Raw genomic sequence first — 56,802 nt, forward strand, 5'->3', positions numbered from 1 at the left:
ACATCCCCTCCGTGACCATGGTAACGCTGTCCGTCGAGCTGGTGGGACGGCTGAAGGCCGCATTTCCGGGCATCGTCACTGGCGTCAAGGATTCCTCCGGCAACTGGAGCCATACCGAGCGCCTGCTGAAGGAACATGGCGATCTCGCCATCCTGATCGGCGACGAGCGTGATCTCGCCAGGGGCGTTCGCCTCGGTGGCCAGGGCGCCATCTCCGGCGTTGCCAATTTCCTGACGCAGGAAGTGCGCGCCATGGCCGTCGATGGCAAGGACGATCCGCGTATTGTCGATCTTGTTGTGGAACTTCTCAAATTCCCGGTTACGCCTGCCGTCAAGGTGCTGGTATCACACACGACAGGGGAAACTATCTGGTCGGATGTGCGTGCACCACTCGTCGCCATTTCACCGGAAGACCGCCAGCAGATCGAAGGCGCATTCGACGCGCTGTTTCGCAGGCAGGCCGCCTGAACAAAGCTGAAAGGTTGAGCATGGACGATACCGGCGAACAGACATTGCGGGAACGGGCGTATGAGAGCTTTACGCATCACCTTCTCTCGCGTGATGTTCGTCCAGGGCAATTCATCTCGCAGCGCCGGCTCGTGGAACTGACGGGTCTGCCGCTCGGCGCGATCCGGGAGGCAATTCCGCGGCTGGAGGCGGAAGGTCTGATCAAGACCGTGCCGCAGCGGGGATTGCAGGTCGCCCATATCGACATCAACCTCATCCGCGAGGCGTTCCAGTTCCGTATCCTTCTCGAAAAAGAAGCTGTGGCGAACTTTACCCGTTCGGCTTCCGACGAGGCCATCGCGACGCTCCTGAAACAGCATCGCGATATTGCCGAAGCAGCTGACAATGGCGGGGAATCGCCGGAGCTGGATCAGCATGCGCAGCAGGTGGACTGGGGCATGCACGACGCCTTCATCGATAGTCTTGGTAATTCGATCATCTCGAATGCCTACCGCGTCAATTCCATCAAGATGCGCCTCATCAATCAGGAGCGCTTTCGCATCGCCGGCCATGTGAAGTCGGTGATGAAGGAACATCTCGCCATTCTCGAAGCCATCGAGAGGCGATCCGTTGAAGAGGCCGTGGAACGGCTGACCGCCCATATCCGCAACGCAAGGGACAGGGCGCTGGCGGTCTAAGGCAACTCCAGCAGGGACTAAAAAGGGTCTGCGCTGGACTTGCAGGAAATAAGCAACAAGCCGGGGTGAGGAGAATTTCCGGCTAACTGGAGGAGAACAGACATGACGCATTCCTTGCTCAACCCCACGCGCCGCGCCTTTCTGGCAGGCACGGCCGCGATTGGCGGCAGCGCGATGCTGGGCATTCGCCCGGCATCGGCAGCGGTGAACTGGAAAAAACACGCCGGCACCACGCTTGAAGTCAACCTGGTCAAAAGCCCGCGCAGCGAAACGCTGATCAAATATCTCGGCGAATTCGAAGAACTGACCGGCATCAAGGTCAATGCCGAAGCAACCCCGGAACAGCAACAGCGCCAGAAGGTGGTGATCGAGCTTTCCTCCGGCAAGCCAAGCTTCGACGTCGTGCATCTGAGCTACCACGTGCAAAAGCGCCAGTTCGAAAAGGGCAAGTGGCTGGCCGATATCAGCGGCTTCCTGAAGGATCCGTCGCTGACCGATCCGTCGCTCGTCGAGAAGGACTTTGCCGAAGCTGGCATGCTGTTTGCCAAGGATAGCGACGGCGTGCTGCGCTCGCTGCCCTTCTCGGTGGATTACTGGATTGTCTACTGGAACAAGGAACTCTTCGAAGCCAAGGGCCTGAAATACCCTGAGACCTTCGAGGAACTGGTGACGGCGGCGGAAAAGATCACCGATCCCGCAACCAACACCTATGGTTTCGTCGCCCGTGGTCTGAAGAACGCCAATACCCCGGTCTGGACCTCGCTGATGCTGGGTTATGGCGCAAAGCCGATCGGTGCGGACGGAAAGATCGACACCGAATCCAAGGAAGCGGTGGAAGCGGCAGCGCTCTATCAGCGCCTGATGACCAAGGCCGCCCCTCCCGGCGTGTCCGGCTTCAACTGGGCGGAAGCGCAGTCGGCCTTCCTGCAGGGCAAGATCGGCATGTGGTTCGATGGCGTCGGTTTTGCCCCGCCGATCGAGAACCCGGAAAAATCCCGCGTCGTCGGCAAGGTCGGTTACGGCGTCATGCCGAAGGGCCCCGCTGCGCAGGCCGCCGGCACATTCGGCGATGGTCTCGGTGTGGTCGAAGCCAGCAGCAAGAAGGAAGCCGCCTATCTCTTCTGCCAATGGGCAATCTCGCACGATATGGGTGCGCGCCTGCTGCAGGCGGGTGCCGGCGTTCCGTTCCGCCAGTCGATCCTCGAGGACCAGAAGGTCCGTGAAGGGGTGAAGATGCCGGCCGCCTGGCTGGATGCGGTTGTCGGTTCCGGCAAGGTCTCGCAGCTTGCCCTGCCGGTCATCATTCCGGTGACGGAATTCCGCGACATCTACGGCGTCGGCCTCACCAACATGATCGGCGGCGCCGACCCGGCAACCGAACTGAAAAAGGCAACGGAACAATTCGCACCCGTTCTGGCACGTAGCGAGGGATAATGGCCTCCGTGAGCATCGAAAATACCAAAACAGGCGTCAGTCGCGCAGAAGGGAGCAGGCCGCCAAGGCTTGCTCCCAACTACTGGCCCTTCGTCATACCGGCACTGGTGGTCATTTCGGCTGTCATCGTTTTTCCATGGGTCTTCACCCTCTGGATGAGCGTGCACCGCTGGACACTCGGGCAGGAGCAGAGCTTTATCGGTTTTGATAATTATATCAGGCTCACCAGCGATCTCAGGTTCTGGGAATCGCTGTGGCACACGCTCATCTATACCGTGCTGTCGGTTGTCGCTCCCCTGTTCCTCGGAACTTTGGCGGCGCTGGTTTTCGATGCGCAGTTTCCGCTGCGCGGTTTTCTGCGCGGCGTCTTCGTGATGCCGATGATGGCGACCCCTGTCGCCATCGCGCTCGTCTGGACCATGATGTTCCACCCGCAGCTCGGCGTTTTGAACTATCTGCTTTCGCTCATCGGCATCGGGCCGCTGGAATGGATCTACAACCAGTCCACCGTCATCCCCTCGCTGGTGCTGGTGGAAACCTGGCAATGGACGCCGCTCGTCATGCTGATCGTGCTCGGTGGTCTCGCCGCCGTACCACGTGAGCCCTATGAAAGTGCTGAAATCGACGGCGCCAACGCCTGGCAGAAGTTCCGTTACCTGACCATGCCGATGATCGCGCCGTTTCTGATGATCGCCGTCATCATCCGCTCCATCGATGCCGTCAAAAGCTTCGACATCATCTATGCGATGACGCAGGGCGGCCCCGGCACAGCGTCTGAAACCATCAACATCTATCTCTATAATACGGCGTTTTCCTATTACGACATCGGATACGGCTCGGCCATGGCTGTCGTCTTCTTCGTCATCATCGTGGCGCTGTCCTTCGTGCTTCTGATGGTGCGCCAGCGCTCGCAATGGAACGAGATGGAGGAACACTGATGTCCACAAAGATCCTGAAACGCAAAAATCTCGACCGCATCGGCCTGTTCTTCGTGGCGCTGGTGATGATCTCGCCGGTCATCCTGTTCTTCATCTGGATGATCTCGCTGTCGCTGAAATATGAAATCGACAACGGCGCCTATCCGCCGATCCTCATCCCCGAACGTTTCGCATGGTCGAACTATGTGAAGGTGTTCGAGGAAAATAATTTCTTCCTCTATTTCTGGAATTCGGTCCTTGTCACCGGAGCGGCGACCATTCTGGCGCTCGTCATCGGCGTGCCAGCCGGTTATGGCATCGCAAGGCTGAAGGCGGAAAAATCCGCTGTTGTCATCATGATCGCCCGCATGACGCCCGGCCTCTCTTTCCTCATTCCGCTGTTCCTGTTGTTCCAATGGCTGAACCTCTTGGGCACGCTCTGGCCGCAGATCATCATCCATCTGGTGGTCACGGTGCCAATCGTCGTCTGGATCATGATCGGTTATTTCGAGACCACGCCGAAGGAGCTGGAAGAGGCGGCAAGCATCGATGGCGCATCCTCCTGGCAGGTGTTCCGGCTGGTGGCGCTGCCGATTGCCAAGCCCGGCATCGTCGTCTCCTTCATCCTCGCCGTCATCTTCTCGTGGAACAACTTCGTCTTCGGCATCGTGCTGGCCAGCCGTGAAACGCGCACCCTGCCGGTCGCGGTCTACAACATGCTGTCCTTCGAACAGGTGAGCTGGGGACCGCTTGCTGCAGCCGCGCTGATCGTGACGCTGCCAGTACTGCTGCTGACCATGTTCGCACAGAAACAGATCGTGGCGGGTCTCACCGCCGGCGCCGTCAAGGGCGGCTGAATTCAAATTATAACGGGAACCAAAAACATGGCACCGGTCAATATTCAAAACGTCCAGAAGCGCTTCGGCTCGGTCAACGTCATCCACGGCATCGATATCGACATCAAGGATGGCGAATTCGTCGTCCTCGTTGGCCCTTCCGGCTGCGGCAAATCCACCCTGCTGCGCATGATTGCAGGGCTGGAAGAGCTGAGCGATGGCGAAATCCACATCGGCCCGCGCGAGGTCAGCCACCTGCCCGCCCGCGATCGCGATATCGCCATGGTCTTCCAGAACTACGCGCTTTACCCGCATATGACGGTGAAGGATAATATGGGCTTCGCGCTGAAGCTGAAGAAGGTCAGTGCCGAAGAAACCAGGGCCAAGGTGGACAGAGCCGCCGCCATCCTGGGGCTGGAGAAACTGCTCGACCGTTATCCGCGCCAGCTTTCCGGCGGCCAGCGCCAGCGTGTCGCCATGGGCCGCGCTCTGGTGCGCGATCCGCAGGTCTTCCTGTTCGATGAGCCACTTTCCAACCTCGATGCCAAGCTGCGGGTGCAGATGCGCGGCGAGATCAAGGCCATGCACCAGCGCATCGGTACCACCACCATTTATGTTACCCACGACCAGGTGGAAGCCATGACCATGGCTGACAAGATCGTGGTGCTGCATGATGGCGTGATCGAACAGATCGGCGCGCCGCTCGAGCTTTACGACAATCCCGCCAACCTCTTCGTTGCCGGCTTCATCGGCTCACCCGCCATGAATTTCATTCGCGGCCGGGTGGAGGAAGGCGTCTTCCGTACCATAAAAGGCCTCAGCCTGCCGCTGCCCGCCCATGCCGATATCGGCAAGCTCGGCGGCCGCGACCTCGTCTACGGCGTGCGGCCGGAACATATCCGCGCCGCCGAGAGTGGTATCGAAGGCCGGGTCGAACTGGTTGAAGGCACCGGCTCGGAAATCTACGCCAAGCTCAATTGCAAGGGCGATGAGATCGCCTGCCTGTTCCGCGAGCGGCTCAATGTCCGCTTCGGCGATACGATCCACATTGCCATTGATCCGGCAACGGTGCATCTGTTCGACAAGGACAGCGGCAAGCGCATCTGAACACGACAGGAGCGAAGGGAATGGTAAAGGAACCGGGCGGCAAGCATGTGCTCTGCGTGGGCGCCGCCGTGCTCGACACCCTGTTTCGCGTGGCAGACATGCCGAAGGGCGAAGGCAAGGTTCTGCCCTATGAGATGCTGCAGATCGCCGAAGGCATGGCGTCGAGTGCCGCTTATGCCGTTCATCGCATGGGCGGCCGCGCCAGCCTCTGGGGTGCGGTGGGCGACGACGAAACCGGTACCCGCATCCTTCGCGATCTGAGTGAAAGCGGCATCGACACGTCAGGCATGACGGTTGCGCCCGGCGCGCGCTCGGCCCTGTCGACGATCATTATCGATAACAGGGGCGAACGGCTGATCGTGCCTTTCTACGATCATCGCCTTCACGAGAAAAAACGCCCCTGCACGCCGGAGGATATTGCTCCCTTTGATGCGGTTCTGGTTGATGTGCGCTGGCCGGAACTGGCGCTTGATGTGCTCACCGTGGCGCGTGCGCTTGGCAAACCCGCCATTCTGGATGGCGATGTTGCGCCGGTGGAAACACTGGAAAAGCTTGCGCCCGCCGCAACCCATATCGTCTTTTCCGAACCCGCCGCCGCCCGGCTGACCGGGCTTGAAACGGTGAGAGACATGCTGCCGGTGCTGCATGCCCGTTATCCGCAAACCTTCATCGCCGTCACTGCCGGTCCGCAAGGCTGCTGGTGGACGGAAGCCGGCGATCCCGCGGTGCATTTCCAGACGACGATGCAGGTCAAGGCGGTGGATACGCTGGCGGCTGGTGATATCTTCCACGGCACCTTCGCGCTTGCCATCGCCGAAGGCATGCAAAGCCGCGCCGCCATCCGCCTCTCCTCCGTTGCCGCCGCGCTCAAATGCACGGTCTTCGGCGGCCGGGCCGGCGCGCCCAAGAGAGCAGAGGCAGAAGAAGCGATGCGGCAATGGCTGGAACGTGAAGGCGAACCTGCGCTGCGCGCCTCCTGAGCGCATCCATTGCCCGCATAAAACTATTCCATTTTTGCGATGCCGTTTCCCGGTGAACTAGGCTAACGTCAAGTCAGAGCAAGGCTTTTCGCAAGCCGCGCCTGTTCCACCTTGCCTGCATTCCGCAAAAGTGATCGCCCGATGCACCAGACGACCCGCCCGAGATTGCGCGATATCGGTTTCCGGCCCGGCCATTTCGAGACCGGCCCGCTCAACGCCATCACCGATGTCGAAGGCGTGACTATTGGCCATTCGACCGTGATCGAAGGCGAGACGATCCGCACTGGCGCAACCGCGATCCTGCCGCATGGCGGTAATCTCTTTCAGGATAAGGTGCCCGCCGCTTTCGCCGTTTATAACGGCTTCGGCAAATTTGTCGGCTCGACCCAGATCGAGGAACTCGGCGAACTCGAAACACCAATCATCCTCACCAATACGCTGGCGACAGGCCGGGCCATCGAGGCGATCAACCGCCATACGCTGGCGCAGCCGGGCAATGAGAAGGTCGTCTCGATCAATGCCGTCGTCGGCGAAACCAACGATTCCCGCCTGAACGACATCCGTGCCGGCCGCCCGACCGTCGATGAGATATCAGCCGCGCTCAAAAACGCTGCCACAGGTCCGGTGGCCGAGGGCGGCGTTGGTGCTGGAACCGGTACGGTCGCTTTCGGCATGAAAGGCGGCATCGGCACCGCGTCGCGCCGCGTCACCATTCCCGGTCAGGCCTACACCATCGGCATTCTCGTGCAATCCAATTACGGCGGCCATCTGCTGGTCTGCGGCAAGCCCTATGTGAGCCCGGAACACAAAGACAAGGATGGCTCGATCGTTATCATCGTCGCCACCGACGCGCCGCTCTCCTCCCGCAATCTGAAGCGCCTCGCGGCCAGAAGCTTCGGTGGACTGGCGCGCACAGGTGCGGCACTCAGCAACGGTTCCGGTGATTACGCCCTGGCATTTTCCACCGATGAGCGTCTTCGCCGCACACCCGCGCGCCGCAGGGCGGTGACGGAATATCCCGAGCTTTCCAACGATGCGATTTCACCCCTCTTCGAAGCCGCGATAGAGGCAACGGAGGAAGCGATCCTCAATTCGCTCTGCGCAGCGACCACGACCACGGGATTCAATGCCGGCACCGGCAAGGCCTCCACGGTTGAGGCCATTTCTATCGACACGCTTAAAACCCTTCTTTCAGCCTGATCTTCCAGACGGAGTTTTCATGACCAGCCCATCCGGCCGCATCGTTTACGTCAACGGCGAATTCCTGCCCGAGGCAGACGCCCGCCTTTCCATCTTCGACCGCGGTTTCCTGTTCGGCGACGGCATTTATGAAGTCACGTCGGTTCTGGAAGGCAAGCTGATCGACAGCGACCTGCATATGGCCCGGCTGGAACGCAGCGCCCGCGAAATCGATGTGCCGCTGCCGGTCACCACCAGGGAAATCGTCGAGGCGGAGCGCCGCCTGATCGCCGACAACAACCTCGTCGAAGGCATGATCTATCTGCAGCTGACGCGTGGTGCAGAAGACCGTAACTTCCTGTTCTCCGCCGATCTGAAACCGACACTGGTCATGTTCACTCAGGCCAAGAAGCTGATCGGCACACCCGTCGAAGAAGCCGGCATCGCCGTCAAATCCGTTCCAGACCAGCGCTGGGAACGCCGCGATATCAAGACCGTCTGCCTGCTCCCACAGGTTATGGCAAAACGCATCGCCAAGGCCGAAGGTTGTGACGAGGCGTGGATGATCGAGGATGGTTTCGTCACCGAAGGCGCGTCCTCGACCGCCTACATCGTCACCGCCGATAAAAAGATTATCACCCGTGGCAACAGCAACAAGACCCTGCCCGGCTGCACCCGTCTTGCCGCCCTGCAACTGGCCAAGGAAGCCGGTTTCACGCTGGAAGAACGCCCCTTCACGCTGGAAGAAGCGTTGAACGCCGACGAGGCCTGCCTCACCAGCGCCTCCAACTTCGTGGTTTCGGTCACGAAGATCGACGGCAAGCCGGTGGGTAACGGCAAGCCCGGCCCGATGGTGAGCCGCCTGCGCGCCCTCTACCTCGAAAACGCCCGCCGCACGGCCATCTAAACAGGCTCTAGTCTTCGAGAACCGCCCATATGCGCTCGACAACGGGCCGGCGGTTCTCCTTCGAGCGATAAAGTCTGATATCGACGGCAATATCGAAACTGGGATCGGCAGCGCGCACCAGGGCGCCGTTATCCAGCTCGTGGCGCATCAGGCTTTCCGGCACCCAGGCGACCCCCCAGCCGGCCATTGCCATCGCTTTCAGCCCCACCGACATGCTGCCCTCATGCACCCGCTCGTATTGCGGCAGCCGCGCGCTCAAGAGATCGCGCAGCAGCGGCCCGAAGAACGAGGCCTTTTCATAATCCAGATAGGCAAAGGGTTTTTTCGCATTTTCCACCAGCGCATGCAGCGGTGCGCCATCCTGTGTTGGCGCTGAAACTGGAATGATGTTTTCCGCGCCGAGCACGCGGAATTCGAATAGCTGCGCATCGAGCAGCATCGGCACTTCGTGATGGGCATAGGTCAGAAGAAAATCGCTCTGCCCGTCCACCAGTGAATTGAGGTTTTCCTCCATGCTGCCGGAATCCGGCCGCAGAACGGAAAACAGCGGTCCCGCCTTTTCGTTCACGCGCTTCAGCCAGTCGGGAAAGAAGGTGAAGGACAGGGTATGCAGGGCCGTCAACCGAACGGTTCTGGCATCGGCTCCTTCTTCCTGCAGCAGCGTGCGCCGCGCATGGTAAAGCTGCTTCAGCGTCTCCTGCGCCACCGGCACGAACTTCGCCCCGGCCTCCGTCAGCCGCGACGGATAGGAGGCGCGATCGACCAGCGTCGCACCCACCCAGGCTTCCAGCTGCTTGATGCGCCGGCTGAAGGCGGATTGCGTCACATGCCGCTCATCCGCGGCCTTCGAAAAATTGAGCGTTCCGGCCAGCGCCAGGAAATCCTCGAGCCATTTGACTTCCAAGGCGCGCACTCCCAACAAAAACATCTGTTCCGTCTACGCGGAAAGCGTCTTTATTAGGATCAACCTGCTGCGAATGAAACCCTTTTAAAGGCCCCTCGAATATTCGATCATCCGCGCCCGGCTGGAAACCAGTTCGATCCTGTCGTCACCCAGCCGGTTGAGGCACACACGCTTTGTCCACGGCCCGTCGATCAGGGTGAAAAGGAAACGACCATTGCCGAGCGCTGTGAGCGGCATGCTGTTGCGCGTCGGGCCGATGCCCATCGTCAGCGACGAACCGCTGATCGAAAATTCGGCACCCTCATCCAAACGCCATGTTCCCGACAGATCATCCGGCACGGCATGCTCGCCAACAGGCAGGAAGCGGCGGGCGGCGTGGCCGGCCTCGCCAATGATCGCTTCGCCATCGAACCTCAACCGCATGGGCGAGGAGGCGGAACGCGACGAGACCCAGCCGTCGGCATCCTCGTAAAGCGTGTCGTCACCATCGATGAAAGTGGATGTGCTGCCCTTGATCTCCAGCCACCACGGTCCGCTTTCGGTTACATAGAGGCCTTCCGGCAGACTGGCCGCGGGTTTCGGCAAAGGCAGGCCGGTGAGGGCCGCCATGCTTTCCAGCGCGATCTTGAAACCGTTGGTATCCTCGCGGTTGGAAACCACCACGAAACCCGTACCGTTTTCAGGGTCGAGCAGGAAATAGGTCTTGTAGCCCGGATGCGAACCGCCATGGCCAACAAAACGCCGCTCGCCGAGATGCGACCAGCGAAGGCCAAGCCCATATTCGCTCATCCGCCCGTCGGCAAGCGGCCGCTCGGCGGAGAGCCTGTCCAGAACACCGGCAAAACTGCCCTCACCCCGCATCAAGCCCTGCAGCCAGCGGGTCAGCGCCTGGGCGCTGCCGGCAAGGCTGCCAGAAGCGGAAATATGCAGGCCGGCGGCGGAAAGCTGCCAGCTCTCTTCGGACTTCCAGTAACCCGGCACGAGACCATCGACAGGATCGTTCCAGACGTCAGGCGCCTTCAGGAAAACCGCAAACGGACCGGCAATCTGTGCCTGCACAAAATCATCTAAACGGAACCCATGGCGCTCCAGCACCGCTTCCACCAGACGATAGCCTGTATTGGAATAGGACACCTCGCTACCGGCTGCGAAATTCAGCCGGGTCAAGCGCGTGAGATAATCGAGAAGCGGGCCGGCCTTCGTTTGGGTGTAGACGGAAAGACCAAGCAGCGACAGGCATTCGCGCGTATCCGGCAACCCGCCACTCATGTCCAGTGCCTGCCCGACGGTGACATCGCGAAGCGGCGCCTGCAGCTCCGGCAGATGTTTGCCGAGCGGATCATCAAGCCCGATCAAATCGGAATGGGCCAGCACCATGGCGCAGAAGGCGTGTTTGGTGACGGAGGCATAACGCACCACGCTTTGCGGCGTGAAGGGTGCGAAGGTGGAGAGGCTTTCCACGCCGCCGGCATGGGCGAAACGGATGCCGTTAAGATCGAAACCGATAACGGCGCCGCCCGGCTCGTTACCCGCCCATTGCGAGACGAAGCTCTGCGAAAGGGTTGAAGCGGCGTTCCAGTCGAATTGCTGTGGCATAGCTCGGTCTCGCGTCTTTGTGGTCTTTGCAGAAAGCCTCGACATCGCGGCTCGTTTCTTCTCCCCGCCGGGGAGAAGGTGGCCCGAAGGGTCGGATGAGGGGGGGCAACGCCAGCGATATGCGGAGCGCTTGCCCCCTCATCCCGCTGCCGCGGACTTCTCCCCGGCGGGGAGAAGAAGCGAGCCGCACCCGCCCGATTTATTTGCGACGTAGGCTCAGGCCGGTTCTTCCAGCCGGATGCTCAAACTGCGCAGTTCTTCCGTATGCGGATGTGTCGTGCGGCCCTCACGCAGATCACCCGCACTCAGTTGCTCCACCATGTCCCCGTTCAGCATCACGCCAACCTGCGGGCACAGATGCGCGATAACAGCCAGATTGTGGCTGACGAGAATATAGGTGAGGTTGCGCGCCGCGCGCAGGTCCTGCAACAGGTTCAGGATTTCCGCCTGCACCGAAACATCAAGCGCCGAAGTCGGCTCATCGAGCAGCAGCACCTCAGGGTCGGCGATCAGCGCACGGGCAATCGCCACGCGCTGGCGCTGGCCGCCGGAGAGCTGGTGCGGAAAGCGGAAACGCACCGCCTGCGGCAGCGCCACATCCGACAAGGCCTGCTGGATGCGTTTTTCGATATTGTCCATGCCATGCACCAGCGGCAATTCGCTGAGAATACGGTCGATGGTCTGGCGTGGATGCAGCGAACCATAAGGATCCTGAAACACCATCTGCACCTGCCGGAAGAAGTCCGGCGTGCGCTTCAGCGGCGCGTCCTTGCCGGCAAAGGCGATGCGGCCTTCCCAGCTTTCATTGAGGCCCGCCATGGCGCGCAGAATGGTGGATTTGCCCGAACCGCTTTCACCGACGATGCCGAAGCTGCCACCCTTTTCCACTGAAAAGGAGACGCCCTTCACCACTTCGCGGTCGCCGAACTTGATACGGAGGTTTTCGACGTCGATCATTGGCTGGACCACGCTGCATCACGGTTGAGAACGGGAAGACGCTCGCGCGGATGCGTCAGCGAGGGAATGCAGTTCAGAAGTCCCTTTGTGTAGGGATGTTCGGCTTTCAGGAGTTCGGACGCCTTCAGCTCCTCCATCACCCGGCCGGAATACATGACAGCCACGCGGTCGCAGAAATGCGAAACGAGCGGCAGGTCGTGGCTGATGAGAATGAGGCCCATGCCGCGTTCCGACACCAGCTCCTCGATCAGCCGCAGGATTTCCGCCTGCACCGTGGCGTCGAGCGCGCTGGTCGGCTCGTCGGCGATCAGCAATTCTGGATCGGGCGCCAGCATCATGGCGACCATCACGCGTTGGCCCATGCCGCCGGAAACCTCATGCGCATAGGACGAGGCAACCTGACGCGGATTGCGGATCTTCACCTGATCGAGCAGCGCAATCGCCGCTTCCATGGCTGCCCGCTTACTGCCGCCCTTGTGAGCGCGCCAGGCTTCCGCGATCTGTGCACCCATGGTCTTGACCGGATTCAGCGAATATTTCGGATCCTGAAGGATGAAACCAGCCCGTTTTCCCCGGATCTGGCGCATCTGCTTTTCACTGGCGGAGAGCACGTCGATACCGTCGAAAGCGAGCTTGTCGGCCCGGATATCGGCATTGGAGGGCAGAAGCTTCATCAGCGCCCGCGCCGTCAGGCTCTTGCCGGAACCGGATTCGCCGACAATGCCGAGTTTTTCGGTGCCGAGCTTCATGGACACACCACGCACCGCCTCGAAACGGCTGGTGCGGGTCTGGAAGGCGATCTTCAGATTGTCGATTTCGACCAGCATGGCTCAATGTCCCTTCGGGTCGAGAACGTCACGCAGGCCATCACCAAGGAAGTTGAAGGCGAGCGAAACGAGGAAGATGGCGATGCCGGGGATGGTGGCGACCCACCATTGTTCGAAGATGAAGCGCTTGGCAGTGGCAATCATCGCACCCCATTCCGGCGAAGGCGGCTGCGCACCCATGCCGAGGAAGCCGAGGCTGGCGGCGGTGATGATGATCGAGCTCATGTCGAGCGTGATGCGCACGATAAGGCTTGGCACGCAGAGCGGCGCAATATGCCGGGCAATGATGCGCCAGGCGGAAGCGCCGGTCAGCCGGTAGGCAGCGACGAAGTCGCTGCCGCGCACCGTCATGGTTTCGGCGCGCGCAAGCCGCGCATAGGGCGGCCATGCGGTAAGCGCGATGGCGAGAATGGCGCTTTCGACGCCGGGCTTCAGCGCCGCAACAAAGGCCAGCGCCAGAATGAGGCGCGGAAAAGCCAGAAACACATCCGTGACCCGCATCAGCACCGTATCGACGATGCCGCCGAAATAACCGGCGATGCAGCCGATGGCGAGCCCGATGGGTGCGACGAGAACGACGACGGCAATGACCATGCCAAGGGTGACACGGCCGCCATAGAGAATGCGCGAAAGAATGTCGCGACCCAGCTCATCCGTGCCGAACCAGTGTTCGGCGCTTGGGAATGCCAGGCGATTGCCGAGATTCTGCGTCGCCGGATCATAGGGCGCGAGCAGCGGCGCCAGAAGCGACAGGGCGATGAAGAGGACGATGATGGTCAGACCGATCACCGCCAGCGGATTGGACTTGAGGTTGAGCCAGATGCGATACCGGTTTCCCCAGGCAGCCTGTGTGCGGGAATGCGGCGTCTCGTCCAGAGCCCAGTTTCTAAAATTAGCTAACATCATCGAACGCGAGGATCCATAACTCTGTAAAGCACGTCTGCGAGCAGGTTGAGGGCGACATAGATGAAGCCGATCAACAGGGTTGCTCCGACGACCGGGTTCATGTCCGCGTTCATGAGCGAGACGGTGAGGTATTGACCAAGGCCCGGCCAGCTGAAGACGGTTTCCGTCACCACCGCACCTTCGAGAAGGCCGGCATAGGTAAGCGCGATAACCGTAACGAGCTGCACGGCGACCGTCGGGAAGGCGTGTCCCCAGATCACGGTCATGGCCGACAGCCCCTTGGCGCGGGCGGTGATGACATACTCGCCCTTCAGCGCATCGATCATGAAAGCGCGCGTCATGCGGGTGATATAAGCCATGCTGAAATAGGCGAGAATGCAGACCGGCTGCACCATATGGGCAATCGCGTCGTAGAAGGCATCCCAGTCGCCGGCAAGCAGCGTATCGACCGTCATCAGGCCAGTGACCTGCGTGATCATGCCGTCATAGATGATGTCCTGCCTACCCGGCCCGGGTGCGACGCCAAGCGTGGCATAAAAGACCAGCAGCGAAATCAGCGCCAGCATGAAGACCGGCACGGAATGCCCAGCAAGGCAGACGACGCGGATCACCTGATCCGTCAGCTTACCCTGCTTCACGGCGGCCCAGACGCCGAGCGGAATGCCGATCAGCGCGGCGAGGAGAAGGGCTGCGGTGGCAAGTTCGAAAGTAGCGGGGAAAACGCGCTTGATATCGATCCAGACCGGATTGCGGGTCAGGATCGAATTGCCGAAATCGCCATGCAGAACCTGCGAGACGTAATGGAAGAACTGCACGACCAGCGGCTGGTCGAGACCCATTTCGGCCCGCACCCGCACGATGACGTCTTCAGGCGCGTTGTCGCCCACCGCAGCGATGACGGGATCGACGGGCATGACACGCCCGATCATGAAGGTGATGACCATCAAACCGAACAGCGTCAGGATGACGCTGCTCAGTACCGACGATAAGCTTTTGACGCGCTTGTTCAATGTCACGCTTTCTTCGCATCGTGGTAGGAATTGCCCTCGGAGAGAACGCCGAGTTCAAAGCCGGAAACGCCCTTACGGAAAGCGGCGGTCTTCGTGGTCTGGAACATGAACACGAACGGGCTGTTTTCCATGGATTCGCGCTGCAGGGCTTCATAAAGCTCCACGCGCTTTGCCGGGTCCTGCTCGTCGCGAGCAGCTTCCGCCTTGGCAGCAAAGTCGTCGTTCTTGAAACGCGAACGCCACAGGAAAGGCTTCGACTTGGCGTCGTCGCCATTATCCTTGTTGATGTTGAAGACATCGGCGTTGGAATGCGGGTCAAAATAATCCGTACCCCATGCGGAAAGCGCCATCTGGTGTTCGCGGGCACGCATCTTGGTCAGAACCTGACGGTTTTCAGCCGATTGCAGACGCACCTTGATGCCGATATCAGCAAGGTTGGCCTGAATGGCCTGCGCCAGATCCGGGTAAGGCTGGGCGGAATAGTGGTCCATGCTGATCTCGAAACCGTCGGCAAGGCCGGCCTCGGCCATCAGCGCCTTGGCCTTTTCGACATCACGCTGATAGGGCGTGTCGTTGACAGCACCGGGGAAACCTTCCGGCTCGAAGCTCTGGTGAACCTTGTGGGTCAGCGGCACGAGGTTTTCCTGCATGCCCTTATAGTCCAGCGCCCACTTGATCGCCTGCCAGACCTGCGGCTTGGCAAGGTTCTCATTGCCCTGATTGAGCGAGATCAGCACCAGCGAGGCGATGGACTTGCGCTCCAGCTCGATATTGGCATCGTCCTTGACGGTGCGCAGTTGCTCCGAAGTCAGGTCGCGGGCAATGTCGATATCGCCCTTCTGCAGCATCAGAAGCTGGGAAGACGGATCGGTAACGTGGCGCAGTACGATGCGCTTGATATTGCCCTTATAGGGGCCATTCGGGTTGACGGTGAGCGCGACGCTTTCGCTCGGCTTCCAGGCCTGAAGCATGAAATCGCCGGAACCGGCGCTGTTCTTCTGCAGCCAGCCATTGCCGAGGTCTTCGCCGGCAGCATTGGCGAGAACAGCCTTCTTTTCAACGATGGCGCCGATATTGGCGGAAAGGCAATAAAGCAGGAAGGAGATGGCGGTCGGCTTTGCCGTCGTCAGCTTCACCGTCTTGTCGTCGGCGGCAACGATGGTCGTCTCGGCATTGTCAGGCGTGAAGCCGAACTGGCTGATGATAAAGGCCGGGCTCTTGTTCATCTTGATGGCGCGCTGCAGCGAGAAGGCGACATCTTCTGCGGTCACTTTCGCACCGCTGGAGAAGGTCGCTTCGTCACCGATCACGAAGGTGAAAACCTTGCTATCCGCATCGGCTTCCCAGGATTTCGCGATAACCGGATCAACCTTGGTGGAATCCTCGCGGTTGGCGCGCACCAGCTTCTGGTACATGTTGGAGATGATTTCACCGCCCACGGCCTCGAAACCTTCATGCGGGTCAAGGCTCGTCATATTGTCCAGCTGCTGGGCAACGACCAGAATATCCTTGGGCGTCGCGGCAAAGGCCGGAATGCGCGCATAGGACAGGAACGGAACGGCAGCGCCGGCAATCAACAGGTTGCGTCTTGAAATCATCGAAAATCCCCTTTCGGACCTTATTTTTCAGAAACGGTGTGGGTTTGCCCCAATCCAGTCATTTTTTTTATGTTTTCCCGCGATTAACACGAGCAAACGAGGCCCGACCAATTCCAAATTTGGCAGAGCCTATGCACGGATTGCATTTGCTCCCGCCTTGACCTTTCCTCTACCAATTCCCAAAAGTCTGAATAGACGCGCGTCCGCGCCCTCCCCCTATCCGAAGGTGAATGACCATGACCGATCAAAAACCCGTACCCGTCTTCGACGGCCACAACGACGTGCTTCTGCGGTTATGGCGTTCCGGCAATACCTCCCCTGAAACGCTTCTGATCGAGGGCGATACGGTTGGCCATATCGACTTGCCGCGTGCCAGAAAGGGCGGCCTCGCCGGCGGCCTCTGCGCCATCTACGTGCCCTCGCCCAGCATGGAAAAGGACGCAAACGGTGATTTCTCGACACCGACCGAAGCCGACGCTCTGAAGGCGACGCTTGGCATGGCGGCCCTGCTGTTCCGCGCCGAGAAACAATCCAATGGCGCACTCAAGGTCTGCCGCACCGCCGCCGATATCCGCAGCGCCATGGCAGAAGGCACCTTCGCCTCCGTCTTCCATATCGAGGGCGCGGAAGCGATCGGCGCCGATCTGGATGCGCTGCACGTTCTGCACGAGGCGGGTCTGCGCACGCTCGGCCCGGTGTGGAGCCGCCCGAACATCTTCGCTTACGGCGTTCCCTTCCGTTTCCCCTCGACGCCGGATATCGGCCCGGGCCTGACCGATACCGGCAAAAGGCTGGTAAAAACCTGTAATGAGCTGAAGATCATGGTTGATCTCTCGCACATGAACGAACAGGGTTTTTGGGATATCGCCAAGATCTCAGACGCGCCGCTGGTGGCGTCCCATTCCAACGCCTACGCGCTGTGCAATCACAGCCGTAACCTCACGGACCGCCAGCTGGACGCCATCCGCGACACGGGTGGTCTTGCCGGCATCAATTTCGGCGTTTTGTTCCTGCGCCAGGACGGCGTGAAGAACCCGGATACCGATCTTGGCGAACTGGTCCGCCATGTGGATTACATCGTCAATCGCATCGGCATCGACCACGTCGCGCTCGGTTCGGATTTCGACGGCACCACCATTCCCGCCGCCATGAAGGATGCGGGCGACCTGCAATTGCTGGTCGAAGCCCTGCGCAAGGGCGGTTATGACAACGAGGCGCTCGCCAAGATCTGCCACGGCAATTGGGTCCGCGTTCTGGAAAAGACCTGGGGCGCTTAAAGGCACGTCGGCTCAGCACTCCGGCGCACAGCGCCGGAGTCTCAAGCGGCGAGGTCTCAGACCTTGGCCGCTTTTTTCTTGCCCGTGGCACGGAACGCGAAAAGTCCGGCAATAAGACCGATCAGCGCCCATTTCATCGGCAGAACGTCCGCTGTCTCGCTGCGGATCGGCCGCACCGTCACGGTGCCCGGACGGGATTCATAGCCCGTCTGACCTTTCGCCTGCGCCTCGGCTATCTGTTGTGGCGAAACCACCCACTCGGCCCCACGCATCTTGTCGAACGTCATATAGCCGCCGCCAGCCACGAGGGCGACGACGAGCGCAATCACTATTCTAGTCGGCATATTCATCTGCGTCTCCTTCATCGAAAGGAGCGTGTAGTTGCATTAAATGCCACCACCAAGCAACCACCGCGTTTAATTTATTCCTGTTTTAGCGAGCGGCGAAGGCTCCACATTTTCAAGTTGCATTCAGTCTGTTAAATTTGCCAAAATCTGGCGACAATCTGCACAAACTTCACATCGACACGTCATGCATTTCTGCTAAGCAAATTTCCTCAACCGAAACGAATTAGCGACACAATCCTGTGGTTCGCCAACCAACGGGACTGGCGCTGGAAAAAGTAATGGCAGACAAGAGCGAAATTATAGAGACGGATATTATCGAATCCCCGGTTGAAAGCTTTTTTGCCAGAAACCGGCCCTATCTGACGGCCATTGCCATCACGCTCATCTTCGTGATGATGACGTTTGCGATTTACCGTCTCACGTCGGAAGTACGATATGACGATGTGATCACCGCTCTTCTTGGTACATCGTTTTCCGCTGTACTGCTCGCCATCGTCTTTACGGCGCTGAGCTTTCTGGCGCTGATCTTTTACGACGCGAATGCCATCGAATATGTCGGCAAGAAAGTCCGGTTTCCGTCGATGGCGGCCACGGCCTTCGCGGCCTATGCCATCGGCAATACGGCCGGCTTCGGTCCGCTGAGCGGCGGCGCCCTCCGTTTCCGCGCCTATTCCCGGCTCGGTCTTTCGCCGGGTGATATCGCCCGTGTCATCGCTTTCGTCACCCTGTCGTTCGGCCTCGGGCTTCTCTCCGTCAGCGCCATCTCCACCTTCATCGTCGCACCGCGCATCGCCTCGATCATCAATGTCGATCCGCTCGTTCTGCGGGTCGTTTCACTTGCCATCATCGCTGTTCTGGTGACGACGGCCTATATCGGGCGCAATGGCAAGGTCATCAAGCTTGGAAAGTGGCGGCTGCGGCTGCCTGACAGCCGCACCTCGTCGCAGCAGTTTCTGGTCTCCGCCTTCGATATTGCCGCTTCCGCATCCGTACTCTACGTCCTCCTGCCCGAAACACATCTCGGCTTCCCGACATTTTTTGCCATCTATGCCACGGCCGTCGGCCTCGGCGTGCTCAGCCATGTCCCCGCAGGCCTCGGCGTCTTTGAAACCGTCATGGTCGCGGGTCTCGGCAACGCCATCAGCGTCGATCAGCTGCTTGGTAGCCTCGTTCTTTATCGCGTCATCTACCACGTCCTGCCGCTAGTGGTCGCCATTCTGGTGATGATCGTTTCCGAAACGAAGCAGTTCGCGGCCAAGCCGGTGGTTTCCGATATCAGCCAGCTTGCCGTCAAGCTCGCGCCGCCGCTGCTCTCCACCTTCGCGATCATTCTCGGCACCATGCTGATTTTCTCGAGCGTGACGCCGACACCCGATAGCAACCTCGATTTCCTCTCGAATTTCGTGCCGTTGCCGATCATCGAAGCCGCACATTTTCTGACCAGCATTCTCGGCCTCGGCCTCGTCGTCGCCTCGCGCGGCCTTGGCCAAAGACTGGACGGCGCCTGGTGGATCGCCCTCATTGCAGCTTCCCTCGCGCTTATCCTTTCCATCCTCAAGGCCATCGCGGTGTTCGAGGCGGTGTTCCTCGGCATCTTCATCGCGGCACTTGCCCTGAATATGCGCAGCTTCAACCGGCACGCCTCGCTGGTCAAACAGGCGCTGGGACCAAGCTGGCTGGCGGCAATGGCCGTCATCATTGCCGGCGCGGCAACGATCCTCCTCTTCGTCTATCGTGATACCGATTACAGCCACGCATTGTGGTGGGAATTCGAGTTCTCCGAAGAAGCCCCCCGCGGGCTGCGCGCCCTGCTTGGTCTGGTGCTCGCTTCCTCGACCATCGCAATTTTCAGCCTGATGCGGCCGGTTACCTTCAAGCCGGACTCCATCCAGCCCGAGGACGTGGAACGCGCCACCGACATCGTCATGCGACAGGATTCGGCCGACGCCAATCTGGTACGCATGGGCGACAAGCATGTGATGTTCTCCGAAAGCGGCAATGCCTTCATCATGTACGGTATCCAGGGCCGCTCATGGATCGCCTTTGCCGACCCCGTCGGCGACGAGGAGGATTTTCCTGACCTCGTCTGGCAGTTCGTCGAATCTGCCCGCGGAGCTGGCGCTCGTGCGGCCTTCTATCAAATATCGCCTTCGCTTCTTTCCCATTGCGCCGATGCGGGCCTGCGCGCCTTCAAACTTGGGGAACTCGCCCTTGTCGATCTCACCACGTTCGAACTGAAGGGCGGCAAACTGGCGACGCTTCGCCAGTCTCTGAGCCGTGGTGCACGCGACGGGCTGAGCTTCGAATTGGTTGAAAAGGCCGATGTACCAACCGTTCTCGATGATCTGAAGCAGGTATCGGACGGTTGGCTTGAACATCACAATACACGCGAGAAACGTTTCTCGCTCGGCGCTTTCGAATCCGGTTACATCCTGTCGCAGCCGGTCGCGGTCTTACGCAAGGACGGCAAGATCACTGCTTTCGCCAATCTCATGGTGACGGACACCAAAAAGGAAGCGACCATCGATCTCATGCGGTTTGCGCCCGACGCGCCTCGCGGCGCGATGGATTTCCTCTTCGTCAGCATCATGCAGCATCTCAAGGAAACGGGCTACCAGAGCTTCAATCTGGGCATGGCGCCCATGTCCGGCATGTCGAAGCGTGATGCCGCACCTGTCTGGGACCGCATCGGCAGCACGCTGTTCGAGCATGGCGAACGTTTCTACAACTTCAAGGGACTTCGCGCCTTCAAGGCAAAATTCCATCCGAAATGGGAACCGCGTTACCTTGCCGTGCAGAACGGCGCAGACGCCGCTCTGGCACTGATGGATGCGACGGTTCTGATCAGCGGCGGTGTCAGAGGAGTGATCGGAAAATGATGAAACGCAATCTGATAGGGGCATTCATTGCCGCGTCGACGTTACTCTCCTCGTCTGTCGCCTTTTCCCAGGATAAGCCGGCTTATGAAACCGGCATGATCCCGGCCGACCATATCATGGTGCCCGATGGCGATATCCAGGCCAGCATCTTCCTGATTTCGGATGCCAATGGCTGGACGGATGCCGACGAGACCCGCGCCAAGGCGCTCGTCGAAAAAGGCGCCGCCGTCGTCGGAATCGACTTCAAGGAATATCTAAAGGCACTCGAAGCTGATGACGACGAGTGCATCTACATGATCTCGGATATCGAGTCGCTGTCGCAGCAGATCCAGCGCACCGCCGGCACCGGCAGCTACCGCCTGCCGATCGTGACCGGCATCGGAAAGGGCGGCACGCTTGCGCTTGCCATGATCGCGCAAAGCCCCGTTTCCACCGTCCGCGAGGCAGTGGCGGTGGACCCGAAGGCGGGCCTGCCGCTGGAAAAGATTCTCTGCACCCCGGCAACCAAGGACAAGGTGGATGGTGAAACCGTCTATGGCCTGACCGACGGCGCCCTACCGGCACCGGTCAGCGTGATCTTCACCCCTGACGCCGACCAGAAGGGCCGCGATCACGTCAACGCGCTGGTAAAACTGCATTCCGACATCGAGGTGACCGACGTTACCGAAAAGGCGGACGAGGTGCTGACCCAGACCCTTTCCGACAAGGTCGATGCAGCCGGAGACAGCGACAACCCGCTTGGACTGCCGATCACGGTTCTGGAGGCAAAACCTGTGATGGACACCATGGCGGTGATCTATTCCGGTGACGGCGGCTGGCGCGACCTGGACGAGGAAGTCGGCAGCGCCCTTCAGAAGCAGGGTGTGCCGGTCATCGGCGTCGATGCCCTGCGGTATTTCTGGAAGGAAAAGGATCCGAAAGAAGTTGCAGGCGATCTCGCCCGCATCATCGACACCTATCGCAAGGAATGGAAGGTCAAGAATGTCGTCCTGATCGGTTATTCCTTCGGTGCCGATATCATTCCCGCCACCTACAATCTCCTGCCCGACCGGGTGAAATCTTCCGTTGCCCAGCTTTCGCTGCTCGGCCTTTCCAATGAAGTGGATTTCGAAATCTCCGTTCAGGGATGGCTAGGCGTGGCCGGTGAAGGCAAGGGCGGCAAGACCGTCGATGACATCGCCAAGATCGACCCCAAGCTGGTGCAATGCGTTTATGGCACCGAGGAGGAGGATGAAGACCCCTGCCCCGGCCTCAAGGCAAAGGGTGTCGAAACCATCGGCATCGAAGGCGGTCACCATTTCGACGAGGATTACGAGGCACTTGCCAAACGCATCGTCACCTCGCTGAAAACCAGGCTGGCGAAATAAACCGCCACAACCCGCGTGGCAGTCAGCATATTACTGCCTGTACCTGTAGTTCCCGCTGGCAGTGAAGCTTGCGGAATCGATCAAACTATTATTCAAAAGAAACCGGCCTGCGGCGAATGTTCACCACATTCCCGCAACCGTTCTGTCGTTGATCGCCAACCATGGATTTTATATTTCCGGACCGGTTCAGGGAGCCGCCGCATGCTCGCCGCAAAACGAAAAACAAAAACACCGGTCCTCGTGGAACGCATCGATCAATTCGTCAGCCAGGTCAAAGCGGCGATGAAAAGCGACGACGCTTCGCGCAACAGGAAAATCCGCGATCTGTGGGATGCCGAAGTCCGCTATCATTTCGACAATGGCCGCACGGAAAAGACGCTCGAACTTTACATCATGAAATATCGCAATGCGCTGAAGGCCGAATTCGGCCCGAAGAGCACCCCGCTTGCCATCTGCAACATGAAGAAGCTGCGCGAGCGGCTGAACACCTATATTGCCCGGGGCGATTATCCGAAGACAGGCGTGGCGACATCGATTGTCGAAAAAATCGAGCGGGCGGAGTTCAACACCGCCGGCCGCAAACCGACGGTTCTCCTTCGCATTGCCGATTTCATTGCCGCGATGAACGGCATGAGCACGAAGCAGGACATGCAGGCCCTGTGGGACGCCGAAATCGCCATCATGAACGGCCGCGCCCAGACGACGATCATTTCCTACATCACCAAATATAGGAACGCCATCCGCGAAGCCTTCGGTGACGACCATCCGATGCTGAAGATCGCTACCGGCGATGCCGCGATGTATGACGAGGCCCGCCGGGTGAAGATGGAGAAGATCGCCAACAAGCATGGCGCGCTCATCACATTCGAGAACTACCGGCAGGTTCTGAAAATCTGCGAGAATTGTCTCAAGTCCAGCGATCCCCTGATGATCGGCATCGGCCTCATCGGCATGACGGGCCGCCGACCCTATGAGGTCTTCACCCAGGCGGAATTTTCACCTGCCCCCTATGGCAAGGGAGTTTCCAAATGGAGCATCCTGTTCAACGGCCAGGCCAAGACGAAACAGGGCGAGGGCACGAAATTCGGGATTACCTATGAAATTCCTGTCCTGACGCGCTCCGAAACCGTGCTGGCTGCCTATAAGCGCCTGCGCGAAAGCGGACAGGGAAAATTATGGCATGGCATGTCGATCGACGATTTTTCCTCGGAAACCCGCCTGCTGTTGCGCGACACGGTTTTTAACCTGTTCGAGGATGTCTGGCCGAAGGAAGAGCTTCCCAAGCCCTATGGCCTCAGACATCTCTATGCCGAAGTGGCCTATCACAATTTCGCGCCGCCGCATGTCACCAAGAACAGCTATTTCGCCGCCATTCTCGGCCACAACAATAACGACCTCGAAACGTCGCTGTCCTATATGACCTATACGCTGCCGGAAGACCGCGACAATGCGCTGACGCGCCTGAAGCGGACCAATGAGCGGACATTGCAGCAAATGGCGACGATCGCGCCTGTGTCCCGCAGGGGATGATGCGCTAGAGCATTTCCAGCAAAAATGTGCTCGGTCTCACATCCGGAAATGCGCAAAAACAAAGTTATGGCAACGGAAGAACCGGTGTTTACCGGAATTGCTCTACAGCCCGTCCGGTTTAGACGGAAATGCTTTAGCCGCGACCCTTACGAGACAATGGCCATCAAATCTGTCCGGTAAGGCTTGGGTTGGGGATTAGCCATGCCCGCCTCCCACCCGGCTCCACATCTCGCTTAACCTGTCAAAAGGCCCGCGCGGGTAAATATACTAAAATATAAATATATAATTTATTAATATAAAAATTATTATAAAAGTAATAATTCGAGAAATACAGCCGCGCACAAGTTAAATTTAGGATAGTATAGGTATTTATACATACAGCATGAATTCTATCGGAGGCGCATGTGCTGCCGGCCTATACGACTTACGCCCTTTACAATCGCAATATGGAATCGTCGCTGAAACGCGTCGCGAATGATCCGATCATATCGCGCGACGCCAAATATTACGCCGACAATATCGGCAAGGTAAAAAGCCTTGACGCGTTTCTAAAAGACTACAAGCTCTATTCCTACGCCATGAAAGCCCATGGCCTGGAAGAGATGACCTATGCAACCGCCTTCATGAAGAAGGTGCTGGAAAGCAATCTCAAGGATCCGAACAGTTTCGTTAACAAGCTGAAAGACACGCGCTACCGCGACTTCGCGGCAGCGTTTGATTTCGGTACGATCAAGACTGAAAAAACGGTTCAGACCAAGTCTCAACAGGACCGGTTGGTTACCGCCTATCATGACACAGACAAGCAACGGAACGAAGAACAGAAGGAAGAAACGCGTTATTACAACATTGTCATCGATAAGGTTGGTCAGGTGGATGACATTTTCAAAAATACGCGGCTGCGGAATTATATTTTCAAATCCTTCGGCATCGATCCCCAAACTTTCGACTACAAAAATCTGAAAGGTGTTCTAACCAGCGATATCAGTAAGGCCGACAGCTACGTCAACAGCACCTATAAACCGCTGCTCGAAGAGTGGCAGGCCAAAATTGCCGATCTGCGCGACCAGCGTACAAAAATCCCTTCGACCGACAAAACATCTCTCGAAAAAAACGATTATCTGATCAACCAGTATAACAAGCGTATCAATGGGGCCGCCAAGTTGTTCGAGCTGGCGGCAACGTTTAATTTCCGCGCCGACGGCCTTGTGAATGACGGCACGAAAGCGCAGACGGCTGTTCAGAAGCGGCTGACCAATGAAAACTATGTTCTGGCAAATCCCCGCGTCACGCAGACCGGCGCGATTCTAAACCGCGATTTTTTTGTCCAGGCGATGAAAGACGTCACGGATGCCGGACAGCTGACCGCCAATTCACGTCTGCGAACAATGTTGATCGTCGCCTTCAATCTTGAGGACAACAGCGGTACCGATCAGAAAATCCAGTGGGCTCTTGGGGAAAACCCCGCAGACCCACAGAGCGGACTTTATCGGGAAAAGGACAAAGGCTTCATCGATCTGGCGAAGGCCTTTAATTTTGGCACGGATGGCAAGGTCGCGGCCGGAAAAGCGGTCCAGAGCGATGGTCAGCTCAGCACGATGATGAACCTCTACTTCAGCCGATACGACGACAAGCAGGAGGCAGCGGATGAAAAGACAATCAAGGATTACAGGCGCTACATCGGCCTCACTAAAAACCTTGATGACTTTCTGTCGGCGGCACCGGCAGCGGTTACCATTCGCAACTTCGCGCTGAAGGCGTTCAACATCGGCGCTGAGGAAAGCTCCACGTTCAAGTTGAAAAAGGTCTTCACCAGTGACCTGTCGAACCCCAAAAGCTATGTGTACACCCTGAAGGACGATCGCTTTCTGCGGCTTGCCAAGGCTTTCAATTTTGACGCAGACGGCAAGATCGGCTCGCCGCGTTTCGCACAGGCGGAGAACGAAATAGCCCGTATCTCGCGAAATTATCTGAAAGAAGTCACCCGGTGGGACAAGGATAAAAAGATCAGGGAGAAGGGAGAGAAGGAAGTCGGTTATTATCGCGAGAAAATGGGGACTTTGGAGACAGCCGATCAATTGCTCGCTGACCGGCGCCTGCTGGACTTCATGCTGGTTGCCGAGCGTATCGATCCGAAATCCATCACGACCGACTACCTGAAGAAGATTTTCAAATCCGACCTCAAGGATCCCAAAAGCTTCGCCAATACGGAAAAAGACCCTCGTTTTCGCGCTCTTGCCGGCTCCTTCAACTTCGATGGCAAGGGAAATATCAGCGCAACAGCCCGTCAGCCCATCCAGAACAATCGTAGCCTCATGGAAACGCGGGACAAATATGTTCGACAGAAACTGGAGGAGCGGGCCGGAGAAGAAAATTCCGGTGTTCGGCTCGCGCTTTATTTCAAGCGGATGGCCGGCGGCATTTCCAGCGCTTATGACATATTGGCAGACAAGGCGCTGTCCGAAGTGACCCGCACAGCTCTTGGAATTCCCGCAGAAACGGCAAATGCCAAGGTTGATGCGCAGGCGAAGATGATCGAGAAAAGGCTGAAGATAAAGGATCTGCAGGATCCGAAAAAAGTCGAGAAACTGGTCAATCGTTTTCTCATGACATTCGAAGCGAATAATTCCGGTTCCGAGCCGCGCATCGCTCTGTTCCGGCAGGGAAGCGCATCCATCAGTGGCAACACACTGGCCACTCTGGCGCAGCTACGCAGCGGACGCAGGGGCTGACGGATTGCCTTTCTGAGGCGCATGTCCTGCAGCATCAGGTTTGCGATGGCCGCAGGTTTCCGATCCTGCGGCCATCGCCTGTTCTCAAACCCGTGCGTCGCCCGATGTGCGGTAAAGCAGGGTCAACACTGTGAGCATCAGCCCAACCAACGCGACCGAGCCGAAAATGTAGAAATTCCACTCCGGGGCCAGCCCCCTTTGCAGCACCAGGCCGCCGATCATCGGTCCGGCAATGCCGCCAAGCCGCCCGACCGCCAGCGAAAAGCCGAGACCCGTGCCGCGAATATGGACGGGATAAAGCCGTCCTACCAGGACATTGGCGAGAATCTGAGTTCCGATCGTGCCGGCACCCGCAAGCGCCACGAACACATAAAGAAGCGGACCCTTGTTGACAGTCAGGGCAAAGATCGATGCGGCGCCGACGGCAAACAGGATCGCCACCACCACCTTGACGTTGCCCTTATCCGCAAAGCGTCCACCGATGAGGATACCGACGGCCGCACCGACATTGAGCATGACGGAAAAGCTGAGCGCCGAACTAATGTCATAACCCATCTTGTTCATGATGGTGGGCAACCAGTTGACCATGCCGAAGGTGAGCAGCAGCGAGCAGAAGTGAATGCCCCAGGCATTCAGCGTCGAAGCCAACCGGCCTTCCGAAAACAATGCGCCGACGCCACCCTTCTGCATTTTTGCAGAGGGTACGATGCGTTGCAGGCCATAGCTGTCGCAAATGCCGTCAGCCTCCGCCTGCCGGCCCTTGCTCGCCAGCCACTCCGGCGATTCCGGCAGGAACCGCATGAAGATTGGCAGCAGAATGAGCGGCAGGCCGCCGATCAGCATCAATGGCCGCCAGCCATAACTCTCCAGAAGCAGCATGCCCAGGATGCCGGAAATGATGCCGCCGATGAGATAACCGAGGAAGGACAGGGAATTAGCCTGCGCTCTGCGCTGCGGCGGCGAAAACTCCAGCACCAGCGCAGTAACCGTCGGCAACAGCGCGCCAAGGCCGAGGCCGGCAAAAAAGCGGGTGATTTCGAAGGCGAGAAAGTTCGGCGTCATGGCCGAGGCGATCATCATCGCTGAAAACCCGGCAAGGCTTAAGAGAACCACCTTCCGGCGGCCGATCCGGTCGGCCATGGTGCCGGCAAACAGCGCGCCGAGCAGCATGCCCACCAGCGTCAAGGCGGCGGCACGGCCGACCATGGCCGGGTTAAGCGCCCAGGCGCCTTCTTTCAGCAGCGCCGGTGCGACCGCGCCATAAACGACCAGATCGTACCCGTCGAACATGATCATCAGGCCGCATGTCGCGATGACGCCGGCCGGGTTCTTCGTCCGCACTGAAGCGGCGCTCAGATAATTCGTGGACATATTCCTCCCTTTCACGCACGAACGCGCCATCCGGTATGGATCAGCGTCTCCCCGTCCCTGCATTATCCTCCGTGAGCACCCGGCTGGCTCCACCCTGATATGTGCCTTGCTCCTGTCAAGCCACACGTCGCCGATATCACTCACTGTCGATTAAATGTTGCATTTGCAAAAATTGCAAATGAAATATTGATAAATGCCAATCGCCCTGCGATGGCTGAAATCAGCGGGATTCCAGCCCGGAAATCATCGATAACGTCGGCGTCCAGTTCAAAATACGAATGCGATTATAGACCCCGTGAACAACGAAGGGATCGGCGTCACTGAAGGCGATGACGTCCTCAAGAGAATGCGCCTCGGCGATGACGAGCGCTGCGGGCGGACCACCATCACCAGCGCTCATCGGACCGGACACCAGGATACGAAACCCCTCGGGCGTCGCTTCGCCATTGCGCAAATGGGCCTTGTGCGCCTCCAACTGCGCCACCCGCTGCTCCGTCGCATCGGGATCGCTTTCGGCAAACCGCACGTACAGCCGGGATTGATCGCTGCCGCCGTTCATCGGGCAAGCACGAAATCGTGGTTCACGGACCAGAACCAGTCGCCGGCAAAACCCAGTTCCTGCGCCTTCTCTCGATCCTCCACCCGGTCAAAATTCGCCAGCAGGCTTTCCTTCACGCCGAACACCGCGTCAGACCGGATATAGGGGTCGTCGGGATCGAAAATATGGGTGACGAGCGTGGTGAAGCTCTCGGCCGAAACGATGTAGTGCAGATGCGCCGGGCGGTACGGATGCCGCCCCATCGCCCGCAACAGCCGCCCCACCGGGCCGTCATCCGGTATCGGGTAATATTTGGGTTTCGCCGCCCGGAACCAGTATCGCCCGTCCTCGCCGGTAACAAAGACGCCGCGCAGATTGAAATCGGGCTGGATCCCCTTTTGCTGCACGTCATAAAAGCCTTCGTCATTGGCCTGCCAGACATCGATACGCGCGCCGGCAACCGGCGAGCCTTCGGTATCGAGAATACGGCCGGTGACGACCATGTCCTCACCCTTGCCATCGAGACAGATATTGGCGCCCATCAGCATTTCCGGCGCATCGGCGACATGGAAGGGGCCAAGCACGGTAGATTCCGACGCGCCGCTCGGTTTGCGGTGGTTGATGGCATCGACCAGCATTGAAACACCGAGAATATCGGAAAACAGGATCCATTCCTGTCGCCACTCGTTGCAGATCTGGCCAACTTCGGTGAGGAAATGAATGGCCTTCATCCACTCCTCCTCGGTCGGCTCGATTTCCTTCACCGCCTCGTGCAGCTTGCGGGTCACAACCGCCATGATCTCCTTCAGGCGCGGATCGTCACAATCACGCATGCGGGCAATCACGGTTTCCGCGGAACGCTCTTCGACGAAATAGCCGTCGTCACTGGTCATCTTCATATCCATAGTCTCCTCCCATCACGCTGGCCGCGCGCCCTCGAAGGCGCGCTGCAGCAGGTCGCGGATCGCGGTTTTTTCAATCGGCCGCGGGCACCAGTAAGGATTGGCCGTCGCAAGCTCGGCCATGGGGTCGAGATCGTCAGCCCCGACGCCAAGGGCCGCCAGGCTCGAAGGTGCGCCGAGCCGCGCGGCAAAATCGAAAAGTCCCGCCCCAGCCCGGCCGCCAACCAGCGCAGCCAATGGTGCGAGCAGATCCGGCGCGGCCTCTTCCACATAATCGATGGTATGCGGCAGAAGCACCGCATGGGTTTCCGCATGCGGCAGATCGAGACTGCCGCCCAGCGTGTGGCAAAGCTTGTGATGCAACGACATGCCGACCGCACCCAGCACCGTGCCGCAGAGCCATGCGCCATAAAGTGCCGTCTCACGTGCGCCGATATCCTGCGGCGCAGCCCGCACGGCGGGAAGCGCCTCGATCATCGCCCGCAGCCCTTCCACCGCCATCATGCTGGCGATGGGGTTGCGATCCCGCGCATAAAGTGCTTCCGCCGCATGGGCCATGGCGTTGAGCCCGCTCGTCATGCTGATCGATACCGGCAGTCCGAGCGTCAGTTCCGCATCGTAGATCACCACCTCCGGCAGGATCTCCGGCCCGCGCATGGTGGTTTTCACACCATTCTCCGTCTGGCCGAGAATGGGTGTGACTTCCGAGCCGGCATAGGTTGTGGGTATGACGATCTGCGCCGCATCGGTACGCAGCGCAATCGCCTTGCCGAGACCGGTGGTGGAACCGCCGCCCAGAGAGACGACACAATCCGCACCCGCAGCGCGATAGGCCTCAACCGCCGTTGTCGTCACTTCGACCGGTGTATGCATGGCCGCTTCGGAAAAGACGCCCGCCGCGAGTTGACCAAGCCGGGCCGCCAGCGCCTCGGCGTCGCCTTTTTGTTGCGGGGTGGACAACACCAGCGCCCGCGACAGGCCGAGGCGGCGGATTTCCTCCGCCACATCAGCCGAACTGCCCGCCGAAAAGACGATGCGGGCAGGCGCAGCCATATAGACGAAAGGCTGCATGGTTCAGCGCCCGTCAAGCTTGAACAGGCGGCGCGCATTGGTGCGGCCGATCTTCACCCGGTCGGCCTCGGCAATGCTCGTCGCATGGAACCAGTCGGAAGCGTGGTCGATATTTTCGAAGGGCCAGTCGGTGGAGAACAGGATGCGATCCGCACCGATTTCCAGAATGGCATCGATCAACGTCTGCGTGCGGAAATTGCCCGAGGTGGTGATGTGGAAGTTTTCGTTAAAATAATCCACGAAACGGCGCTTGGCCGGATAACGCGGCGGCAGCTTCACCCAGGCATTGCGATGGTCGATACGCCACATCATGTAGGGCAGCCCCTCGCCCATATGGCCGAGAATGATGTTGAGGCGCGGATGCTCATCGAACAGGCCCGACGCCATGAGGCGCAGCGCATGGACAGCCGTTTCCTGCGCAAAGGCCCAGGTCGGGCCGAGCAGCCAGGGATGGCCGTCATAGATGCGGGAATCCTGCGGCAGCGGGTTGCGCGGATGCAGGTAGAACGGCACGTCGAGCTTTTCGACCTCACCCCAGAAGGGACGATATTGCGGCAGGTCGTAATAAAGCGGGGTCTGGCCGTCGCCCTCCTGGCTGAAACCGTTGACGAGCGCGCCGACGAAACCGAGATCTTTGACGCAGCGCTGCAATTCCTGCGTCGCCGCATCCGGATCCTGCAAAGGCACGGCGGCGAAGGCAAGAAAACGATCCGCCCGCTTGGCGCATTCTTCGGCCAGCGCGTCATTGGCGCGCCGCGCGATCTCAATCGCCTTGGTCTTGTCGGGAATGGCCTGCACCGCGGGGGCATTCAGCGACAGGATCATGGTCTCGATGCCATGCGCATCCATCAGCTTCAGGCGCGTATCCTGAATGTCGAGCAGGCGGTGCTGCAGTTCCGTCCAGTAATCGCCGGGCACGAAACCGGCCGAATCCTGCAGTGTTTCCGGGATTGCGAAATGCTCCTCGAGAGCGACCTTGCCTTGCATGTAGTTTCCTCCAAATTTCGCTGTTAGTTTGCCGCCTCAGTGGCGGTCAATATTGGCCCTTGGGTTCGAGGCCGAGCATGCTCTGGCCGATCATGGTGCCGACGGCATCCCAGTTCATGCTGATGTGGCGGCCAACCGCGTTGGCATCCCGCCAGGCGCGCTGCACGGGGTTTGCCAGATCGAGCCCGACGCCGCCGGTGGAATCATTCAGCGCCTGTACCGCACGCAACGAGAGAGACACGGCAAAGGACTGGCCGCGACGGCTCAGAAGGCGATCATCCACGGTAAATTCCGCCCGACCTTCGATCCGGGCCTGTGCCAGCGCCTGAGCGCGAGAGACGTCGCGCAGCAGGATTTCGCAGGCGGCGTCAACACTTGCCGCCGCTTCCGCGACGCGCAGCTGGATGGTCGGGAATTCCGCCATGCGGTTATTGCCACCCGCCACCGCGCCGCGCGTGACACGGCCGCCAACATGATCGACATAGGCGACAAGCGCACCCTTGGCCGCGCCGACACCGGCCGCCGCAAGACAGGAGGGAATGCCGGTCAGAAGCGGCATGTTAAACAGGCCCTCTTCCGCATAATAGCGTCCACCGGGCGTGCGGCCGCTGGTGGCGTCCGGAAAGGTCAGGACCCGGTGTTCTGGCACGACGACGTCATCAAGAACCAGTGTCTTCGACCCGGTGCCGGCCAAGCCTACAACATGCCAGGTGTCTTCAACGACATATTGGCTGGCGGGAACGAGCAGAAAGGCGGGAACCGGCTTCCCTTCACCCTTCGGCGGCAGAATGGCGGCACAGAGAGACCATTGTGCATTCTCGCAGCCAGAGGCGAAGGCCCATTTGCCGCTGAGGCGATAACCGCCATCGGCAGCCTCCGCCATCTTCACCGGCGCATAGGAACCGCACAGCAGCGCATCGGGATTTTCACCCCAGACATCGGCCTGCGCCTCTTCTGGAAACATCGCCAGCAGCCATTGATGGGCAGAGAGCAGGCCGGCGACCCAGCCCGTCGACGCACAGGCCGCCGAAAGCTCGATATTGGCCTCCACCAGCTCGGCAAAATCGCCACCCTTGCCGTTGAAGGCGCGGGGCTTGACGATGTCGAAATAACCGATGCCACGCAGCGCCTCTATATGGCTGGCAGGTACGCGCCGCGCCTCCTCCGTCTGCCTGGCGCTGGAGCGGAAGAGATCGGCTATGCCGGCAACGCGGCTGGCGAGGCGGACATGCGGGTTCGTTTGCACCGGCAGCGGCGCATGGCTCATGTCGTTCATGATTGTCTCCTTGCGGGAATGATCTGAGCGCTGAAATTCAGACGGGTTCGTGCGCGGGGCTTGCGGCACAATATTGGGCGTTTTCGTAAAGCAGCGGCCGTGTCGTCTCGCTGACATCGGCCGAAACCACCTGCCCGATGAAGACGGTATGGGTTCCATAGGGCATGGCCGCAACCCGGCGGCAGGCGATGGCGGCGTGGGCCGTGGGCAGGTAAAGAACGCCATTATCGTGGCGCTGCCAGCTGCCGTCACAGAAACGTTCCTCCGGCGGCATCTTGCCGCTGAAACCATCCGAAAGCGCGATCTGATCCTGCGTCAGCACGTTGACGATGAAATCGGGCCGGCACAGCAGCAATTCATGCAGCAGGGTACGATTGTTCAGGCAGACCAGCAGAGACGGCGGCTCCATCGAGACCGAAGTGACGGCTGTCACCGTCATACCATGGTCGCGCTGATCACCGGCGGCGCAGGCGGTGATAACAGTCACGGTTGCCGGGAAACGACGCATCGTCGAACGAAAATTCTGGCCGACGCCTTCAGGCGTTAGGCCGCTCAGGCCAAACAATGCTGATGTCATGAGATCCTCCCAAATCCTGAAATCTTTTTATTTTCATTTGCAACATTTGTCAATGCAAATGTTTTTCGTCATTTTATGTCACTGGGAACCCTGCCATTGCCCGGCGTTGTGGAGCGAAGCTATTGAAACGGATGGATTGTGCCGGTACAGCCGATAGGCGCACATCAGCATCTGCGCGGATGGTTCTCAAACGGGGATTTGCTCGTGTCTTATCAGTTCACCGACTCGGTACCCTACCTGCTCAACTGGGTGGGCGTTCGGCTGGGCGAGCGTTTTTCCGTGAGGCTGGCCTCCTATGACATCACGCTGCCCATGTACCGCGTGCTGGCGACGCTCAGGCAGCAGGAAAGCAAGACGCTGACCGAGCTATCGGACATGGTGTCGGTGGAAATTTCCACCCTTTCGCGACTGGTGGGGCTGATGGTGCGGCGCAATCTCGTCAGCCGCGAGCGGCCGGCCGACAATGCCCGCATCGTGTGCATTACCCTGACGACAAAGGGCGAGGAACTTGCCGACGAGCTGATGCCCATCGCGGCTATGTTCGAAAAAACCGCGATCGAAGGCCTCGACCCGGGCGAGGTGAAGCTTTTCAAAAGCATCCTGCGCCATATCGGCCTCAATATCGCCGGTCTCTGAGAAGCGGCGCAAGGGCGACTGCTGTCGCCGGAGCCAGGAACAGCAAGCCAAAGCCCTCCAGGGGCTTGGCATGCAATGTATCTGCAATGGCCGATTCCTATCCTTGCTAAACCTCACGCGGATGAAAGGAACCCCATGCCTGAGAGATCGTCAGTGGCCGTCCCGGCAGCAATCTTCCTCGTCGCCGGCGCATCGCTGCTGCTCGCGGCCTGCGCATCTACAGTCATGAAAAGTTATATCGGCGCGCCCATTACCAGCGTGATGCTGGATTACGGCCCGCCGGACAATATTTACAGTCTCGGCCCCGGCCAGCAGGCCTATCAATGGCGCAAGAACAAGACACAGGCCGTCGCCGGTTCATCGAGTGGCGAAGTGCGGACGACACGGCGTGGCGAACGTTACGAAGTGTCCGAAACGCCTGGCTATATCGAGCGCATCGATTGTTATTATACGTTCTACACCCGCAATTCCGGCAGCGAATGGTATGTGACGAGCTTCCGGCAGCCTTCGCTCGAATGCGAATGATCATTTCCGGATCTCGGATTTCGGTCCGTCGCAGCCCGCCTGTTTTGCGCTCCGCGCCGTTCTACCGCCGCTTCCATGTTGAAAGCGGCGGTATTTTTTGAATTCTCCCTGGAAGCCTTCATGGAAGGGGCCGATCAGAAGCGATAGTTCAGACCAGCCTTGATGACATGATCGCTGACATCGGTCTTCGACCGGCCGCTGGATGTCGTCGTGGCCACATTTCCCGTGCTCACATAGTTATATTCAAACTTAGCCGACAGGCCGCCGCCAAAGCTCTGTTCGACGCCGGCGCCAACCAGATACCCCTGTTTCCAGCCGTCGGGACCCGTCACGCCATTGCCATCCTTAAACTTCGTCGTCGTCAGGCCGGCAGTGCCGTAAAGAAGCGTGTGATCGAGCGCCACACCGGCCTTTAACTTGGCCGCACCCCGGAAACGCTCACGCAACCGGCCGTTCGGTACACGCGCATCGTTTCCGAGATAGGAGCCTTCCACTTCCGCACCGACGACGCCGGAGCCGAACTGGAAGTTATATCCCGCCTGAACGCCACCCGTCAGGCCGCGACCGCTGGCCAGTGGACTGAATTTCGGAGAGGCGACGCCACCATGGGCGCCAACATAGGCTCCGCTCCATGAGAAAGCCGGCTGATTGCCGTCGTCGAAGGATTGCTGCGTATTGTAGTTAGTGAGATCGGCGGAATAGGTATTGCCCGCAACCGCAACGGCGATAGTCACGGCGGCAAGCGATTTCTTGATGATCGACATGAATGACTCCAGACGAAACCGCTGCGCCAGGGCCTGGCGCCCGCAAGGTTTCAGTTCGCGTTGAAGAACCGGAAACCGGTTCCCGTTCGTCTCCTGCGCCCGATCGGCATGACATGCGGATGAGCTCAGCAGATAAGGGCATTTTCCCCGCGAGAATTACGCCTGCATTGCACGCGATCAGTTTGACTATAAATAATTGATTTATTTAATATAGTTAGACGATTTTCTTTAACTATATTTTAAGTATTACCGGGCGCGACTGCTTTCGGGACGACAGAACGGATTTCCAGCCGAACGCAGAAGCCGGGATTGAGATCAAGGAAGAGAACACGGCCACGATGAAGCTCGGCGGCCTTCTGGACCAGATTTAACCCAAGGCCTGCGCCCGGCGAATTCGTGTTGATGCGGTGAAATGGTTCGAATACCTGCCCGCGCTCCGAAACCGGTATGCCCGGCCCTTCATCGCAGACCTCGATGGCGCCTGCCGCGTCAATCCGGATCGTGATTGCGCCCCTGCCGCCAGCATGATCGATCGCGTTGCGAACGAGGTTGACGACCGCCATCTCGATGATCGACGCCTGCACGGTGAAGATGGCGGCACCCACGCTTGGCTCGAAATCAAACTCGTAACCGGCATCCATCGCAATCGGGGCGAGATCGGTCGCGATGCGCTCGACAAGCTTATTGAGATCGTGCGGCTCCGCCGGCAGTTCCACTGCGCCAACCGCCTGCATTTCCAGCAGCTGATGCGCAACACGGGTAAGGCGATCGATATCCACCCGGATCTGACGGCTCAGCGCGTCATCGGGCAAAAGATCGGCTCTGGTCCGCACGATTGCGATCGGCGTCCTCAGCTCATGCGCCGCATCGGCCAGAAAGCGGTTACGGCGGTTATACCCGTCATCGAGCTTCGAAAGCGCAACATTGAAGGCATCCACCAGCGGGATGATTTCAAGGGGGACTTTCGAACGGTCGATGCAGGCGGAACGGTTATCAAAATCGATGGACTGCGCCTGCTTCACCGTCTCCATCAGTCCGCTTAGGGATCGCCCGACCGCTCGTGGGGTCACGAGCAGCGTCGCGATGCCCGTCAGGATCAGCATTGGCACGACAGCGATAAGGATGATGAGGCCCAGCGCCGGCAGCACGGTCAGCCAGCGAATGGCGCCCTCGGCATCCTTTTCCAGATCAAGCTGGACATTAATCCAGATACTCAGGCCTTCATTGAGGATTCCCTCTTCTGTTCCGGCAATGAACTGAAGCCGCCCAGCGGATGTATCGCGGTTTTCCACGGTGGCGCGCACTGTACCAGCCGCCTCCAGGCGCGCGCGGTCAAAACTCCAGGGAAAGGCCGCCGACAGGGCAGACGCCGGAACAACGCCATATTGCAACACGATGTCATCGGTGTCCCGCACCACAAACCAGAGATTCGGATAGCGCCGCTTCAGCTCCGCCAGTTCCGGAGTCGCCGACAGTTGCGGCCTGCCCTGTGCATCCTTTGTCACGCTCTCCGCGACGATGCGGGCAGCCTCTTCATTCGTGCCTTCGAGCCGCGGATCAATGATCCATATCCAGCCGATGAGAAGGATGACGAAAAGGACGAGCAGGAACGCCTGCAAGGCGAAAAGACGCTTCATCAGCCCCCATCGCAGGGATCGATCATGGGTCTTCTTCATGTCTTCAACCGGACGAGGTAACCGATATTGCGCACGGCTCTTATCTCCACCGTCGCTTCCGCCTGCGCCAGCTTCTTGCGGATGCGGGAAATGTGCGCATCGAGAGCATTGGACTCGATCTCGTCATCGAGCGTATAAACGGCCTCGATCAGGTTCGACCGCGTGACGATGCGGTTCGGACGCCGCATCAGCGCCTCCAGCACCAGATATTCCCGCCGCCGCAATTCGATGTTGGAACCGGCAACGCTGACTTCATTGCTGCGCGGATCGATGTCCAGATTTCCGAACCGCGTATATTTGTCGGAAAGCGAGGGGCCACGCCTGTGGAGAGCCCTGAGGCGGGCGAGCAGTTCTTCGATCGAAAAGGGCTTGGCAAGATAATCATCCGCCCCGGCATCGAGCCCGTCGACCCGGTGATCGACATTTCCAAGCGCGGTCAGAACAAGGATCGGCACTGAATTTTTGCTGCGTCGAAGCGAAGCCACAAGATTCAGCCCCTCGCCATCGGGAAGACGGCGGTCCAGAACCAGAACATCGTAAGAGCCGTCCCGCGCAAGAGCATCGGCGTCGCTGATGGTGCTGACATGATCGGCAAGCACATCCCGCCGGCGCAAGGCCTCCAGAAGCGCGCGCGCCATTTCGGGTTCATCCTCAAGAAGCAAGATGCGCAATGACGTTCCCCAAGATGAATTCTTGCCACCCACACCACTGGTCGGTGAATGTTGCAGCTACATTGCAGGAAGCCGGAGGGTTGGTGCGTCATTCTCTACATGGCTGGGGCAGCGCCGCAACAGACGTTTCCGGCAAACAGGCTCTCAAGCCTACGAACCCGGCCTGTAACCATGTCTCGCATAAAACCGGTCGAGCTCGCGCTGCTGCGGCACCTCGCCGGTATAGATGGCAATATAGTCAGGAATCCTCTGCATCCGCACCGCCACATCTTCCTCTGACTGCATGGAAATATAGCCGATCTGCACCAGATAGGTGGTGCGGGCACGCACATCCGCCATGGTCTCACCATGGCCGAAACGCATGAACATCCGGGAAAGCGCCGCCATCCTCATGTCATCGGCTTTGCCGACCTCAGCGAGAATCTCGTTCGACTGAAGAGCCCAGCTTCGAACCGAAAATTCAAAGCGGCTGTCAAAAAGCGAGGGGTCCAGCCAGCAGTCAAAAATATTCAGCATGGCTTCGACGAGCGTTTCGGCATAGGCCTCCGACTGCCTGACGATACTGCCGGTGTTCTTTTCCCGCCAGCGTGATACCAGCGCGGCCAGCAGCTCCTCCCTGTCCTTGAAGAACCAGTAGAAGCTCGTGCGCGACAGGTTGAGCTTTTTCGCCAGGGGCAGGATCTTGACGGAATCAACACCCGATTCCAGCAGGGCCTGATAGGCGGCCTCAAGCCAACCCTCATGCGAACCGCGCCAGCCTGTCTCGTTCAATGTCGCTTCCATGATGATTTCCTATCAAATCAGCCCAGGCGCGACAAGACGAATGTCCAGCTGTGTCGAAGCGATAAACACCTGTGTTTTCTCAATTGACACATATGTACATTCCCGTTTAGCCTCCTCCCATGAAACATCTGCGGAGCATGGCGCATGTCGAATGATCCCCTTCTTCAGCCTTACCAGCTGAAACACCTCACCCTGCGAAACCGCATCATCGTCACCTCGCATGAGCCCGCCTATCCCGAGGATGGCATGCCGAAGGGGCGCTACCGCGCCTATACGGTGGAGCGGGCAAAAGGCGGTGTCGCCTTGACGATGACGGCGGGCTCCGCCGCCGTCTCCCGGGACAGCCCGCCCGTCTTCAACAATCTGCTCGCCTATAAGGACGAGATCGTTCCCTGGATCAGGGAAATGACCGACGCCGTGCATGAACAGGGTGCGGCAATCATGATCCAGCTGACCCATCTCGGCCGTCGCACCCGCTGGGACAAGGGCGACTGGCTGCCGGTGCTCGCCCCCTCGCACCAGCGGGAGGCGGCGCATCGCGCCTTCCCGAAGAAGATCGAGGATTGGGATATCGAGCGCGTCATCAAGGACTTCGCCGATGCCGCGGAACGCATGAAGGCCGGCGGCATGGACGGGGTGGAGCTGGAGGCCTATGGCCATCTCATCGACCAGTTCGTCTCCCCGCTGACCAACGAGCTTGATGGACCCTATGGCGGTTCGCTGGACAACCGCATGCGTTTCTGTCTCGACGTCTTCAAGGCGATGCGAAAACGCGTGGGCGACGATTTCATCCTTGGGGTCCGTTATACCGCTGACGAATGTCTCGAGGGCGGCACGGGTAAGGCAGAGGGTCTTGAAATCTCCAGACGGTTGAAGGACAGCGGCCTGATCGACTATCTCAACGTCATCAGGGGCCATATCGACACCGATCCTGGCCTGACCGACGTCATTCCCATTCAGGGCATGGCCAATGCGCCGCATCTCGATTTTGCCGGCGAAATCCGCGCGGCAACCCAATTCCCGACCTTCCATGCCGCCAAAATCCAGGACGTCGCGACCGCCCGCCATGCGATCGCCTCCGGCAAGGTGGACATGGTCGGCATGACGCGCGCGCACATGACCGACCCGCATATCGTGCGCAAGATCATGGAAAAACGGGAGGACGATATCCGCCCCTGCGTCGGTGCCAATTATTGTCTCGACCGTATCTACCAGGGCGGTCTCGCCTTTTGTATCCACAATGCGGCGACCGGCCGTGAAGAAACCATGCCGCACGAGATCACCAAAGCGGCGCAGCGCCGCAAGGTAGTCATCGTCGGCGCCGGTCCGGCCGGGCTCGAGGCAGCGCGTGTCTGCGCCGAACGCGGCCATGACGTTGTCGTCTTCGAGGCTGCGAACGATGCCGGCGGCCAGATCCGCCTGACCGCCCAAAGCGAGCGCCGCCGCGAAATGATAGGCATTATCGACTGGCGCATGAGCCAGTGCGAAAGGCTCGGCGTCACCTTCCATTTCAATAGCTGGGCGGAAGCCGATACGGTCCTTTCGGAAAACCCTGACGTGGTCATCATCGCCACCGGCGGATTGCCGCATACCGACGTGCTTTCAAAGGGCAACGACCTTGTCGTTTCCGCCTGGGACATCATTTCCGGCGACGTCAAGCCGGGCACGAATGTGCTGGTCTTCGACGATGCCGGCGATCATGCCGGCCTGCAGGCTGCCGAATGTCTGGCAAAGGCAGGCGCGAAGGTTGAGATCATGACACCGGACCGCGCCTTCGCGCCTGAGGTCATGGCCATGAACCTCGTTCCCTATATGCGCGCGCTGCAGAAACTCGATGTCACCTTCACCGTTACCTACCGGCTGGAAGCGGCGGAAAGAAACGGCAACCAGCTCATCGCCCATGTCGGCAGCGACTATGGCGGCGTGACCAAATCAAGGACCGTGGACCAGATCGTCGTCAATCACGGCACGGTGCCGCTGGACGAGCTCTATTTCGAGCTGAAACCCGGTTCGAAAAACCTCGGCGAAACCTCCTACGACGCCCTGCTTGCGGGAGGGGCCCAGACAGTCGAGCGCAACCCGGCCGGCACATACAGGCTCTTCCGGATCGGCGATGCCGTGGCCGCGCGCAACACCCATGCGGCGATCTACGATGCGTTGCGTCTGGCAAAGGACATCTGAGGCAGATGTCGCGTCGGGCGGGCGAATTCGACCAGAGAGTATTCCAGCGTTCCAGCGTAAACGCAAAAACCCCGCAGCTTGAGCTACGGGGTTTTTTATACTTTTTTGGTTGCGGGGGCCTGCTTTCATTATTACTTGCGACCGCCTCGATCATCCGAGCCTGCATTCAGGAGCGTTGCTACAGAGGGTCTAATGGGACTATTTCCCGCCCTAGCGTAACAACTTCCACCAGCGTAGAGCTACCAAAACAAGTCCTGGATCACCGACGCGACCAATCTCTCGCCTCAGTGCTTGAAGGTATTCTCGCGATGCCAATTTAAGAATTGGGGATGAGGCCGTTCGTAAACACCGGTCGGCACGATCGCTCTTCCAGTCTTGTTGATCAGCCCTTGGATACTATCGCGATCGTTCGCGTGGCGTGAGATCAGAATTTCGAGTTCATCCGACAGGCTTATGAGCCCGCGGTCAAACATCCAGTGGGCGGTTCCGGACAAAGCAATTCCGTTTGAAAGGATATCAGGCCCTTTTGCCTCGACGGGCCGGATATGGGCCGCATCTACCTCCGCTCGACCACCTCCGTTGATCAGCTTCAGCCCTGTTATCGCGCATCGTTTATCATAGGCTTGCAGGACGAGACGGCGAAACAGCCGATCTCTGATAATCCGAGACGAGAGCTGCGTAATCCGTTCCCTATCCTGCTCGAATAAGAAGGGAGCCTGGACGCTGTCCGAAAAACCGCTCGGCGATGGCGTTTCCAGCGGCTCGCCCGATCGCGGCAACTCGAGCTGGTCTTCCGCCAATCCTCTCGACAGGATCCGGTTGAAATCGGCAGACGATATTGATCGGACCGCAGCCTGTGCCCGCCCAGAAATCCGCCCCGCTTCGTTCAGCAAACCTCGCTCAATAACGCCATCCTGCCCACTGAACGGAACGAGATTTACGAAATCGAGATAGCTGCCAGGTTCGATAAGCGCCAAATACATGCCCGGCGCTTTGGGATCCGGAATGACCTGCGCGACCTTGGCAACAGCGAAATATCCACGCGTTGCCGCGACCTTTCGAGGCTCATAGTAGATGATCCAATCTCCGGCACAGGCTTGAACGCGGCCGAGATACTGACCCGGGAACTGATACTGTTCAGCCGGGCTATCGTCGTAGATCGAGTCTGTGCGGTGGATGAATACCCCGAATCCCATATGCAATCTCTACCACGGTGACCGCAATTCAAAACAGGGAGATCGGTGATTATGCATGCTCTCAAACGTGTTGTTCTCGACGCGCGCTATTCAACAGATCAACAAAATCCTGCCTCGATCGATACGCAGTTCGATCTGGGAAAAGAGTTCGTCGCACGGCAAGGTTGGCATCTGGTCGACACATTCGTTGATGCTGCCGTCAGCGGTTCCTCATTCGAAACGAGGCCCGGGCTTCAGGCGGCGCTGGCGGCTTCAGGGTTGGCGCCGCAGTCGAGCGCCGAAAACTGTCCGGCCTTTGCCTCGGTGACGTGATAGCCAGGGCGGACCGGACGGCCTTCATAACTGAAGACCAACGGGGCGTCGGGCGCCACCGCGAGCAAATCGAGGAGGTGGCCGAGACTGATCTCTGTCGAAATTGTCTTGTCGATCGCGTTCATGTGCGCTATCCCTCTATCCAATAATTCAAGGATTATTGAAATATGGACGAGCGTCAAGCACTTTCCTCATTCGCGGCGCTCTCTCAGGAGACGCGCCTCGCCATCGTTCGGGCACTGGTCGTCGCCGGGCCTGAAGGACTGGCTGCCGGCGTGATCGCCGAGCGCATGGGCGTTTCCGCCACGAATGTCTCCTTCCATCTGAAAGAGCTGGAGCGGTCGGGATTGATCTCCCAGCGAAGAGAATCCCGATCGATCATCTACAGCGCCAGCTACGATGCGCTTGCCGATCTCGTCAAGTTCCTGATGGAAGACTGCTGCGCCGGTCATCCGGCGATCAGGGAGAACGTCGAGCGTACGGACAATTGCTGCATCCCGGCCGACAAGGGTGACGTCGTTGCGTAGTGCAAAAATCCCGGCCGGGCTCGTTTCTGCTCTCGGCCTGACACAGATCATCGGTTATGGCACGCTCTATTACAGCTTCAGCATCTTGGCCCCCGGCATGGCGGCGGATCTCGGCTTGTCGCTGGCCGAAGTGTTTGCGGCGTTCTCCGTGTCCCTGTTTATCGGCGGCCTATCGGCCACCTATATCGGCAAGCAGATGGACAGGATCGGAGCCGCGACGATCATGACCGCGGGCTCGGGCCTTGCTGCGCTGACGCTCGCCCTATGCGCCTGGTCGCCCTCGGTCGCGATCTTCGCCATCGCAATCATCTTGCTCGAAGTGTCGTCCGGCATGGTTCAGTATCAGGCGGCATTCGCGGCACTGGTTGAGAGCGATCCCCGCACAGCCTCCCGCAGCATCACCTGTCTGACGCTGATCGGCGGCTTTGCCTCGACGATCTTCTGGCCGATCTCGGCGACGCTCACCGGCTATCTGTCCTGGCGGGAGATCTATCTCGTCTTTGCGGCGCTGAACCTGTTCCTCTGCATGCCGCTGCACTTCTGGATCCGAAGCCTCGGAAAGAAGGCAGGCGGAGCATCCCTCCGGCCGCGCGAGACGGTAATCGGCGCGATCCCGCCACACGCCCGTCGCCGTGCCATGGTGATCGTTTCCTTTGCCTTCGCGCTTCTTGGCTTCACGCTCGCGGCCATCCTCGCTCATATGGTGCCGATGCTCGGATCGATTGGGCTCGGAGCGGCCGCCGTCGTCATCGGCTCGTTGTTCGGCCCTGCGCAGGTCTTGAGCCGCCTGATCAATATGGTCTTCGGGAAGAACCTATCGCCGCCTGGGCTTGCCGTCCTCTCGGCCGTGCTGATCGTCTTCGGCGTCCTGATCCTGCTGATGACAGGCAATTGGCTTCCGGGAGCGGTCGCATTCGCCATCTGCCTTGGGCTTGGCTCCGGCATCAACAGCATCGCGCAGGGAAGCCTGCCGCTCTACCTGTTCGGATCGGACGGATATGGTGCGATTACGGGAAAGATGGCAGCTGCCCGGCTGGCTGTCGGCGCCGGTGCGCCGTTCGTGTTCGCTGCGGCCATGGAGAATATCGGGCTGAGCTTCGCACTCGTCGCGAACGCCTGTCTCGGGGCGATCAGCATCACGGCATTCGTCGCGGTGGCAGCATCCTGCCGGCAGTCTGCCACCGCAACGGTTAGATCGACTTGAGCGAGACTCGCTTCTCGAGCTCAACCGCCTCTTCCTTCAGCTCGCTATAGCGGTCGGTCAGATAAGACGAGGCATCGCGCGTAAGAATGGTGAACTTCACTAGTTCTTCGCAAACGTCGACCACGCGATCGTAATAGGACGATGGCCTCATCCGGCCATCAGAGTCGAATTCCTGAAACGCCTTCGCCACGCTGCTCTGATTGGGGATGGTGATCATCCGCATCCAGCGGCCGAGGATGCGCAACTGGTTCACGGCGTTGAAGGACTGGCTGCCGCCCGACACCTCCATGACCGCCAGCGTCTTCCCCTGGGTGGGGCGGACGGAGCCGAGCGACAGCGGGATCCAGTCGATCTGCGACTTCATGATGCCGGTCATCGCGCCGTGCCGCTCAGGGCTGATCCATACCTGGCCTTCCGACCATTGAGAGAGGTCACGCAGCTCCTGAACCTTGGGATGACTGACGGGTGCCTCATCCGGGAGCGGCAATCCGGCGGGATCGAATATCCGAACCTCGCATCCGAGGCGCTCTAGCAGGCGCCGGACCTCAAAGGCAAGAAGGCGGCTATAGGAGACTTCGCGCAGAGATCCATAGAGGATCAGGATACTAGGCTTGTGCGTCGAGAATGCCGGCCGAAGCGATTCTGCCGCGATGGGCTGAAGATGGTCGTCGTGCAGAGCGGGAAATGTCTCAGACAATGCGCTTTCCTTCCTGGTCGAGGACCTGTTCGCCGTCTTCCTTGGTGAACGGTCCTTTGAAGGCGTCGACCGGCAGAATGTCGAGCACGAGCTCCGAAGGGCGAGCAAGTCTGGTGCCGAGCGGCGTGACGACGAATGGTCGATTGATGAGAATCGGGGTGGCAATCATCGCATCCAGCAACTGCTCATCCGCCAGGCCCGGATTGCCGAGGCCGAGTTCCGCAAAAGGCGTGCCCTTCTCACGGATCGCTTCCCGAACCGTCAGGCCGGCATCTGCGATCATCTTCGAGAGCTGCTCGCGCGATGGCGGCTTCTGAAGGTATTCGATGACGGTGGGTTCGATCCCGGCGGCGCGGATCAGCGCCAGCGTGTTGCGAGACGTGCCGCAGGCCGGATTGTGATAGATGGTGGCGTCCATGGTCAGGGCCTTTCGATGATGGTGTTGCGGGAAACGGCGGGCGATGCCTCATACCAACCCTTTGAGCGGTTCACGATCCAGACGACCGACAGCATCACGGGCACCTCGATCAGAACACCGACGACGGTGGCGAGTGCCGCGCCCGACTGAAACCCGAAGAGACTGATGGCGGCTGCGACCGCAAGTTCGAAAAAGTTGCTGGCACCGATGAGCGCTGACGGCCCGGCGACGCAATGGCGCTCGCCTGCCATGCGGTTCAGAATATAAGCCAGACCGGAGTTCAAATAGACCTGGATCAAGATCGGCACGGCCAGCAATCCGATGATGGCCGGCTGGGCGATGATCTGCTCGCCCTGGAAGGCAAAAAGAAGCACGAGCGTGGCGAGCAACGCGATGAGCGATACCGGCTGCAGCTTCGCAAGCAAGCGGTCAAGCGCGCCCGTCGTGCCGTCGGTCGTCAGGTAGCTCCGAAGCACCTGGGCGATGATAACGGGAACCACGATGTAAAGCGCGACCGACAGGACGAGCGTCGCCCACGGCACGGTGATAGCCGATAGGCCCAACAGTAGACCGACGATCGGGGCGAAGGCGACAACCATGATCGCGTCGTTCAGGGCGACCTGCGAGAGGGTGAAAAGCGGCTCGCCCCGCGTCAGGTTCGACCAGACGAAGACCATGGCAGTGCAAGGCGCTGCCGCCAGGATGATGAGGCCCGCGATATAGGAGTCGATCTGGTCTGCCGGCAGATAGGGCCGAAAGAGCCAGCCGACGAACAGCCATCCCAGCAATGCCATGGAGAACGGTTTGATCGCCCAGTTGATGATCAGCGTGACGCCGATCCCGCGCCAGTAGGAGCCGACCTGCGCCAACGACCGGAAATCGATCTTCAGCAGCATCGGGATGATCATCAGCCAGATCAGGACGGCGACGGGGATGTTAACTTTGGCGATCTCGGCGCCGCCGATGATCTGGAAGACGCCGGGCATCAGATGGCCGAGGGCAACGCCGACGGCGATGCAGAGGAAGACCCATACGGTCAGGTATCGTTCAAATGTCGACATCTTACTCTGCCTTCGCGGATTTGACTGAAGCGCCTTCCAACGAACCGATCTGGCGCACGTGCTGTGCAAGGGCCAAGCGGTCGATCGAGGCGATGGGCAGGTTGATGAATGCACTGATCCGATTCTTCAGGAACCGTGCAGCTTGAGCGAAAGCGCGTTGGATCTCGACTTCAGTGCCGACGACGGCCGCCGGATCCTCAACACCCCAGTGAGCAGTCATCGGATGGCCGATCCACACCGGGCAGGCCTCGCCGGCGGCGCTGTCGCAGACCGTGAAGATGAAATCCATCTCGGGGGCGCCCGGTCCGGCGAATACGTCCCAACTCTTCGACGAAAAACCCGTCGATGGATAGCCGAGCGTCTCCAGTTCCTTCAGCGCGTGGGGATTGACTTCGCCCTTCGGCTGGCTGCCGGCGGAATAAGCTTTGAACCGGCCACTGCCCTCTTTGTTGAGGATGGACTCGGCGAGAATAGAGCGAGCGGAATTGCCCGTGCAGAGGAACAGCACGTTGTAGGTCTTGTCAGTCATGGTCGTGGTCCGTTGTTAGGTTGGCGGCCTGTTGAGCTTCATGATGGTCGCCGACGATGGGCAGATTGAGGATAATTGGCGGGTCGCAAGCACCGCGGTCGGCACTTCGGCCCGCGGCACCTCTGAAAACCCGATGGTCGAGAAGAACGGCGCAGCGCTCGTCGTAGCGAGGAACACATCGCCAACGACGTCTCTTAGCGTTGCCTCGACGAGAGCCCGGCCGAACCCGTGCCCTCGATGTTCCGTGAGCACGACAACAGAACGCAGCAGGTAATCGCTGGCGCAGCGTTCGAGGCCGGCATATCCGATCGTCTGGCCGTCGCCTGAGACGGCTTCGAAGAAGGCGCGGCCATCGTCTTCAATATCATCGGTCGGGAGATCCGCGGCACGGAGCGCCTCGCGGAGACGAGCGTCGATACCGGCCACTTCGTGCAATGCGATCGCGCTCAACATGGCTTCGCCCCCGGCGCGCAGCACGGCGTCAGTTCTGCGATCAAGGGAGCGCAAAGCTCCGTCGATCCGCCGCAGCAGTCCTTCAGCAGGAATAGAGTGAGGTCGCGCAGGCCATCTAGATCGGCCCGGTAGATGATTGATCGGCTCTGGCGCTCACTCTTGACCAGCCCGGCACGGGACAACGTCGCGAGATGCGCCGACATCGTGTTTTGCGGGACGGCGAGTAACCGCGCGAGTTCGCCAGCCGGAACGCCGTCTGGTTCCTGGCGCACGAGTAGCCGAAATGTCTCAAGGCGGGTGGTCTGCGCCAAGGCCGCAAGGGCAGTGATTGCGTCATTGTTTTCCATATATCCAGATTAATGGATTCAAAAGCCCTGTCAAGGTTTCAGCGCCAAGCCGTTTTACGCCTTGAAGGGAACCGAACAACCGACCCGGATATGTTGACACCAAGCTGCTGATTTTATGTGATAATGTCCTATATCACATATAGAAAGGCTTGCTATGGCGTGGTCATCATTCATCGGTCCTGCTGTTGTCGCCGCGGTGGTGTCCGGCATCATCGCCGTAATCGGGATGCTGGTCACAAGATCCACGACGCTAGGGATACACCGCGAGAAAATCGAGGCTGATCAGTTACTGGCGCGTCAGAAGTTCGACTATGACAAGCAGCAAGCCGTTTTCAAACGAAGGTTTGAGCTTGCGGAGCAGTTCCTGGCAGACACCTATCGCCTCAAGTCTCTTCTTGATTACGTCCGGAACGGCGCCGCATTCAGCGATGAAGGAGCGACGCGTGAAGCTTCAGAAAGCGAATCCGAAAGCTTGAAGCGCCGCCGCGATGTCTATTTCGTTCCTGCGGAGCGCTTGATCAAAGAAAGCGACTTCCTCAGCAGCATGTCTGCCCGGCGAGAAAGTTGTCAGGCCCACTTCGGACCGAAAGCCGAGGAGGCCTATGCCCTGATGAACGGGGCCGTCCATAAAGTGCGAGTCGCGTCCGGCTTATTGGTCAGCTGGACCAACGATCGCCGGGAAGTCGATACTGAAACCATGCAAAAGCTCGAAGGCGATATCTGGGCTGGCATGGCCGAAATAAGGGGCGGCGATACAATAGGAGCGGATATCAAGAAGGCGGTCGCGCTGGTCGAAGAGATCTGTGGGCCTGTTTTAAAGTGGGTAGCTTGATGCAATTGGTAACGCTTTCACGATCCGCTAGCGACACTCGCTACACGCCAACTAGGCAGCAGATTTGCTTGAAGCAGCTGAGCGTGATGCTTGGGTAGAGCTGGGCCTCCGCGACACCGATAGCTGCAACGGCTGCGGCCAGCTGGCGTTCAGCAGCGCGGATGTCAGGTCTGTGGCGGATAAGGCCGGCTGGAACGCCTGTGCGCGGAATGCTGCGGGCAACGGGCTGGCGCGAGCCGCGCGTGAGCTCCAGGACGAGCGAATCGGCAAGCATGCCAAGCGAGTTCGCGATGCGAGGCGCGTCGAAAGTTGATCTCTAGAGATGGCATCTGCGCCTGTGTCGAATTGACCAAACCTTCGGACTGCACGACATCGAGACGAGACGCTGCACCGGCGCCCAGCTGAAGCTTGGTGAGATTCAGCGTTTCGCGACGCGGGCCAAGGTTCTGGCGAGCGATTTCCAGACGTTCCTGATAGTAGCGCACATCGATGTAAGCAGATGCGACGGCGGAGATCAAAGTCAGGCGCTGAACATCGGCAGTTGCATAGGCTGCATCCAGACTGGCGGCGGCGCTCTCCTTTTCACGGCGATAACGACCGAACAGGTCTAGGTGCCAGAACACGTTGAATGCGTTGCTGGTGGCTTTGTTGACCTTGTCGTTCTGCGATGGGACGCTGCCGCCAGCCCCACGCGTGCTATGACTGAAGGTCGAACCCAGGCTCGGCAGCGCACCCGCACCGGCAACCGTGATGTTTGACTCAGCCTGGTTGATGCGTTCGATGGCCTGCAGAACGGTGAGGTTCTGCGAAAGGCCGCTCTTGACGTAACCATTCAGGCGGCTGTCGTTGAAAGCGCTCCGCCACGCAACAGTTGCGACGTCGCCGTTGCTGGTCTTGGCCCCTTCGGAGAATTTCGATGGCAACTGGATTTCGGCAGCCTTGTACTCTGGACCCACAATGCATCCTGAAAGTAGAAGCATCGTAAGAGGAAGGGCAGCGCGAATAAACAGCATAGAGTTATCCCGACAATCTTGCGCCCCGGGCAGCCTCGTTCAGGACGAGCCCAGCGCGCAGTCCCGCTTCGCCAGCGCATTCCGATTTCTAATTGCGGTGTAAGCCTCCGAACGATGACGAAAGACGGTGGAACGATGGAGATTCTCTGGAGCTGCAGAAAGCAGACCACCCCGGACAGCTTATACCAGCTCCTTCTGCGTCGACGTGACACAGCTACCGTTGCGAGTGGCGCGATACCTAAGGAAGGGGACGTTGTTCGGGAGGTGGCACGCGGCATTGTCCGTACGAAAGCTTCGCGGCGACCATGGTTGACGACATGTGCAACGCAGTTCGCCCCAAATGGGATTCTCGCGCTCTCGTGGAACTGGGGTCTCTTGAACCGAATCTAAATCGGCTCACTTTGCCGCTCGATTTAAAAAAGGAGCCGCTGCTCACCCATGCCTTTGCCGGTGTCAACAATATCGAGATTTGATCGGACATGCCCGGTATTAGTTCATTGTGCTGCCGCAGCCGATAGCTGAACCCTTCTATCTGCCACGACCGCATAATGCCACAATCTGTGGAGCAGAGACGTCGCGAGGATCGTGATGCGAGCTGTTATTCTCAAGGGGTCACGATCGGCGACGGCGCCGTCATCGCCCCCGGTTGCCACTATTGCGAAGGATGTCACTCCCGGTAATGTCGTGATCGGCAAGCGGACCCAAGTCGTTAAAGATAATGAGGAGTGGACACCCTGATCATCGAAAACGCCGAAAAAACAAAACCAACTAGGTTGCATCAGCTGGGGCTCTCCGGATTGAAAGCGTATAACCTGCCTCCAGCCCACACCTGGCTTCAATGGAAGCAGAAGCGGCACGAAAAAGATTGATGATTTTGGTGCGCGTTCTAGAGTGCTTTCAACCGATCGTTGCCAACTGGCGATAGCGTCCATTTGCAGCAATGAGCTGATTGTGGTTTCCCATTTCAACGATACGCCCTTGTTCCAGCACGACAATCTGGTCCGCATTGCGCACGGTCGACAGACGATGTGCAATCGAAACCACCGTACGATTATCGCACGCGGCGAGCGCACTCGACAGAGCGTGCTCCGTGTGCGGATCGAGCGCGCTTGTTGCCTCGTCGAGCAAAAGGACCCGCGGATTGCGAAGGATGGTCCGTGCGAGCGACAGCCTCTGCCGTTCGCCGCCGGAAAACTGGTAACCTCGCTCACCTACCTCGGCTTGAAGCCCTTTGGGAAGCCCGGCAACTTTTTCGCTCAGCTGCGACAATTCCAGCGCTTGCTCGATTTCGGCTGACGAGGCATCGGGTTTGGCAAAGCGCAGGTTTTCTTCGATGCTGGTATTGAGGAGAAACGGGTCCTGCGTCACGACGCCAAGAATATGCGATAGTGTTTCAAAGCTGAAATCCTTGAGATCGACACCATCGAGCGTCACGCGGCCACAATCGGGATCATACAGACGCGCAAGAAGGTAGCCCAGCGTGCTCTTACCCGATCCGGTGCTGCCGACGATCGCGGTATGCATACCCGCTTCGATATGCAAGTTGATGTGGTCGAGCGTTTGGCGCTCGGACGCAGGATAGGAGAAGGAGACATCCTCGAAGGCTATCTCGCCGCTGATGGTGCTTACATCAACGCTGACAGGGCTTGTGGGTTCGACAAGTGTTGGTTTCGTATCGAGATATCCGAATACGCGGGTCAAGAGGGCTCGGGCTTTACGCAGCTCCACCCGGGCCTCGAATAATTCGAGCATCGGCCAAAGCAATTGCTCCTGTAATGCGATGAGCGCTACCAAGGTGCCGATCGAAACACCGAGGCCTTGGGCAAGCATCAGCCCGCCGATGAGGAACGTCAGCGCCGGCAGGATATCGAGAGCGAACATGATGATGGCGATTTCCCACTGACCGGCGGTGTGGGATCTCAATTCGAGCCGTGCGACGTCGGATGATGTTTCTCGAAAGAGTCGCGCGAGGTGACGCGCTCGCCCCATTGTTCGGGCGAGAATGAAGCCACCAGCCGATAACGACTCGGTCACCGTCGCAGACATGTCGGCAATCCGCTCCTGCTGCTGGAAGGTGAGGTTCTCACGCAAAGCTGCCACACGGTTGTTGAGCCACAGCAATACTGGCATGAAAAGCAGCGAGGCGAGCGCCAGCCGCCAGTCGAGCAGGACCATCGCGACCACGGTCGTTAGTACCACGCTGGAATTCCGGGCAACATCGGTGGCGGTATTAGTGAAAAGAGACTGCAGGCCAGCAATATCGCTGGACATGCGCGACTGGACTTCGCCGGTGCGCGCCGTAGCGAAAAAAGCGAGAGAAAGTGACTGCAGGTGCTCATAGAGTGTGACCCGCAACTCGTGCATGAGCTGCTGGCCGATATGGGTGGACACATAGGACTGCAAAACGCCTGCAACGGCCGACAGTATGGCAACACCGATGAGGCCCGAACAGAGCCAGACTAAAAGCGAGGCGTCGCGAGCGGGCAATGCATCATCGATAATGGCACGCATCATGAAGGGTGTCGTCGCCCCAGCGATCCCTGCGATAACGATAAGGCCCAGAACGATCAGTAGAGCCCTGAGGTGCGGGCGAAATAGCGCGAGTACGCGCCTCCACGGCGTATGAAGCTGCGCAGAACTCTCATAGTCCGCAAAGTCATTTTCTGGGTCATGCATGATCTGGTCTCGAAGATTCCGCGGTATTGAAGCTCTGCCGCTCTGCATGGCAGTAAACTAGCGAAAATGTCACGGCGCCGGCTGCGCCTGGTTCGTAGGAACGCACAACGGCATGGGTTGCTCTGTAGCGCATCTGGCACTCAGTTCATGCTCAGTTTGTTGATTTCCACTGAGAGCTGACCCGGCGTTTCCACCGAGAAGTGACCCGCCTTTAGGTATCGTTTGTGGTGGTCGTAGTGGTCAAGGTCCTGCGTTTCTCCTTCGTCGGTTTGGGTTCATGAGCCGAACTGTTCTTGAAGCGGAAGCTGTCGTTTCCGGTCTCGAGGATGTGGCAATGATGAGTAAGGCGATCGAGCAGCGCGGTGGTCATCTTCGCATCACCGAAGACGCTGGCCCATTCGCTGAAGCTGAGGTTGGTCGTGATGATAACGCTGGTGCGCTCGTAAAGCTTGCTCAGCAGATGGAAGAGCAGTGCACCACCTGAGGCGCTGAACGGCAGGTATCCCAGCTCGTCGAGGATGACGAGATCGGAATGGACGAGGCGATTGGCGATCTGTCCCGAACGACCTTGGGCCTTCTCCTGCTCCAGCGCATTGACCAACTCGACGGTGGAGAAGAACCGGACCCGTTTGTGATGATGCTCGATGGCCTGGACGCCGATCGCGGTTGCGATATGCGTCTTGCCCGTGCCGGGACCACCGACCAGAACGATGTTGTTTGCGTCATCGAGGAAGTCGCAGCGATGAAGCTGTTGCACGAGCGCCTCGTTGATCTCGCTGCTGGCAAAGTCGAAGCCATTCAGATCACGGTAAGCGGGGAAGCGTGCCGTCTTGAGCTGATATGCCGTCGATCGGACCTCTCGTTCGGCCGTTTCCGCCTTGAGAAGCTGGGACAGGATTGGAATGGCAGCCTCGAACGCCGGCGATCCCTGTTCGGTCAGATCACCGACGGCGTGGGCCATTCCGTGCATCTTCAGTTGCCGCAGCATGATGACGATCGCGCCGCTTGCCGGGTTATGACGCATGGCGAACCTCCGTCTTTCTCAAGGTATCGTATCGTTCGACATTGGCCTTGGGCTCGTTGGTGAGCGTCAGGGCCTGAGGTGCGTCGAGGGTCGGCGGCGTGAAGGTTTTTCCGTCGACGAGGCGATGCAGCAGGTTCAGGACATGCGTCTTCGTCGGAACACCGGACTTTAGCGCCATGTCGACGGCCGAGAGCACTGCCTGCTCGTCGTGCTGAAGAACGAGTGCCAGGATATCGACCATCTCGCGGTCGCCACCTGGCTTCTTGAGCAGATATTGTTGCAAGGTCCGGAATGCATCGGGAAGCTCGACGAATGGAGCGCCGTTGCGAAGCGCCCCTGGCTTTCGCTGCACCACCGCCAGATAATGCCGCCAGTCATAAATGGTTTGGCCCGGTCGATCATGCGAGCGATCAATGATGCGACGGTGCTCACAAACGATTTGGCCTTCCGCGGCAACAACAACACGATCCGGATAGACCCGCAGGCTCACCGGTCGATTAGCAAAGGATGCCGGAACGCTGTAGCGGTTACGCTCCAGATGCACGAGGCAGGTAGGTGTGACCCGCTTCGTGTATTCGACAAACCCGTCGAACGGCCTGGAAACGGGCATGAGGGCTGGAACTTCCTCAGCCCAGATGTCGGCGATAGTGCCACGCATCTGGCCATGTGGCGTCTTGTCCCAGAACTCCTTGCACCGAAGCTCAAGCCAATCATTCAGGGCTTCCAATGATGGAAAGCGAGGGATCGGTTGAAAGAAGCGATGACGGGCATCCTGAACGTTCTTCTCGACCTGTCCCTTTTCCCATCCGGACGCTGGATTGCAGAACTCGGGCTCGAACACGTAGTGACTGGCCATTGCCATGAAGCGCACGTTGACGTCTCGCTCTTTGCCACGGCCGACCTTGTCGATCGCTGTGCGCATGTTGTCGTAGATGCCGCGGCCAGGGATGCCACCGAAGACGCGGAACGCGTGATTATGGGCATCGAACAACATCTCATGCGTCTGCAGCAGATAGGCCCGGACGATGAAGGCGCGGCTGTAGCTCAGCTTCGTATGGGCGATCTGCAACTTGGTGCGCTCATTGCCGATGATCGCCCAGTCTTCCGACCAGTCGAACTGGAAAGCCTCTCCGGGCTCGAATGCCAGCGGCACAAATGTCCCACGGCCCGTCGTTTGCAATTCTCTCTGCCGATCATCACGCCATTCCCGAGCGAATGCCGCAACGCGGTTATAGGAGCCCTCATAGCCGATGCTCATAAGATCGGCATGCAACTGCTTCATCGTCCGCTTCTGCTTGCGGCCTTTCTTGGATTCTGTCTTCAGCCAGGCCGACAGTCGATCCGCAAACGGATCAAGCTTGCTCGGCCGCTCCGGGACGTTGAACTTCGGCTCCACGCCGTTGGCGCGCAGGTATTTGCGGATGGTATTCCGGGACAAGCCAGTCCTGCGGCAAATCTCCCGGATTGAGAGATGGTCTCGAAAATGCCAGCGTCGGATCACGCTCAGTAACGCCATGTCGATCACTCCAGAGCCCCCACTGAAAACATGCGAGGGACGGTTGAAACATGGGTCAATTCTCAATGGAAATATCGGGCTGCGCCGGGTCAGCTCTCAGTGGAAATCAACAGGATCGCGTCAGAAAGTTCTGGCGCAGATGAGCGAACTCGGCGCCAGCACGCTCTCCATTTATCCTGGGCGTGATTGGGGCGACGAGCGTGCGGCGAATATCACGTCTCTCGTCATTGCCGATGCTGAAGCACTGTCGGCGCAATCCTACGTGCGCGGCGTGACGCCGCTCATCTACGCCTCGGCGCGTGCACGCTCAGACCATGCGTCTCTGACCGCAAACATCAACGGCGTAGGACACGACTATTTCACCATTAATGGAATGAAGCTGACGGCCGGCAGGGGCTTCTCCTCCGAGACGCCATCGAGGCTCGGCCAACCGGCTATTCTGGATGACAGGACGGCAGCGGCGCTGTTCCCCAATAAGCGGGTTCCGCTTGGGCGCACCATCATGATCGACCGCATGCCGGCAACAGTGGTGGGCGTTGTGCAGCGGCCGAGAAGCGCTGCGGGCGACAGGACATTGCAGATTTATGTACCCCATTCCAGTGTTGCAGGCAGGGTTGCGGGAGCCGCCAGCAGCCTCGGCGGATTGACCGTGCGTGTCGCAGATGGCGTCGATACAGCGGCCGCCGAACGCGCGATCGTCAACCTTGTTACCCGGCGGCACGGGACGAAGGACTTCTACGTTTTCAACAGTGATCAGATGCGAAAGGCGCTTGAGAAGACCTCCCGCACGATGACCCTTTTGATTTCGTCGGTTGCCGTTATTTCGCTGATCGTGGGCGGCATCGGTGTCATGAACATCATGCTCGTGTCCGTCACGGAGAGGACGCGCGAAATCGGGCTGCGAATGGCCGTGGGCGCAAGACGCCTGGACATTCTGCTGCAATTTCTCATCGAGGCGGTCTTGATTTGTCTGGCGGGCTCGGTCGTGGGCATAGCCCTCGCGTTTACGATCGCGGCAATCATCGGCGACCAACAGGGTGAGATGCCGATGATCATCTCAATGCAGGCGGTGCTCGGATCCTGCCTCGTCGCTTTTCTGATTGGCCTCACCTTCGGCTTCCTGCCCGCCCGCAATGCGGCGCGGCTCGATCCGGTGGACTCTTTGTCGAGAGAGTAAGAGGCAATATCATGGATTATGCTATCCAAGCGAAAGAGAGAGTTCAATGAGCACACATGGAAATTCCGTCGATGTGACGCTGGATATAGCGCAAGACGCGGATTTGCCCGATTTCAAGAAGGCCTTGCAGCGCGCGTTCATGCTCGCCGTCGTGGAGGAAATGGGGGCGACGGGCGAGACGATCCCGGCTGACGAGGACATCGAAGGCGCATTTCAGGCTCCCGGCTCTGTTGTGCTTCGCGTTCTCGCCGACGGAAAGTGGGGGGAGGTGCGGTCGTTACGATAGACGACAAGACGCATGAAAATGAGCTCGCCTTTTTTATATGGATAAGGATGACCGGCGTGCGGTAAGCACCTCGCTGCACTGAACAACGTGGCTGCGAAAATCCGCGCGCAGCCATCTGCCCCGCTCCTTCCTGCCTCTGAAAACGGCATGATGCAGGCAGTGTGACAACCGAGCATCAATTCGCTTCTCGGATCAGGTCTGCTACCCTGCGAACCTTTGCAATGTCATCTTCGATCATGGCGGAGGCCTCGCATCTTTTCAGAGCGACTCGGGAATGCCGGAGCGCTATGCTCCTAAATTCAGGGTTGTTGAACTGCGCAAGTATCGCGAATGTTTTCTGTAACCGCAAAGAGACCTCGACGATCGCAGCACCGTCTCGGGCAATCGGGAGGAACAGGTCGTCGAACAGATCTTCGACGGTTACGGGCGCAACGAACAGCTTTGGGTATTCCACGCCGTTTGTTTCGGACTTGTTATCAAGCACTGCCAGTACACGTGCAGCTCTGGAGATAACGTCGATCGCAGTTCCTGGATCGTTGACGGCTGGGGACAAGGCTCTGGAGGCGATCTCCGACAATACGGCTGCACCAAAGCGTGGATCCTGATCGAACGACCTCACATCTCCAACCGTAAAGGCTGCCGCAAGCCGTTCGCGAGCTTCCTCGGGAAACTTCCCTGTGATCCATGCCAGTGGAATCTTGGGCGCAACCAACTTGCCAGCGATTGCGACAACGGCAATCTCTACGTTGAATTCCTCTGCTAATGCAGAGAGAACCCCGGCATCGACATGCTGAACATATCCCACGCTTGCCTGATAAATCGGCGTATTTGGTCCGCGCGTTCTTTTGTCTTGTTCGCTTAATCTGTTGCCACCAAGATACGGCATGTCGATCCATGCTCTCAGCGCTTCGACTGTCGCTCTCTCAACGCGTTCCGTCGTTTCTGTAACGCGGCCCAGTCGAGAAAGATGGTCGATCCATCGCAGCAAGGTGACGATGATGAGAACGATGACGCCGAGGGTCACGACAAACAGGATGACGCGTCCCCTGTCCCCGTAGGCGCCCGTTGTAAGCGCGATGATACCGACGAGACTGAAGAGGAACGAGCCTACAAAGGTCGCCAGCACATTCTGTGTCGTACTGTCT

54 protein-coding genes and 2 pseudogenes (2 of these 56 only partly in view) are annotated in these 56,802 nt (G+C 59.0%); 24 read left to right on the forward strand and 32 right to left on the reverse strand.

What is annotated here, in order from left to right; genetic code table 11:
* The 9 genes from NYR50_RS10975 to NYR50_RS11015 all read left to right on the forward strand — a co-directional run.
* On the forward strand, nt 1-467 hold the 3' portion of the coding sequence (locus tag NYR50_RS10975; protein WP_418135954.1) for a dihydrodipicolinate synthase family protein. It extends 418 nt beyond the left edge of the window; the window shows 467 of its 885 coding nt (coding positions 419-885); its start codon lies off the left edge, out of view; it ends in the stop codon at nt 465-467.
* A gap of 20 nt (nt 468-487) precedes the next feature.
* Entirely contained in the window at nt 488-1,144 is a 657-nt protein-coding gene (locus tag NYR50_RS10980) for a GntR family transcriptional regulator (RefSeq protein ID WP_418135956.1), read from the forward strand.
* Between the two features lie 102 nt (nt 1,145-1,246).
* Entirely contained in the window at nt 1,247-2,578 is a 1,332-nt protein-coding gene (locus tag NYR50_RS10985) for an ABC transporter substrate-binding protein (RefSeq protein ID WP_418135957.1), read from the forward strand.
* The gene (locus NYR50_RS10990; protein WP_418135958.1) at nt 2,578-3,516 is read left to right on the forward strand and encodes a carbohydrate ABC transporter permease; all 939 of its coding nucleotides are present in this window, start codon (nt 2,578-2,580) and stop codon (nt 3,514-3,516) included. Before NYR50_RS10985 ends, NYR50_RS10990 begins: the two co-directional genes overlap by 1 nt.
* A gap of 14 nt (nt 3,517-3,530) precedes the next feature.
* Entirely contained in the window at nt 3,531-4,352 is an 822-nt protein-coding gene (locus NYR50_RS10995) for a carbohydrate ABC transporter permease (protein ID WP_170985890.1), read from the forward strand.
* A 27-nt stretch (nt 4,353-4,379) separates the two neighbouring features.
* Complete coding sequence (locus NYR50_RS11000; protein ID WP_418135959.1) at nt 4,380-5,438, forward strand: ABC transporter ATP-binding protein; 1,059 nt, start codon at nt 4,380-4,382, stop codon at nt 5,436-5,438.
* Nucleotides 5,439-5,458: 20 nt separating this feature from the next.
* Complete coding sequence (locus NYR50_RS11005) at nt 5,459-6,418, forward strand: sugar kinase (protein ID WP_418135960.1); 960 nt, start codon at nt 5,459-5,461, stop codon at nt 6,416-6,418.
* 141 nt (nt 6,419-6,559) lie between these two features.
* Nucleotides 6,560-7,618 carry a P1 family peptidase gene (locus NYR50_RS11010; RefSeq protein ID WP_418135961.1) on the forward strand — a complete coding sequence of 353 codons (1,059 nt, stop codon included), beginning with the start codon at nt 6,560-6,562 and terminating at the stop codon, nt 7,616-7,618.
* A 19-nt stretch (nt 7,619-7,637) separates the two neighbouring features.
* Complete coding sequence (locus NYR50_RS11015; protein ID WP_418135962.1) at nt 7,638-8,504, forward strand: D-amino-acid transaminase; 867 nt, start codon at nt 7,638-7,640, stop codon at nt 8,502-8,504.
* Nucleotides 8,505-8,511: 7 nt separating this feature from the next.
* Here the strand turns inward: NYR50_RS11015 and NYR50_RS11020 are convergent, their stop codons facing one another.
* The 7 genes from NYR50_RS11020 to NYR50_RS11050 all read right to left on the reverse strand — a co-directional run bounded on the left by NYR50_RS11020 (nt 8,512) and on the right by NYR50_RS11050 (nt 16,302).
* Complete coding sequence (locus NYR50_RS11020) at nt 8,512-9,408, reverse strand: LysR substrate-binding domain-containing protein (protein ID WP_418135963.1); 897 nt, start codon at nt 9,406-9,408, stop codon at nt 8,512-8,514.
* 84 nt (nt 9,409-9,492) lie between these two features.
* On the reverse strand, nt 9,493-11,004 hold the full coding sequence (locus NYR50_RS11025; RefSeq protein WP_418135964.1) for a serine hydrolase domain-containing protein: 1,512 nt from the start codon (nt 11,002-11,004) through the stop codon (nt 9,493-9,495).
* 216 nt (nt 11,005-11,220) lie between these two features.
* The gene (locus NYR50_RS11030; protein ID WP_418135965.1) at nt 11,221-11,961 is read right to left on the reverse strand and encodes an ABC transporter ATP-binding protein; all 741 of its coding nucleotides are present in this window, start codon (nt 11,959-11,961) and stop codon (nt 11,221-11,223) included.
* Nucleotides 11,958-12,788 carry an ABC transporter ATP-binding protein gene (locus tag NYR50_RS11035; RefSeq protein ID WP_418135966.1) on the reverse strand — a complete coding sequence of 277 codons (831 nt, stop codon included), beginning with the start codon at nt 12,786-12,788 and terminating at the stop codon, nt 11,958-11,960. The genes NYR50_RS11030 and NYR50_RS11035 overlap by 4 nt, the downstream gene beginning before the upstream one ends.
* 3 nt (nt 12,789-12,791) lie before the next feature.
* The gene (gene nikC / locus NYR50_RS11040) at nt 12,792-13,694 is read right to left on the reverse strand and encodes a nickel transporter permease (protein ID WP_004433196.1); all 903 of its coding nucleotides are present in this window, start codon (nt 13,692-13,694) and stop codon (nt 12,792-12,794) included.
* Nucleotides 13,691-14,704 (reverse strand): ABC transporter permease, encoded by a 1,014-nt coding sequence (locus NYR50_RS11045; protein ID WP_418137294.1) that lies wholly within the window; start codon nt 14,702-14,704, stop codon nt 13,691-13,693. Before NYR50_RS11045 ends, nikC begins: the two co-directional genes overlap by 4 nt.
* Nucleotides 14,705-14,706: 2 nt before the next feature.
* The gene (locus NYR50_RS11050; protein ID WP_418135967.1) at nt 14,707-16,302 is read right to left on the reverse strand and encodes an ABC transporter substrate-binding protein; all 1,596 of its coding nucleotides are present in this window, start codon (nt 16,300-16,302) and stop codon (nt 14,707-14,709) included.
* A 236-nt stretch (nt 16,303-16,538) separates the two neighbouring features.
* Between NYR50_RS11050 and NYR50_RS11055 the strand changes: the two genes are divergently transcribed.
* Complete coding sequence (locus tag NYR50_RS11055; RefSeq protein ID WP_418135968.1) at nt 16,539-17,579, forward strand: dipeptidase; 1,041 nt, start codon at nt 16,539-16,541, stop codon at nt 17,577-17,579.
* Between the two features lie 56 nt (nt 17,580-17,635).
* Here the strand turns inward: NYR50_RS11055 and NYR50_RS11060 are convergent, their stop codons facing one another.
* Nucleotides 17,636-17,929, reverse strand: a complete 294-nt coding sequence (locus NYR50_RS11060; RefSeq protein ID WP_174009284.1) for a hypothetical protein — start codon at nt 17,927-17,929, stop codon at nt 17,636-17,638.
* 275 nt (nt 17,930-18,204) lie between these two features.
* Between NYR50_RS11060 and mprF the strand changes: the two genes are divergently transcribed.
* The 4 genes from mprF to NYR50_RS11080 all read left to right on the forward strand — a co-directional run bounded on the left by mprF (nt 18,205) and on the right by NYR50_RS11080 (nt 26,431).
* The gene (gene mprF, locus NYR50_RS11065; RefSeq protein ID WP_418135969.1) at nt 18,205-20,805 is read left to right on the forward strand and encodes a bifunctional lysylphosphatidylglycerol flippase/synthetase MprF; all 2,601 of its coding nucleotides are present in this window, start codon (nt 18,205-18,207) and stop codon (nt 20,803-20,805) included.
* The gene (gene acvB / locus NYR50_RS11070; protein ID WP_418135970.1) at nt 20,802-22,172 is read left to right on the forward strand and encodes a lysyl-phosphatidylglycerol hydrolase AcvB; all 1,371 of its coding nucleotides are present in this window, start codon (nt 20,802-20,804) and stop codon (nt 22,170-22,172) included. Before mprF ends, acvB begins: the two co-directional genes overlap by 4 nt.
* 201 nt (nt 22,173-22,373) lie before the next feature.
* Nucleotides 22,374-23,702, forward strand: coding sequence for a telomere resolvase (locus NYR50_RS11075; RefSeq protein WP_174009287.1), 1,329 nt, complete (start codon nt 22,374-22,376; stop codon nt 23,700-23,702).
* Between the two features lie 404 nt (nt 23,703-24,106).
* Nucleotides 24,107-26,431, forward strand: a complete 2,325-nt coding sequence (locus tag NYR50_RS11080; protein ID WP_418135971.1) for a DUF1217 domain-containing protein — start codon at nt 24,107-24,109, stop codon at nt 26,429-26,431.
* A gap of 84 nt (nt 26,432-26,515) precedes the next feature.
* Here NYR50_RS11080 and NYR50_RS11085 read toward each other — a convergent pair whose 3' ends face one another.
* The 7 genes from NYR50_RS11085 to graD all read right to left on the reverse strand — a co-directional run bounded on the left by NYR50_RS11085 (nt 26,516) and on the right by graD (nt 33,153).
* Nucleotides 26,516-27,802, reverse strand: a complete 1,287-nt coding sequence (locus tag NYR50_RS11085) for an MFS transporter (protein ID WP_418135972.1) — start codon at nt 27,800-27,802, stop codon at nt 26,516-26,518.
* 220 nt (nt 27,803-28,022) lie between these two features.
* Nucleotides 28,023-28,361 carry a YciI family protein gene (locus NYR50_RS11090; RefSeq protein ID WP_418135973.1) on the reverse strand — a complete coding sequence of 113 codons (339 nt, stop codon included), beginning with the start codon at nt 28,359-28,361 and terminating at the stop codon, nt 28,023-28,025.
* Nucleotides 28,358-29,245: a hydroxyquinol 1,2-dioxygenase gene (gene graB / locus NYR50_RS11095; protein ID WP_418135974.1), complete on the reverse strand. Its 888-nt coding sequence runs from the start codon at nt 29,243-29,245 to the stop codon at nt 28,358-28,360. Before graB ends, NYR50_RS11090 begins: the two co-directional genes overlap by 4 nt.
* Before the next feature lie 12 nt (nt 29,246-29,257).
* Nucleotides 29,258-30,313 (reverse strand): maleylacetate reductase, encoded by a 1,056-nt coding sequence (gene graC / locus NYR50_RS11100; RefSeq protein WP_418135975.1) that lies wholly within the window; start codon nt 30,311-30,313, stop codon nt 29,258-29,260.
* 3 nt (nt 30,314-30,316) lie between these two features.
* Nucleotides 30,317-31,300, reverse strand: a complete 984-nt coding sequence (tsdA, locus tag NYR50_RS11105) for a gamma-resorcylate decarboxylase (RefSeq protein WP_418135976.1) — start codon at nt 31,298-31,300, stop codon at nt 30,317-30,319.
* 46 nt (nt 31,301-31,346) lie between these two features.
* Nucleotides 31,347-32,576 carry an FADH(2)-dependent resorcinol hydroxylase oxygenase component gene (graA, locus tag NYR50_RS11110; RefSeq protein ID WP_418135977.1) on the reverse strand — a complete coding sequence of 410 codons (1,230 nt, stop codon included), beginning with the start codon at nt 32,574-32,576 and terminating at the stop codon, nt 31,347-31,349.
* 37 nt (nt 32,577-32,613) lie between these two features.
* Complete coding sequence (graD, locus tag NYR50_RS11115; protein ID WP_418135978.1) at nt 32,614-33,153, reverse strand: FADH(2)-dependent resorcinol hydroxylase reductase component; 540 nt, start codon at nt 33,151-33,153, stop codon at nt 32,614-32,616.
* 204 nt (nt 33,154-33,357) lie between these two features.
* Here graD and NYR50_RS11120 point away from each other — a divergent pair, with 204 nt between their 5' ends.
* Both NYR50_RS11120 and NYR50_RS11125 read left to right on the forward strand, forming a co-directional pair.
* Nucleotides 33,358-33,789 (forward strand): MarR family winged helix-turn-helix transcriptional regulator, encoded by a 432-nt coding sequence (locus tag NYR50_RS11120; RefSeq protein ID WP_418135979.1) that lies wholly within the window; start codon nt 33,358-33,360, stop codon nt 33,787-33,789.
* Between the two features lie 135 nt (nt 33,790-33,924).
* Nucleotides 33,925-34,314, forward strand: a complete 390-nt coding sequence (locus tag NYR50_RS11125; protein WP_035255799.1) for a hypothetical protein — start codon at nt 33,925-33,927, stop codon at nt 34,312-34,314.
* 134 nt (nt 34,315-34,448) lie between these two features.
* Here the strand turns inward: NYR50_RS11125 and NYR50_RS11130 are convergent, their stop codons facing one another.
* From NYR50_RS11130 to NYR50_RS11145, 4 genes are all read right to left on the reverse strand, one after another.
* Nucleotides 34,449-35,078, reverse strand: a complete 630-nt coding sequence (locus tag NYR50_RS11130; protein ID WP_418135980.1) for an outer membrane protein — start codon at nt 35,076-35,078, stop codon at nt 34,449-34,451.
* A 239-nt stretch (nt 35,079-35,317) separates the two neighbouring features.
* Nucleotides 35,318-36,754, reverse strand: a complete 1,437-nt coding sequence (locus NYR50_RS11135; protein WP_418135981.1) for a sensor histidine kinase — start codon at nt 36,752-36,754, stop codon at nt 35,318-35,320.
* Complete coding sequence (locus NYR50_RS11140) at nt 36,751-37,425, reverse strand: response regulator transcription factor (protein WP_418135982.1); 675 nt, start codon at nt 37,423-37,425, stop codon at nt 36,751-36,753. Before NYR50_RS11140 ends, NYR50_RS11135 begins: the two co-directional genes overlap by 4 nt.
* Nucleotides 37,426-37,575: 150 nt before the next feature.
* On the reverse strand, nt 37,576-38,208 hold the full coding sequence (locus tag NYR50_RS11145) for a TetR/AcrR family transcriptional regulator (protein WP_418135983.1): 633 nt from the start codon (nt 38,206-38,208) through the stop codon (nt 37,576-37,578).
* A 144-nt stretch (nt 38,209-38,352) separates the two neighbouring features.
* Between NYR50_RS11145 and NYR50_RS11150 the strand changes: the two genes are divergently transcribed.
* Nucleotides 38,353-40,389, forward strand: coding sequence for an NAD(P)-binding protein (locus NYR50_RS11150; RefSeq protein WP_418135984.1), 2,037 nt, complete (start codon nt 38,353-38,355; stop codon nt 40,387-40,389).
* 284 nt (nt 40,390-40,673) lie between these two features.
* Here the strand turns inward: NYR50_RS11150 and NYR50_RS11155 are convergent, their stop codons facing one another.
* The gene (locus tag NYR50_RS11155) at nt 40,674-41,585 is read right to left on the reverse strand and encodes an HNH endonuclease (RefSeq protein WP_418135985.1); all 912 of its coding nucleotides are present in this window, start codon (nt 41,583-41,585) and stop codon (nt 40,674-40,676) included.
* A 51-nt stretch (nt 41,586-41,636) separates the two neighbouring features.
* On the opposite strand from NYR50_RS11155, the gene NYR50_RS11160 reads away from it, so the two are divergent.
* Nucleotides 41,637-41,897 (forward strand): recombinase family protein, encoded by a 261-nt coding sequence (locus NYR50_RS11160; protein WP_418135987.1) that lies wholly within the window; start codon nt 41,637-41,639, stop codon nt 41,895-41,897.
* On the opposite strand, the pseudogene NYR50_RS11165 reads toward NYR50_RS11160, so the two are convergent.
* Nucleotides 41,828-42,022 (reverse strand): annotated as a pseudogene (locus NYR50_RS11165) (hypothetical protein); the annotation flags it as partial. The gene NYR50_RS11160 and the pseudogene NYR50_RS11165 sit on opposite strands and share 70 nt — an antisense overlap.
* Before the next feature lie 42 nt (nt 42,023-42,064).
* Here NYR50_RS11165 and NYR50_RS11170 point away from each other — a divergent pair.
* A complete protein-coding gene (locus tag NYR50_RS11170; protein ID WP_174010796.1) occupies nt 42,065-42,424 on the forward strand; it encodes an ArsR/SmtB family transcription factor in 360 nt (119 codons plus the stop codon).
* Nucleotides 42,417-43,628, forward strand: a complete 1,212-nt coding sequence (arsK, locus tag NYR50_RS11175) for an arsenite efflux MFS transporter ArsK (protein WP_418135988.1) — start codon at nt 42,417-42,419, stop codon at nt 43,626-43,628. Before NYR50_RS11170 ends, arsK begins: the two co-directional genes overlap by 8 nt.
* Here the strand turns inward: arsK and arsH are convergent.
* Genes arsH through NYR50_RS11205 form a run of 6 tightly spaced genes read right to left on the reverse strand, consistent with a single transcriptional unit; the run spans nt 43,615 to nt 47,133 of the window.
* Nucleotides 43,615-44,325 (reverse strand): arsenical resistance protein ArsH, encoded by a 711-nt coding sequence (gene arsH, locus NYR50_RS11180; protein WP_418135989.1) that lies wholly within the window; start codon nt 44,323-44,325, stop codon nt 43,615-43,617. The two genes, arsK and arsH, sit on opposite strands and share 14 nt — an antisense overlap.
* Nucleotides 44,318-44,743 (reverse strand): arsenate reductase (glutaredoxin), encoded by a 426-nt coding sequence (arsC, locus tag NYR50_RS11185; RefSeq protein WP_418135990.1) that lies wholly within the window; start codon nt 44,741-44,743, stop codon nt 44,318-44,320. Before arsC ends, arsH begins: the two co-directional genes overlap by 8 nt.
* A gap of 2 nt (nt 44,744-44,745) precedes the next feature.
* Nucleotides 44,746-45,804, reverse strand: coding sequence for an ACR3 family arsenite efflux transporter (arsB, locus tag NYR50_RS11190; protein WP_418135991.1), 1,059 nt, complete (start codon nt 45,802-45,804; stop codon nt 44,746-44,748).
* 1 nt (nt 45,805) lies between these two features.
* A complete protein-coding gene (locus NYR50_RS11195) occupies nt 45,806-46,333 on the reverse strand; it encodes an arsenate reductase ArsC (protein WP_418135992.1) in 528 nt (175 codons plus the stop codon).
* 15 nt (nt 46,334-46,348) lie between these two features.
* A complete protein-coding gene (gene arsN2 / locus NYR50_RS11200; RefSeq protein WP_418135993.1) occupies nt 46,349-46,786 on the reverse strand; it encodes an arsenic resistance N-acetyltransferase ArsN2 in 438 nt (145 codons plus the stop codon).
* On the reverse strand, nt 46,780-47,133 hold the full coding sequence (locus NYR50_RS11205) for an ArsR/SmtB family transcription factor (protein ID WP_418135994.1): 354 nt from the start codon (nt 47,131-47,133) through the stop codon (nt 46,780-46,782). The genes arsN2 and NYR50_RS11205 overlap by 7 nt, the downstream gene beginning before the upstream one ends.
* 154 nt (nt 47,134-47,287) lie before the next feature.
* On the opposite strand from NYR50_RS11205, the gene NYR50_RS11210 reads away from it, so the two are divergent.
* Nucleotides 47,288-47,965 (forward strand): hypothetical protein, encoded by a 678-nt coding sequence (locus NYR50_RS11210; protein ID WP_418135995.1) that lies wholly within the window; start codon nt 47,288-47,290, stop codon nt 47,963-47,965.
* A 79-nt stretch (nt 47,966-48,044) separates the two neighbouring features.
* Here the strand turns inward: NYR50_RS11210 and NYR50_RS11215 are convergent.
* Nucleotides 48,045-48,978 (reverse strand): annotated as a pseudogene (locus NYR50_RS11215) (efflux transporter outer membrane subunit); the annotation flags it as partial.
* Nucleotides 48,979-49,283: 305 nt separating this feature from the next.
* Here NYR50_RS11215 and NYR50_RS11220 point away from each other — a divergent pair.
* The gene (locus NYR50_RS11220; protein WP_418135996.1) at nt 49,284-49,451 is read left to right on the forward strand and encodes a hypothetical protein; all 168 of its coding nucleotides are present in this window, start codon (nt 49,284-49,286) and stop codon (nt 49,449-49,451) included.
* A 424-nt stretch (nt 49,452-49,875) separates the two neighbouring features.
* Here NYR50_RS11220 and NYR50_RS11225 read toward each other — a convergent pair whose 3' ends face one another.
* The 3 genes from NYR50_RS11225 to istA form a co-directional block, all read right to left on the reverse strand.
* Nucleotides 49,876-51,654 carry an ABC transporter ATP-binding protein gene (locus NYR50_RS11225; protein ID WP_418135997.1) on the reverse strand — a complete coding sequence of 593 codons (1,779 nt, stop codon included), beginning with the start codon at nt 51,652-51,654 and terminating at the stop codon, nt 49,876-49,878.
* A 211-nt stretch (nt 51,655-51,865) separates the two neighbouring features.
* Complete coding sequence (gene istB, locus NYR50_RS11230; protein ID WP_418135855.1) at nt 51,866-52,678, reverse strand: IS21-like element helper ATPase IstB; 813 nt, start codon at nt 52,676-52,678, stop codon at nt 51,866-51,868.
* Nucleotides 52,668-54,194 carry an IS21 family transposase gene (istA, locus tag NYR50_RS11235; RefSeq protein ID WP_418137260.1) on the reverse strand — a complete coding sequence of 509 codons (1,527 nt, stop codon included), beginning with the start codon at nt 54,192-54,194 and terminating at the stop codon, nt 52,668-52,670. The genes istB and istA overlap by 11 nt, the downstream gene beginning before the upstream one ends.
* On the opposite strand from istA, the gene NYR50_RS11240 reads away from it, so the two are divergent.
* Nucleotides 54,193-55,371 carry an ABC transporter permease gene (locus NYR50_RS11240; RefSeq protein WP_418135998.1) on the forward strand — a complete coding sequence of 393 codons (1,179 nt, stop codon included), beginning with the start codon at nt 54,193-54,195 and terminating at the stop codon, nt 55,369-55,371. The two genes, istA and NYR50_RS11240, sit on opposite strands and share 2 nt — an antisense overlap.
* A gap of 46 nt (nt 55,372-55,417) precedes the next feature.
* Nucleotides 55,418-55,657, forward strand: a complete 240-nt coding sequence (locus tag NYR50_RS11245) for a hypothetical protein (protein WP_418135999.1) — start codon at nt 55,418-55,420, stop codon at nt 55,655-55,657.
* A gap of 175 nt (nt 55,658-55,832) precedes the next feature.
* Here NYR50_RS11245 and NYR50_RS11250 read toward each other — a convergent pair whose 3' ends face one another.
* Nucleotides 55,833-56,802: the 3' portion of a DUF2254 domain-containing protein gene (locus NYR50_RS11250; protein ID WP_418136000.1), read on the reverse strand. The gene runs 290 nt beyond the window's last position; 970 of the gene's 1,260 nt are visible here — the last part of the coding sequence; its start codon lies off the right edge, out of view; its stop codon occupies nt 55,833-55,835.

Source organism: Agrobacterium sp. El2ro-1b (assembly GCF_048298475.1).
GTDB classification, from domain to species: domain Bacteria; phylum Pseudomonadota; class Alphaproteobacteria; order Rhizobiales; family Rhizobiaceae; genus Agrobacterium; species Agrobacterium fabrum.

What these genes read in the sequence shown, in the direction of transcription:
- NYR50_RS10980 (WP_418135956.1), top strand. Translation starts at nt 488, where the DNA reads ATGGACGATACCGGCGAACAGACATTGCGGGAACGGGCGTATGAGAGC.
- NYR50_RS10985 (WP_418135957.1), top strand. Translation starts at nt 1,247, where the DNA reads ATGACGCATTCCTTGCTCAACCCCACGCGCCGCGCCTTTCTGGCAGGC.
- NYR50_RS10990 (WP_418135958.1), top strand. Translation starts at nt 2,578, where the DNA reads ATGGCCTCCGTGAGCATCGAAAATACCAAAACAGGCGTCAGTCGCGCA.
- NYR50_RS11000 (WP_418135959.1), top strand. Translation starts at nt 4,380, where the DNA reads ATGGCACCGGTCAATATTCAAAACGTCCAGAAGCGCTTCGGCTCGGTC.
- NYR50_RS11005 (WP_418135960.1), top strand. Translation starts at nt 5,459, where the DNA reads ATGGTAAAGGAACCGGGCGGCAAGCATGTGCTCTGCGTGGGCGCCGCC.
- NYR50_RS11010 (WP_418135961.1), top strand. Translation starts at nt 6,560, where the DNA reads ATGCACCAGACGACCCGCCCGAGATTGCGCGATATCGGTTTCCGGCCC.
- NYR50_RS11015 (WP_418135962.1), top strand. Translation starts at nt 7,638, where the DNA reads ATGACCAGCCCATCCGGCCGCATCGTTTACGTCAACGGCGAATTCCTG.
- NYR50_RS11025 (WP_418135964.1), bottom strand. Translation starts at nt 11,004, where the DNA reads ATGCCACAGCAATTCGACTGGAACGCCGCTTCAACCCTTTCGCAGAGC.
- NYR50_RS11030 (WP_418135965.1), bottom strand. Translation starts at nt 11,961, where the DNA reads ATGATCGACGTCGAAAACCTCCGTATCAAGTTCGGCGACCGCGAAGTG.
- NYR50_RS11035 (WP_418135966.1), bottom strand. Translation starts at nt 12,788, where the DNA reads ATGCTGGTCGAAATCGACAATCTGAAGATCGCCTTCCAGACCCGCACC.
- nikC (WP_004433196.1), bottom strand. Translation starts at nt 13,694, where the DNA reads ATGATGTTAGCTAATTTTAGAAACTGGGCTCTGGACGAGACGCCGCAT.
- NYR50_RS11050 (WP_418135967.1), bottom strand. Translation starts at nt 16,302, where the DNA reads ATGATTTCAAGACGCAACCTGTTGATTGCCGGCGCTGCCGTTCCGTTC.
- NYR50_RS11055 (WP_418135968.1), top strand. Translation starts at nt 16,539, where the DNA reads ATGACCGATCAAAAACCCGTACCCGTCTTCGACGGCCACAACGACGTG.
- NYR50_RS11060 (WP_174009284.1), bottom strand. Translation starts at nt 17,929, where the DNA reads ATGAATATGCCGACTAGAATAGTGATTGCGCTCGTCGTCGCCCTCGTG.
- mprF (WP_418135969.1), top strand. Translation starts at nt 18,205, where the DNA reads ATGGCAGACAAGAGCGAAATTATAGAGACGGATATTATCGAATCCCCG.
- acvB (WP_418135970.1), top strand. Translation starts at nt 20,802, where the DNA reads ATGATGAAACGCAATCTGATAGGGGCATTCATTGCCGCGTCGACGTTA.
- NYR50_RS11075 (WP_174009287.1), top strand. Translation starts at nt 22,374, where the DNA reads ATGCTCGCCGCAAAACGAAAAACAAAAACACCGGTCCTCGTGGAACGC.
- NYR50_RS11085 (WP_418135972.1), bottom strand. Translation starts at nt 27,802, where the DNA reads ATGTCCACGAATTATCTGAGCGCCGCTTCAGTGCGGACGAAGAACCCG.
- NYR50_RS11090 (WP_418135973.1), bottom strand. Translation starts at nt 28,361, where the DNA reads ATGAACGGCGGCAGCGATCAATCCCGGCTGTACGTGCGGTTTGCCGAA.
- graB (WP_418135974.1), bottom strand. Translation starts at nt 29,245, where the DNA reads ATGGATATGAAGATGACCAGTGACGACGGCTATTTCGTCGAAGAGCGT.
- graC (WP_418135975.1), bottom strand. Translation starts at nt 30,313, where the DNA reads ATGCAGCCTTTCGTCTATATGGCTGCGCCTGCCCGCATCGTCTTTTCG.
- tsdA (WP_418135976.1), bottom strand. Translation starts at nt 31,300, where the DNA reads ATGCAAGGCAAGGTCGCTCTCGAGGAGCATTTCGCAATCCCGGAAACA.
- graA (WP_418135977.1), bottom strand. Translation starts at nt 32,576, where the DNA reads ATGAACGACATGAGCCATGCGCCGCTGCCGGTGCAAACGAACCCGCAT.
- graD (WP_418135978.1), bottom strand. Translation starts at nt 33,153, where the DNA reads ATGACATCAGCATTGTTTGGCCTGAGCGGCCTAACGCCTGAAGGCGTC.
- NYR50_RS11125 (WP_035255799.1), top strand. Translation starts at nt 33,925, where the DNA reads ATGCCTGAGAGATCGTCAGTGGCCGTCCCGGCAGCAATCTTCCTCGTC.
- NYR50_RS11130 (WP_418135980.1), bottom strand. Translation starts at nt 35,078, where the DNA reads ATGTCGATCATCAAGAAATCGCTTGCCGCCGTGACTATCGCCGTTGCG.
- NYR50_RS11135 (WP_418135981.1), bottom strand. Translation starts at nt 36,754, where the DNA reads ATGAAGAAGACCCATGATCGATCCCTGCGATGGGGGCTGATGAAGCGT.
- NYR50_RS11145 (WP_418135983.1), bottom strand. Translation starts at nt 38,208, where the DNA reads ATGGAAGCGACATTGAACGAGACAGGCTGGCGCGGTTCGCATGAGGGT.
- NYR50_RS11150 (WP_418135984.1), top strand. Translation starts at nt 38,353, where the DNA reads ATGTCGAATGATCCCCTTCTTCAGCCTTACCAGCTGAAACACCTCACC.
- NYR50_RS11155 (WP_418135985.1), bottom strand. Translation starts at nt 41,585, where the DNA reads ATGGGATTCGGGGTATTCATCCACCGCACAGACTCGATCTACGACGAT.
- NYR50_RS11160 (WP_418135987.1), top strand. Translation starts at nt 41,637, where the DNA reads ATGCATGCTCTCAAACGTGTTGTTCTCGACGCGCGCTATTCAACAGAT.
- NYR50_RS11170 (WP_174010796.1), top strand. Translation starts at nt 42,065, where the DNA reads ATGGACGAGCGTCAAGCACTTTCCTCATTCGCGGCGCTCTCTCAGGAG.
- arsC (WP_418135990.1), bottom strand. Translation starts at nt 44,743, where the DNA reads ATGGACGCCACCATCTATCACAATCCGGCCTGCGGCACGTCTCGCAAC.
- arsB (WP_418135991.1), bottom strand. Translation starts at nt 45,804, where the DNA reads ATGTCGACATTTGAACGATACCTGACCGTATGGGTCTTCCTCTGCATC.
- NYR50_RS11195 (WP_418135992.1), bottom strand. Translation starts at nt 46,333, where the DNA reads ATGACTGACAAGACCTACAACGTGCTGTTCCTCTGCACGGGCAATTCC.
- arsN2 (WP_418135993.1), bottom strand. Translation starts at nt 46,786, where the DNA reads ATGTTGAGCGCGATCGCATTGCACGAAGTGGCCGGTATCGACGCTCGT.
- NYR50_RS11205 (WP_418135994.1), bottom strand. Translation starts at nt 47,133, where the DNA reads ATGGAAAACAATGACGCAATCACTGCCCTTGCGGCCTTGGCGCAGACC.
- NYR50_RS11210 (WP_418135995.1), top strand. Translation starts at nt 47,288, where the DNA reads ATGGCGTGGTCATCATTCATCGGTCCTGCTGTTGTCGCCGCGGTGGTG.
- NYR50_RS11220 (WP_418135996.1), top strand. Translation starts at nt 49,284, where the DNA reads ATGGTTGACGACATGTGCAACGCAGTTCGCCCCAAATGGGATTCTCGC.
- NYR50_RS11225 (WP_418135997.1), bottom strand. Translation starts at nt 51,654, where the DNA reads ATGCATGACCCAGAAAATGACTTTGCGGACTATGAGAGTTCTGCGCAG.
- istB (WP_418135855.1), bottom strand. Translation starts at nt 52,678, where the DNA reads ATGCGTCATAACCCGGCAAGCGGCGCGATCGTCATCATGCTGCGGCAA.
- NYR50_RS11240 (WP_418135998.1), top strand. Translation starts at nt 54,193, where the DNA reads ATGTCGATCACTCCAGAGCCCCCACTGAAAACATGCGAGGGACGGTTG.
- istA (WP_418137260.1), bottom strand. Translation starts at nt 54,194, where the DNA reads ATGGCGTTACTGAGCGTGATCCGACGCTGGCATTTTCGAGACCATCTC.
- NYR50_RS11245 (WP_418135999.1), top strand. Translation starts at nt 55,418, where the DNA reads ATGAGCACACATGGAAATTCCGTCGATGTGACGCTGGATATAGCGCAA.